This is a genomic window from Vibrio sp. 10N.247.311.51, assembly GCF_041467855.1.
In the GTDB taxonomy this organism is placed as follows: Bacteria; Pseudomonadota; Gammaproteobacteria; order Enterobacterales; family Vibrionaceae; genus Vibrio; species Vibrio coralliirubri.
The window spans coordinates 1-57,671 of the sequence record NZ_JBFSVK010000008.1; the positions used below are offsets into that span (position 1 = coordinate 1).

The 57,671-nt window shown below is 44.3% G+C and carries 46 protein-coding genes (1 of these 46 running past the window's edge); 29 read left to right on the forward strand and 17 right to left on the reverse strand.

The genetic code is table 11. From position 1 onward, the window contains the following. Positions 1-137: 137 nt before the first annotated feature. Entirely contained in the window at positions 138-350 is a 213-nt protein-coding gene (locus tag AB6E85_RS09265; protein ID WP_012604684.1) for a VF530 family DNA-binding protein, read from the reverse strand. Positions 351-395: 45 nt separating this feature from the next. Then, positions 396-1,346 carry a LysR substrate-binding domain-containing protein gene (locus tag AB6E85_RS09270; protein WP_372142388.1) on the reverse strand — a complete coding sequence of 317 codons (951 nt, stop codon included), beginning with the start codon at positions 1,344-1,346 and terminating at the stop codon, positions 396-398. A 103-nt stretch (positions 1,347-1,449) separates the two neighbouring features. Between AB6E85_RS09270 and AB6E85_RS09275 the strand changes: the two genes are divergently transcribed. After that, positions 1,450-1,656, forward strand: a complete 207-nt coding sequence (locus AB6E85_RS09275; protein WP_372142389.1) for a DUF1127 domain-containing protein — start codon at positions 1,450-1,452, stop codon at positions 1,654-1,656. 130 nt (positions 1,657-1,786) lie between these two features. Here the strand turns inward: AB6E85_RS09275 and AB6E85_RS09280 are convergent, their stop codons facing one another. The 3 genes from AB6E85_RS09280 to AB6E85_RS09290 form a co-directional block, all read right to left on the reverse strand. Then, a complete protein-coding gene (locus AB6E85_RS09280; RefSeq protein ID WP_372142391.1) occupies positions 1,787-2,692 on the reverse strand; it encodes a LysR substrate-binding domain-containing protein in 906 nt (301 codons plus the stop codon). A 338-nt stretch (positions 2,693-3,030) separates the two neighbouring features. Continuing rightward, a complete protein-coding gene (locus AB6E85_RS09285; protein ID WP_059020099.1) occupies positions 3,031-4,719 on the reverse strand; it encodes an AMP-binding protein in 1,689 nt (562 codons plus the stop codon). 83 nt (positions 4,720-4,802) lie between these two features. Further along, positions 4,803-5,546, reverse strand: coding sequence for a helix-turn-helix domain-containing protein (locus tag AB6E85_RS09290; protein WP_372142392.1), 744 nt, complete (start codon positions 5,544-5,546; stop codon positions 4,803-4,805). Between the two features lie 194 nt (positions 5,547-5,740). Here AB6E85_RS09290 and AB6E85_RS09295 point away from each other — a divergent pair, with 194 nt between their 5' ends. The 17 genes from AB6E85_RS09295 (at position 5,741) to AB6E85_RS09375 (ending at position 21,851) form a co-directional block, all read left to right on the forward strand. Beyond that, positions 5,741-5,923 (forward strand): Flp family type IVb pilin, encoded by a 183-nt coding sequence (locus AB6E85_RS09295; protein ID WP_248639267.1) that lies wholly within the window; start codon positions 5,741-5,743, stop codon positions 5,921-5,923. 195 nt (positions 5,924-6,118) lie between these two features. Beyond that, complete coding sequence (locus tag AB6E85_RS09300) at positions 6,119-6,649, forward strand: prepilin peptidase (protein WP_372142394.1); 531 nt, start codon at positions 6,119-6,121, stop codon at positions 6,647-6,649. 37 nt (positions 6,650-6,686) lie between these two features. Then, positions 6,687-8,036 (forward strand): AAA family ATPase, encoded by a 1,350-nt coding sequence (locus AB6E85_RS09305; protein ID WP_372142396.1) that lies wholly within the window; start codon positions 6,687-6,689, stop codon positions 8,034-8,036. Further along, positions 8,029-8,778, forward strand: a complete 750-nt coding sequence (cpaB, locus tag AB6E85_RS09310; protein ID WP_048605624.1) for a Flp pilus assembly protein CpaB — start codon at positions 8,029-8,031, stop codon at positions 8,776-8,778. Before AB6E85_RS09305 ends, cpaB begins: the two co-directional genes overlap by 8 nt. 8 nt (positions 8,779-8,786) lie before the next feature. Beyond that, positions 8,787-10,241, forward strand: a complete 1,455-nt coding sequence (locus AB6E85_RS09315; RefSeq protein WP_048605622.1) for a type II and III secretion system protein family protein — start codon at positions 8,787-8,789, stop codon at positions 10,239-10,241. Beyond that, on the forward strand, positions 10,204-10,500 hold the full coding sequence (locus AB6E85_RS09320; protein ID WP_170930205.1) for a hypothetical protein: 297 nt from the start codon (positions 10,204-10,206) through the stop codon (positions 10,498-10,500). Before AB6E85_RS09315 ends, AB6E85_RS09320 begins: the two co-directional genes overlap by 38 nt. Positions 10,501-10,516: 16 nt before the next feature. Then, positions 10,517-11,785, forward strand: a complete 1,269-nt coding sequence (locus AB6E85_RS09325) for a TadE/TadG family type IV pilus assembly protein (protein WP_248639274.1) — start codon at positions 10,517-10,519, stop codon at positions 11,783-11,785. A 2-nt stretch (positions 11,786-11,787) separates the two neighbouring features. Next, a complete protein-coding gene (locus AB6E85_RS09330) occupies positions 11,788-12,216 on the forward strand; it encodes a TadE/TadG family type IV pilus assembly protein (RefSeq protein ID WP_248639276.1) in 429 nt (142 codons plus the stop codon). Next, positions 12,216-12,713, forward strand: a complete 498-nt coding sequence (locus AB6E85_RS09335; RefSeq protein WP_372142399.1) for a TadE/TadG family type IV pilus assembly protein — start codon at positions 12,216-12,218, stop codon at positions 12,711-12,713. Before AB6E85_RS09330 ends, AB6E85_RS09335 begins: the two co-directional genes overlap by 1 nt. A gap of 24 nt (positions 12,714-12,737) precedes the next feature. After that, the gene (locus tag AB6E85_RS09340; protein WP_248639280.1) at positions 12,738-13,958 is read left to right on the forward strand and encodes an AAA family ATPase; all 1,221 of its coding nucleotides are present in this window, start codon (positions 12,738-12,740) and stop codon (positions 13,956-13,958) included. Positions 13,959-13,991: 33 nt separating this feature from the next. After that, positions 13,992-15,440 (forward strand): CpaF family protein, encoded by a 1,449-nt coding sequence (locus AB6E85_RS09345; protein ID WP_248639282.1) that lies wholly within the window; start codon positions 13,992-13,994, stop codon positions 15,438-15,440. A 9-nt stretch (positions 15,441-15,449) separates the two neighbouring features. After that, positions 15,450-16,415: a type II secretion system F family protein gene (locus tag AB6E85_RS09350; RefSeq protein ID WP_017066694.1), complete on the forward strand. Its 966-nt coding sequence runs from the start codon at positions 15,450-15,452 to the stop codon at positions 16,413-16,415. A gap of 3 nt (positions 16,416-16,418) precedes the next feature. Then, positions 16,419-17,390, forward strand: coding sequence for a type II secretion system F family protein (locus tag AB6E85_RS09355; RefSeq protein ID WP_372142401.1), 972 nt, complete (start codon positions 16,419-16,421; stop codon positions 17,388-17,390). Further along, complete coding sequence (locus tag AB6E85_RS09360) at positions 17,387-18,388, forward strand: tetratricopeptide repeat protein (RefSeq protein WP_372142402.1); 1,002 nt, start codon at positions 17,387-17,389, stop codon at positions 18,386-18,388. The genes AB6E85_RS09355 and AB6E85_RS09360 overlap by 4 nt, the downstream gene beginning before the upstream one ends. Positions 18,389-18,409: 21 nt before the next feature. Further along, the gene (locus AB6E85_RS09365) at positions 18,410-20,191 is read left to right on the forward strand and encodes a hypothetical protein (protein ID WP_372142403.1); all 1,782 of its coding nucleotides are present in this window, start codon (positions 18,410-18,412) and stop codon (positions 20,189-20,191) included. After that, the gene (locus AB6E85_RS09370; protein WP_372142404.1) at positions 20,184-21,113 is read left to right on the forward strand and encodes a glycosyltransferase family 2 protein; all 930 of its coding nucleotides are present in this window, start codon (positions 20,184-20,186) and stop codon (positions 21,111-21,113) included. Before AB6E85_RS09365 ends, AB6E85_RS09370 begins: the two co-directional genes overlap by 8 nt. Before the next feature lie 9 nt (positions 21,114-21,122). Beyond that, positions 21,123-21,851: a class I SAM-dependent methyltransferase gene (locus AB6E85_RS09375; protein ID WP_048612274.1), complete on the forward strand. Its 729-nt coding sequence runs from the start codon at positions 21,123-21,125 to the stop codon at positions 21,849-21,851. A 37-nt stretch (positions 21,852-21,888) separates the two neighbouring features. Here the strand turns inward: AB6E85_RS09375 and chrA are convergent, their stop codons facing one another. Beyond that, on the reverse strand, positions 21,889-23,037 hold the full coding sequence (gene chrA, locus AB6E85_RS09380) for a chromate efflux transporter (RefSeq protein ID WP_050649673.1): 1,149 nt from the start codon (positions 23,035-23,037) through the stop codon (positions 21,889-21,891). Between the two features lie 101 nt (positions 23,038-23,138). Between chrA and AB6E85_RS09385 the strand changes: the two genes are divergently transcribed. After that, positions 23,139-24,065: a LysR family transcriptional regulator gene (locus AB6E85_RS09385; RefSeq protein ID WP_333009549.1), complete on the forward strand. Its 927-nt coding sequence runs from the start codon at positions 23,139-23,141 to the stop codon at positions 24,063-24,065. A gap of 235 nt (positions 24,066-24,300) precedes the next feature. Here AB6E85_RS09385 and AB6E85_RS09390 read toward each other — a convergent pair whose 3' ends face one another. After that, positions 24,301-25,374, reverse strand: a complete 1,074-nt coding sequence (locus AB6E85_RS09390; protein ID WP_372142406.1) for a LacI family DNA-binding transcriptional regulator — start codon at positions 25,372-25,374, stop codon at positions 24,301-24,303. A 250-nt stretch (positions 25,375-25,624) separates the two neighbouring features. On the opposite strand from AB6E85_RS09390, the gene AB6E85_RS09395 reads away from it, so the two are divergent. Continuing rightward, entirely contained in the window at positions 25,625-27,727 is a 2,103-nt protein-coding gene (locus tag AB6E85_RS09395; RefSeq protein WP_372142408.1) for an alpha-galactosidase, read from the forward strand. 102 nt (positions 27,728-27,829) lie between these two features. After that, entirely contained in the window at positions 27,830-29,524 is a 1,695-nt protein-coding gene (locus tag AB6E85_RS09400; protein WP_372142409.1) for a solute:sodium symporter family transporter, read from the forward strand. 93 nt (positions 29,525-29,617) lie between these two features. Here the strand turns inward: AB6E85_RS09400 and AB6E85_RS09405 are convergent, their stop codons facing one another. Further along, a complete protein-coding gene (locus AB6E85_RS09405; protein WP_248366611.1) occupies positions 29,618-30,958 on the reverse strand; it encodes an MATE family efflux transporter in 1,341 nt (446 codons plus the stop codon). 278 nt (positions 30,959-31,236) lie between these two features. Then, positions 31,237-32,319 (reverse strand): ABC transporter ATP-binding protein, encoded by a 1,083-nt coding sequence (locus AB6E85_RS09410; protein ID WP_193841559.1) that lies wholly within the window; start codon positions 32,317-32,319, stop codon positions 31,237-31,239. 296 nt (positions 32,320-32,615) lie between these two features. Here AB6E85_RS09410 and AB6E85_RS09415 point away from each other — a divergent pair, with 296 nt between their 5' ends. The 4 genes from AB6E85_RS09415 to AB6E85_RS09430 all read left to right on the forward strand — a co-directional run bounded on the left by AB6E85_RS09415 (position 32,616) and on the right by AB6E85_RS09430 (position 39,070). After that, positions 32,616-33,536 carry a carbohydrate ABC transporter permease gene (locus AB6E85_RS09415; RefSeq protein ID WP_050619981.1) on the forward strand — a complete coding sequence of 307 codons (921 nt, stop codon included), beginning with the start codon at positions 32,616-32,618 and terminating at the stop codon, positions 33,534-33,536. Further along, complete coding sequence (locus AB6E85_RS09420; protein ID WP_050644910.1) at positions 33,536-34,387, forward strand: carbohydrate ABC transporter permease; 852 nt, start codon at positions 33,536-33,538, stop codon at positions 34,385-34,387. The genes AB6E85_RS09415 and AB6E85_RS09420 overlap by 1 nt, the downstream gene beginning before the upstream one ends. Before the next feature lie 177 nt (positions 34,388-34,564). Beyond that, positions 34,565-35,791 (forward strand): ABC transporter substrate-binding protein, encoded by a 1,227-nt coding sequence (locus tag AB6E85_RS09425; RefSeq protein ID WP_050649667.1) that lies wholly within the window; start codon positions 34,565-34,567, stop codon positions 35,789-35,791. A 162-nt stretch (positions 35,792-35,953) separates the two neighbouring features. Beyond that, a complete protein-coding gene (locus AB6E85_RS09430; protein ID WP_372142412.1) occupies positions 35,954-39,070 on the forward strand; it encodes a beta-galactosidase in 3,117 nt (1,038 codons plus the stop codon). 173 nt (positions 39,071-39,243) lie between these two features. Here the strand turns inward: AB6E85_RS09430 and ygjK are convergent, their stop codons facing one another. The 7 genes from ygjK to ebgR all read right to left on the reverse strand — a co-directional run bounded on the left by ygjK (position 39,244) and on the right by ebgR (position 51,581). Then, the gene (ygjK, locus tag AB6E85_RS09435; protein ID WP_372142414.1) at positions 39,244-41,637 is read right to left on the reverse strand and encodes an alpha-glucosidase; all 2,394 of its coding nucleotides are present in this window, start codon (positions 41,635-41,637) and stop codon (positions 39,244-39,246) included. Positions 41,638-41,652: 15 nt separating this feature from the next. Further along, a complete protein-coding gene (gene ygjJ / locus AB6E85_RS09440) occupies positions 41,653-42,717 on the reverse strand; it encodes a protein YgjJ (RefSeq protein ID WP_372142415.1) in 1,065 nt (354 codons plus the stop codon). Positions 42,718-43,123: 406 nt separating this feature from the next. Next, positions 43,124-44,557: an amino acid permease gene (locus AB6E85_RS09445; protein ID WP_050633944.1), complete on the reverse strand. Its 1,434-nt coding sequence runs from the start codon at positions 44,555-44,557 to the stop codon at positions 43,124-43,126. A gap of 571 nt (positions 44,558-45,128) precedes the next feature. Then, on the reverse strand, positions 45,129-46,553 hold the full coding sequence (locus AB6E85_RS09450) for an amino acid permease (RefSeq protein ID WP_050649662.1): 1,425 nt from the start codon (positions 46,551-46,553) through the stop codon (positions 45,129-45,131). Positions 46,554-46,694: 141 nt separating this feature from the next. Further along, positions 46,695-47,147, reverse strand: coding sequence for a beta-galactosidase subunit beta (locus AB6E85_RS09455; protein ID WP_108019888.1), 453 nt, complete (start codon positions 47,145-47,147; stop codon positions 46,695-46,697). A 3-nt stretch (positions 47,148-47,150) separates the two neighbouring features. Beyond that, positions 47,151-50,273, reverse strand: a complete 3,123-nt coding sequence (gene ebgA / locus AB6E85_RS09460) for a beta-galactosidase subunit alpha (protein ID WP_372142416.1) — start codon at positions 50,271-50,273, stop codon at positions 47,151-47,153. Between the two features lie 324 nt (positions 50,274-50,597). Then, on the reverse strand, positions 50,598-51,581 hold the full coding sequence (gene ebgR, locus AB6E85_RS09465) for a transcriptional regulator EbgR (RefSeq protein WP_017069515.1): 984 nt from the start codon (positions 51,579-51,581) through the stop codon (positions 50,598-50,600). A 393-nt stretch (positions 51,582-51,974) separates the two neighbouring features. Between ebgR and galE the strand changes: the two genes are divergently transcribed. From galE to galM, 4 genes are all read left to right on the forward strand, one after another. After that, a complete protein-coding gene (gene galE, locus AB6E85_RS09470) occupies positions 51,975-52,985 on the forward strand; it encodes a UDP-glucose 4-epimerase GalE (protein WP_372142418.1) in 1,011 nt (336 codons plus the stop codon). Between the two features lie 248 nt (positions 52,986-53,233). Beyond that, complete coding sequence (locus AB6E85_RS09475) at positions 53,234-54,289, forward strand: UDP-glucose--hexose-1-phosphate uridylyltransferase (RefSeq protein ID WP_050649659.1); 1,056 nt, start codon at positions 53,234-53,236, stop codon at positions 54,287-54,289. Positions 54,290-54,480: 191 nt separating this feature from the next. Further along, positions 54,481-55,641, forward strand: a complete 1,161-nt coding sequence (gene galK, locus AB6E85_RS09480; RefSeq protein WP_372142420.1) for a galactokinase — start codon at positions 54,481-54,483, stop codon at positions 55,639-55,641. 111 nt (positions 55,642-55,752) lie between these two features. After that, positions 55,753-56,832 (forward strand): galactose-1-epimerase, encoded by a 1,080-nt coding sequence (gene galM, locus AB6E85_RS09485; protein ID WP_372142421.1) that lies wholly within the window; start codon positions 55,753-55,755, stop codon positions 56,830-56,832. A 219-nt stretch (positions 56,833-57,051) separates the two neighbouring features. Here the strand turns inward: galM and AB6E85_RS09490 are convergent, their stop codons facing one another. Continuing rightward, positions 57,052-57,671, reverse strand: the 3' portion of a protein-coding gene (locus tag AB6E85_RS09490) for a substrate-binding domain-containing protein (RefSeq protein ID WP_372142422.1). 379 nt of this gene lie beyond the right edge of the window; the window shows 620 of its 999 coding nt (coding positions 380-999); its start codon lies off the right edge, out of view; its stop codon occupies positions 57,052-57,054.

The window sequence follows — 57,671 nt, forward strand, 5'->3', positions numbered from 1 at the left end:
GAGATGCGAGATGCGAGATGCGAGATGCGAGATGCGAGATGCGAGATGCGAGATGTGATATTGATATGGCCCCTAAAAAGTAGACACAGGGGTTGTCCCGTATTTAATCAACACGGGACTGATAAAACAGGGAGAGACTAACGCTTTAAGTCGATGTAAATCTGCTCTACCTTGGTACGAGCCCAATCCGTTTTACGCAAAAACTTTAAGCTCGATTTAATGCTCGGGTCTTTTTTAAAGCAGTTGATGTTCACCATGTAACTCAATTCTTCCCAACCGTAATGTTCAACCAATTCAGTCAGTAGCTTCTGTAGAGTGATACCGTGAAGTGGATTATTGTCTTGTGTCATGAGATGTTCTCGCCATTTATTTGAGTTAAGTATACCAGTTTCGCTTTATGAATTATCCGACCATTTGAGTTCGTAATCGGTGTGGATAATCGAAAGCTCTTCTCTACCTGTATCACCAAACAATTTAACCTGAGCCTGCATCCATTCTTCGAAACGTTTTATCTTTTCTCGATGAAAGTAACCTGGAGGCGCACACAAAAAGTAATTGTATTTAGGCTTTAGCGCGATGTTTCCGATTCGCACCAATTTCTTTTCTTGTAAATAGCGGTATACCAAGCTGTGCTTAACAAGCGCGACACCTTGAACGGATAGTGCACCTTCTAACACAAAATGAGAGCCATCAAATTGCAATGATGTGCGGCCAGCTTTTACTCCTGCGACTTGTAACCAGAGATTCCAATCCATATCAGGCCAACGGTCTTCAATCAGTTCCGCTTTATGCAGATCGTCGATGTCATATATACCGTGTTTCTCCTGATAGATAGGGTGACAAACCGGGTAAATGACCTCGTCCATCAACCAGCGTGATTCGATGTTAGGGTAATTTCCATGACCATATCGAACACAGATATCGACATTAGAATCTTCAAATGTGACTAGCTTATTGGTCGGCTCAATTAACATAGATAGATCAGGGTGGCGATCGCGAAAGTCGCCAATTCTCGGTACAAGCCAATGCTGAGCAAAGGAAGGCACGGTAGAGATCGACAGCTGAGTCGGGTTAGGGTCTTGGTTGATGCGCCTCACCCCATCTTGAATATGGGCAAAGCCTTTCTTCGCTTGCAGGTAAAGTACTTCGCCTTCATGGGTTAATACTATTTTTCGGTGCTGGCGAATAAACAGATCTGCGCCTAACCACTCTTCAAGTTGGCGAATTTGCTGGCTGACTGCTGCAGCCGTAACAAATAGCTTTTGTGCGGCGAGTTTAAAACTGCCTGTTTCTGCCGCCGTGTAAAAGTAATAGATCCCTTGGAATGGTGGAGTTCGTTCTCTCACATTAGTTTTCCTTAACTGAATGCCAGTATCTATCGTTTGTCGATGTTGCTCTATTGGTCGATTATTGACCATAACAAAGCAAAAGATCAACAGGAGAAAGGCTATGAATACGATCACAGCAACAGCAAATACCAACCATTCATTTTTGTCATCATTATCAATTAAGAAATTCTATTCTAAATTAGGCCTGTACTTTCAAAATCGTAGAACCAGAAAGCAGCTGTCTGAGCTACCCGATTATTTACTGAGAGATGTCGGGATTACGTCGGAACAAGTCGAGAAAGAACTGAAGAAGTCATTTTGGGAGTGATTCGAGGCAACGTAGCTTTTAACTCGACGTTGCTTTAACTCAACATAGTTTTGTCGGTGTCGGGAGGTTTACGTTACCGTTCTATGTTGAGTTAGGTTTATGGTTTATATAAAGAAGTGGGAGATGAGATCTAATTCTCCAATAGCTCGTTTACTTCTTCATGCAACCAATTGGTGAACGCAGTAATACGCCCTTCTCTCGGGGAGTTAGGATCAAAGCATAGGTTGACTTGAACCCCAGGTGTCATGCCTATATCAAAGGGCTTCACTAGCAAGCCGCGTTCAATGAAGTCACCAGCTAAGCTGTCTGTTGCCAAGCAAACCCCATGTCCCGCCATGACCGTGGTTAACCCCATATCAAAGGTGCCTACTTCCATCCACTGAATAGTGCTGCTTTGAGTCGATATGTTTGCTTGCCTAAACCATTCCTCCCACGGGAAACAACCGCTATCAAACTGAATCAGCCAACATTTGAGGAGTTGTTCGGGTGATGTGAAGTTCAAAGAGTTTGCGAGTTCAGGGGAACAAAAAGGGTAAACCGGTTCGTTGATTAGCATCTCAAGAGTCAAGCCTTCTTCAACGCATAGATCTTCGCCCTGCAGAATAGCCACATCAATCTCACCATGTTTTAAATTTGGGGTATCAGACCCTGTGAGCACCTTAATTGGGATTTCTGGGTGCTTTACCGAGAACTTCCATAGCCTAGGTAGTAACCAACGAGAAGCAAAAGAAGGGGGACTTCTAACAACAAGCAGCCCTTGAATAGGTTCTGATTGGATCTTGTTTAACCCCAGCAGAACCTCTTGAAACCCATCAGAGACATGTCTAAAAAGTGTGTCCCCTTCATGCGTCAAAGTCATTGCACGCCCCTTACGAATAAAGAGCTTACATCCAACCTGTTCTTCTAACTGTCGAATCTTCTGGCTGACGGCTGCTTGAGTGACGAACAGCTCTTCAGCCGCTTTGCTGTAATTGCTCAAGCGAGCCGCAACTTCAAAGTAACGGAGACCTGAAAGGTGACGCAGTATATTGTCCATAATCTCAGCTTATAGTTATTGTTAATAATGGTTGTTCGATTATCGAACAGGTTGTTTTCATAATAGCGATAAATAAACAGGGAATACAAGAGAGAGAACATGAAAGCAATAACCTGTTGGGTCGGTATATTTGTTACTCAGGTACTTAAAATCAATGATAATACTAAGGTGAGGAAGGCGACTAAATCTAGACAATTTGTTTGCTTGGAATCGTTAAGTCATCGAATGAGAAAGGATGTTGGCTTAGATTACGAGAGTAGTGATGCTGCGGATTATACTAAGTACTTATAATCAGAGCTTACAAAAAAGGAGCCATAATGGCTCCCTCTCGATTTTGATTATTCTTCCCAAACCACCAATTTATCTTTCGGCCAGTTATGACCAACTTCATGGTATTTCTGCTCAAGGATATGTCGCTTGATTTTGAGAGTCGGGGTTAACACGCCATTCTCAATGCTCCATGGCTCCTTAATCATCAATACACCTTTGATTTTCTCATGTGAACCGAGCTGCTCGTTCATTTTCTCGATAACGCGCTTTGTCGTTTTCTCATAGCGAGCTCTATCGAAATTAGGGAAGTCATGCGGTACCACAAGTAGGATTGGACCTGGTAGGCCAAGCCCTATCAAACACATCATTTCTACGCGGCTGTACTCAAACAGTTTGTTTTCGATTGGTACAGGGGCAACAAACTTACCTTTAGCGGTTTTAAAGGTATCTTTCTTACGTCCACGAATCGTTAGGTAACCTTCACTATCGATATCACCGATATCACCGGTATGAAGCCAACCATCCGAGTTAAAAGACTCTTGGGTTGCAATATCATTCTTGTAGTAACCAGAGAATAAGCCTTTGCCTCGAACTAGAATCTCTTCATCTTCAGCTATTTTGAGTTCGATCCCCGGACCTGCATTACCTACCGTACCAATTTTATCGGCTCTGAATGGGTAGTTGAGCGTGCTGTAGGCGAAAGACTCTGTCATGCCCCATGCCTCGGTAATGTGCAGGCCAACACTCTCATACCATGCGAGTAGAGCGGGTGATACGGGTGCAGAACCACAGCCGAGAACACGAGCTTGGTCTAACCCTAAACCATCAGCTAGCTTTTTCTTAATGATGTTGTTGATAAACGGAATCTTAAGTAAGAAGTTCAGTTTCTTCTGTGGCAACTTGTCTTGGATTCGCTGCTGGAACAGAGTCCATAAGCGAGGAACTGAAATAAACAGTGTAGGGCGATGCATTTTCACATCATCAATAAAGGTGTCTAAAGATTCAGGGAAAGCCGTAACCACGCCCCCCATCACTGAAGAACCAAAGATGTAAACGCGTTCTGTAATATGAGCTAGTGGTAGGTAAGAAAACAGGCGATCGCCAGGTTGGATCCCAATATGGTCAATCAATCTTTGAACAGACCAAGTAAACGCGCCGTAGGTGAGCATTGCGCCTTTTGGTAACCCTGATGTACCCGATGTATAAACAAGTGACATCAGCTTATCGTCGTGATGCTGAGGGCGTTTGGTTGATGGTTCATGTGTCTCAATGAGCTGCTCGAAAGTGTGTTGGCACTTCGCTGCGCTGTCGTATGGCAGAGAAATACTCACTAAGCTCGGATTGTCATCAAGTACTTTTTGAGTGGCTTTAGGATCGTCAAGCTTACCCGCAATCACAATTTTACTTTCACTGTGTTCAATACAGTACTGAATGGTATCTGCACCTGCTGTTGGAAAGATTGGGACGCTGACAAAATCTCCTAACATCATCGCAAGATCGCAGATGAACCATTCTGCACAGTTTTTCGATACGAGAGCGACTCGATCGCCAGGTTGGGCTCCGAGTCCTTCTAGTGCTGACGCCAGTTTCAGTGCTTTATCGGCTACTTCTTTATAAGTAAATTCGACAAATTGGCGGTTAATAATCTGTTTCAAATAGACTTCATTTGGGCGTTCTTCTGCCCATTTTAAAATCATGTCATTGGGTGTAGGGAGAGCTGTTGCTTGTTCTTGGCTAAACTCGTTAGGCTGAATCATTGTCTAACTCCATGTTTTTCGCTAAGTTATTTTTGTTAAAATCATGTTAAATGTACCATGATTTTTTCTTTTAGGGAGTAAAATTAGCGTTTTCTGTTATCTGTGCAGGCACGCCTGTAACTTGCTGGGGTTACACCTGTCCTTTTCTTAAAAATTCTCGAAAAATACGACACATCCTTGTATCCACATTGATAGGCAATTACAGCAATTTTTGACTCGGTATCCGCCTCAATCAATTTTTTAGCTAGTAGAACTCTTTTATCACAAACAAAGTCTCTAAAGCTTACCCCAAAGTGTAGATGAAACTTTTTCGAAAAGTAGGTTGTTGAACAATGGCACTTCTCGGCGATCTCCGTTTCTCTGATTTCTTTGTTTATGTTATCCATAACATAGTTAACAACCTCAGAAGTAAACAATTTGGTAGGCAGTTGATTGTTGTTATTTATGTCTCTGTCGAAATCGAAGTGAGGTTCGAAGATATGCTGTGTTTTACGCTTAAGTTCTTCGAATGTACTGGTCAGATGATTACTATTTGTTTCGATAATGAAAAATATATTCTTATGATTTCGAACGATATTAGGTAACTGGTCCGAGCAAATAATGACTATTCGCTTGTTCAAGTTTTCACAAATAGATAATGCCATTGTAAGTAGTTGAAGTTTATCCGGTCTATTCAAGATAAAAAATACCAGTCTGACATCTAAGTTACTGATTATAGATATATCTTGCTTATAATTTTCAATGGGGAAGTAGTGGTTTATTTTATTGATAATAACAGCATTAAATTCACTGTCTTTATCTGATAATAAAGGTGTTACTACTTTCATATAAATACCAACTCTATTTCATATTCAACTTCGAGTTTAAAAATAGATAAATTAAGATGCATAATAATTAGATTAGAAGTACCACAAAAAAGTGCAAGTAAATGGCAAGAAAATCCTAACCTAATATATCTCTCACCTCTAGATTTAGTTTACAGGTAAACAAAGCCTGATACGTAAATCAAGGAGAGGTTCTCATGGATAAGTTTTTGAATAATTGTAAAGAATTCATGAAAGATGAAGAAGGGTTGACTGTTGTCGAATATGTAATCGGTGCAGCATTGTTGGTTCTCGCGATAACAACCGTATTTACAGGTTTAGGCACACAACTTTCAACCAAACTGAATACTATTATTGGAAATATTGGTGATGGTACCTAGTGGCTTCGCGTAACTGTGAAGGATGGCTTCGCTATGAATAGTACAAGCATGACACGGCAAGCAGGGTTGACAACGATTGAGTATGTGATAGGTGCAGCCTCGCTTGTTCTTTTCATTGTATTAGTGTTTTCTGGGATGGGAACAGCTTTAATCAGTAAACTCCAGAACGTTACATCTAGTATATGAGTTGAATATATGATTAATGAGCCTTCAGCTTTTTGGGCATTACTAATTACAGTTTCGGTATGCGATGTTGAGAAACATCGCATACCAAATAAAATATTGATTCTGTTTTTGTTTGTGTATTTTTTATCGATGTTTAACCGTAATTATACCTTTGACTTTTTCTTAATGTCCTTCGTTGGATTCGTGGCGTTTTTTTGTTTTGGATTACTCTTATATTTTTTAAGAGCTATGTCTGCAGGAGATGTGAAGCTATTAGGTATTGTAGGGATGTATCTCGGGTGGGGACAATTACTTGATGCGTCGTACTTTATCTTACTTTCTTCTGGAGTGATCGGGACTTTCTACCTGCTATATAATTTTTCCAACTCGAACAGTCTGAGTATCAAAGGCTATTTTGAAAATAAGCTGATCGTGCTTGGTGGGGTGGTACCAGTATTAGATGAAAGTGCGAGTTTGCACGCTAGGTATTCAAATAAAGTGACGATGCCTTTTGCACCCTCTGTTGTAATGGGATTAGCGATGTATAGCTACTTTACTTAAACCTGTTGTTGGTTAGCTTTGTGGAGAGGAATAATATATGGATATTATAGGGCGTACTGCTCCAACAACTTTGAAGCCTCAAATTTCAGCCCCTACCGTTCCGACATCTCTTGATATGTTGGGTGTTCCTGAAGTCGTTATTGAAAACCTCGTACTCAAGCATTTGTCTGCTTACCCTAAATCGGATGTGTTAGAACTCTCTAATTATATGTGTGTTGTTACCCATATTGTGGAAAGTGCTCTGGCCGTTTTAAGGAAAAAGTCGTTAATTGAGGTATTTCAACCTACTTCAGATCTTTCTCTCTCATCAGCGTCCCATAGCCATGTCCGTTACTCCCTTTCTGAGAAAGGACTGGAAGAAGCTGATCTTGCCTTTAGACGTGATGCTTATTTAGGTCCCGCACCAGTTTCACTTACCCAATACAGTGATGTGGTCAAACAGCAAGACCTGAGAGTAGAGCTAGTCACTAGACCACATGTCGAAGCTGCTCTGGATGATGTATATGGTGTCGACAAAATGATTTCAGTGCTAGGGCCTGCAATCAATTCTGGACGTGCTTTGTTGTTATATGGGCACGCTGGTACTGGTAAAACCTTTGTCGCGAGCCGTATTGTGAATGCTTTGCACACCTCTGTATTTATTCCTTATGCAGTCTATGCATTAGGTAACATTATCAAGGTGTTCTCGGCGCAACATCATAAACCGTTGGATAGTAACGGCAGCGATCAAAGCATTTCCCTCAAAGATCAGTACGACAAGCGTTGGCTTAATTGTGAAAGGCCTAATATTCAGGTTGGGGGAGAGCTCACTATGGATATGCTTGAAGTGAATCATTCAGAGAATAGTCGAGTCTGGTTAGCCCCAGTTCAAATGATGGCAAATAATGGGATCTTTATCATTGATGACCTTGGTCGTCAGCCCATGCCAGTGGATGCGCTTCTTAATCGTTGGATTGTACCGATGGAGTATTCCTTCGACTATTTGTCGTTGCCTAATGGTCAGCAGATAACGATGCCATTTGTATTAACTCTTGCCTTTTCTACCAATCTAAACCCCAAGAAAATAAGCGATCCTGCCTTTTTACGTCGTTTAGGTTACAAGATTGAATTCAAGCCACTTAATCAGCGAGATTATGAAGCTTTATGGATGAGCGTCGTTGCTGATAAAGAGGTAGAGCTTCAAGACGGGTTTTTTGAGCGTTTGTCTCAAATGCACACGCTTCTAAAAGTGCCACTTTTCCCATGTTTACCGAAAGATCTCGTTGGTATAAGCAAAGACATTCTTTCGTTTGAGCAACTCCCACCTGTTATCACATTCGATATTCTTTCCATGGCATGGGAAGTTTATTTTACCTCTGATGGACACGAGGAAGAGAATAATGAATAAGAGTCAAGTTTTCCTACTGTTTTTACTGTCCGTAGTATTCGGCTTAGCGGCTGTATTTTTTGCTAAGCAGTGGATGGATGATCAAGTTCAGCCAACCGTTGAAGTTGAAACGGTCGAGCGTCACCCCGTTGTTGTCGCATCACAAGAAATTGAAGCCGGAACTATTATCGAGGATCAGTTTTTAACCACCAGATTGATGGAAGTTGATTGGATTAATGAAAATAACTATTCGGATAAAGCAGAGCTGATTGGCAAGGTTGTTGCGAATACTGTCTATGCGGGAGAGGTCCTTCACAAGCTACGATTTACTGTACCAGGAGAAGGGTCAACGCTTGCAGCTCTTATCCCTGAGAATAAACGTGCGGTAACGATACGTGTTGATGATGTTATTGGTGTGGCGGGTTTCTTATTACCGGGTAACAAGGTTGATATTCTTAATACGGTTTCTTACGGAAAAAATTCTGCAGCGACTCAAACAGTATTAAAAGACATTAAGGTTTTGGCTGTCGACCAAACGGCTAAAACGAAAGAAAACAGTCCGATTATTGTACGAGCGGTAACACTTGAGATGACGCCGAAAGAGGCAGAGAAACTTCTCACGGCTAAAAGCAAAGGCGATATTCAGCTGACTTTGAGAAACCCACATGAAGTTGAGAAAAAAGTGGTTCGTCGATATGTGCCTAGACCGAGTGTCACTATTATCAAAGGTACAGAAACATCTAATGTGCGCGTCAAGGATTGAGGTGAAATATGAGAATATTAATTGCGTGTGTTTTGAGCCTGATTTGTATTTCGACGGCCAGTGTAGCGGCGTTACAAACGGGAAAAACAGTCACGGTTCCACATCATAAATCTACGCATGTCGTGCTGTCGGGAAAAGCGGCGAAGGTTTCTCTTGGTGATCCTGAAGTTTTAGATATTGTAATTTTAAAATCAAATGAAGTGTTTTTAATTGGTAAAAAATTAGGTGCGACAAACCTAATGGCTTGGGACTCTCGAGGTCGGTTAATTGAGTCTATTAACATTGAGGTTACTCATGATCTTAATAGCCTTAAAGCTAAATTATATGAGTTCCTTCCTGATGAAACTATCGAAGTGCACAGTGCGCAAAACCGTCTATTATTGAGCGGTCAGGTCAGCAACCAACAACAAATGAATGTGGCGATGCGAATCGCAGAAACCTATTCGTCAGGGCAGGCTGCTGACGCATCAAAAGAAAGTGGAAGTGAACAAGCTGCAGCGACAGGTGTTATTAATTTGATGTCGATCGGAGGGGCTCAGCAGGTGATGTTAGAGGTGACGGTTGCTGAGGTTCAAAGAAGCTTGGTAAGAAAGTTTGATGCGAACTTCCATTTCTTCCAAACCAGTGGATCTGACTTCTCTTGGGGGGCGTCTTCAGTCCCTGCTGGTGTGTTAGGTGCGACCCCTATTTTCAATATTCCAACCTCTACTGATTACGGCATTTTAGGTTCTTTCATTGATAGTAATACATTGTTTACTTTCGCACTGGACGTAGCGAAACAAAACGGGGTTGCTAAGGTGTTGGCTGAACCGAACTTAACCGCATTAAGTGGTTCTAAGGCTGAGTTTTTAGCGGGGGGGGAGTTTCCCATTCCGGTGCCTGATGAAGATGGTATTACCATTGAATATAAAGAATATGGTGTAGGTTTAAAGTTCATCCCCACGGTACTCAGTGACAAAAAAATCAACCTAAACTTAGCGGTTGATGTGAGTGAGATTGCCAATAGTAGCTCGTTAACGATTGATCCTGGTACCACCAATGCGACTTATTTTATCCCTCCAATTACCCGAAGAAGTGCATCGTCGACGCTTGAGTTAGCCGACGGTCAAACCATCGGTATTGCGGGGTTGTTGAGTGAGAATGTTAGGGACATCAGTAACAAGATGCCAGGTTTTGGCGATGTGCCGATTTTAGGTCAGCTTTTCAATAGCCAAGAGTACGTATCTGGTGAAACAGAGCTCGTTATTCTTGTTACTCCTCGACTCGCTAAACCTATTGACCGAACGAAAGTGACGTTACCAACTGATGCCTTTGTTGATCCTAATGATTTGGAATATTACTTGTTAGGCCGAAGCGCTTACATCGCTGAACCGTCTGAATCTGATTCAGAACAATCTCAAGCTTCACAGGATATATCACCGACCGATGGTGGTAGCGAAGGCTCATTTGGGCATGATTTATAAGGGGATAGATATGACTAAAATAATGATGATCTTTCTCACAATGTTATTGGTTGGCTGTGCGAACGATGCTCGTTTAGGGCACTCAGTCGCACTAGTGAAAACAGAGCAAACGTATAACCCTAATGCGACCCAAGAGAATTTACTCGAAGTACCTGATGGTACAGGGGAGCGGATGCAGACTGGTTACGACAGATATGTGGGCAGAGGTGAAAATGATCTGTCCGGAAGTAGTAGCCAGATCTTAGAAGATTTTAACTAAATCTGGAGGTACTCATATGTTGTATCGAGTATCACAAAGCCCTAAAAAACAACAAGGCTTAGTTGCGGTGATGATTACTGCTGCCTTGCTGGTTTTTCTTGCTGTCTCAGCGCTAGCTGTAGACATAAACCATATGGTTGTAAATAAAACGCGCTTACAAAATGCAGTCGATTCTGCAGCATTGGCTGCCGCAACCATATTAGACAATAGTAAAGATAAAGACGCGGTAGACGCAGAAGTTGGTACGGCGCTCAATGCCATGGCGGCTTCAACTGGGAATCAAGAAATTGATTTCTCTACTGCTTCTATAAACATTGATTATTCCAATGATCCACAAGACTTTACGGGCACTGCGACGTTCGGTGCAAGTGACGATGTTTATGTGCGAGTTCGCGTGGATGCACTAGAGATGGATGAATTCTTTATTCAACTGTTTGGTCTTGAAAAAGTGGTATCGGCAAGTGCTGTTGCTGGGCCAAGCTCTGGGCAAGAAGTAGTTAATAACGTTGTGCCCATTGGCGTATGTATTGGTGATGGCACTTCGGATAACGATATTGATCCAGAAGATGGCTATCACGATGTGACAGGTGAAGAGATAGTTAATGTATTTGGATATGAAGTCGGAACGGTCCACGCATTGAAGGTGGGTGACAGTAGCTTGTCAGAAATGGGCAACGGTAATTATCACCTATTGGATTTCGGCTCTGGTGGTAAAACAATTAAAGAAGGTTTAGGCGGTAGTTATGACCAGCCAGTCAAAATTGGTGAAGATATCACAACCAAACCTGGTGGTACGGTTGGCCCCACAGGCGATGGTTTGAATACTCGTTTTGGAGATTATGGCGGTGGCTTATCGGCATCCGATTACCCTTCAGATTATGTAACCACAGAACCGACCAATGAAATCACGATTGATGCCGGTACAGGAGATATCGATTCTGACGGAAGTTATACCTATGCTCAATATGAGTCAGATACCAACGCCTGTATAGCAAGTGGCGGTTCTGGGTGTGCATCTAATGGTGTTGCTTGGAGAAGAATTTTGCCCATTCCTATGGTTGATTGCTCAGGTAAAAGTGGCGGTGCAACCGACTTTACCGTACACAAAATAGGCTGTTTTTTCTTGTTGCAAAAAGCACCAACTAACAACTCAGGTACACCAGCCGTTTTTGGTGAGTTTATCCACTCTTGCAGTGTTACTGGTGGTTCTGGTAGTACAACGTCGACAACGGAAGGGACTTATAAGATTGTTCTGTATAAGGACCCCGATAGTGGGGAGTCTTGATCATGACGCAATCTAATCAATTTCAAAAGGGCTTGGCTGCTGTAGAGGTGGTCATCGCGACTCCCATCTTACTGTTTTTTCTGGTCTTAGTTCTGGAGCTTGGCAATATTCTTATTCACTACAATGTTATCTCTAAATCTGTGCAAAATGGCGCTCGTTATGCGGTTAGTGAAGTGTATGGAACCATTGGTGGAACCATCGCACCGACGTCTGAAATTCAGAATGTCGTGGTCTATGGTCAGAACAGCGTAGGAACAGCTGTATTATCTTCACTGACGACATCGGATGTGACTGTAACCCCTCCTTCAGGAGACAGTTATGTACGAGTCAGTGTGACGTATGATTATGTTCCACTCTTCTTGTCTATTCCTTTTTCGAACGAGAGTTTTGCTGTTCCATTAAGTGTGACTTCCGTGATGAGGGTGCTGTGATGATAAGACTTAAAAGACGAACCAAAGGGCTTGCCATTATTGAGTTCACTTTGGTCTCATCATTAATTTTTCTGCTGCTCTTCCTCATTTTAGCGTTAGGTGCCTATATATTTTCGCTGCAAATGGTCAGTGAAGCAACTAGGAAGGCTGCTAGGTTAGCGACGGTCTGTTACGTCTTAGATAGAGATAATATTGCCGGAATGGTGGTGGATGATATTCCTCTTGTTGGGTTTACTAATGCGAACTTAGAAGTGGCTTACTTAGACGCGAGCGGGGTAGAGGTTGCTTCTGATTTTGAAGCGAACTTTGGTGATATTAAATTTGTGCGTGCTAGGGCTACGGGTTATGGCATTCAGCTAATCAGTAACCTAAGCTTTCTAGGAAATAATGGATTTCTAGCCGCTCCTGCGTTTGAAACAATACTGCCAGCAGAAAGTTTGGGAGTGGTGAGGCCTGAAACTGATACTAGCACTAACATACGGAATCGGTGCCTATAAGGCACTTAATACAGGAGTTGATGTATGGGGGAAGCGATTAAAATAACGCCTAATGAAAGTGATAAGGGTATGCCGCGTTTAAAAACAAATCTAAAGGTTTGGTTAGTTTACAGTACTGACACCTTTCATTCGCATATGACCCAAGAGTTAAAAAAATGCCGAAATGTGCACTTGACGTCGTTTTCACTTGCGGCAATGAGTGAGGAATATTTAAAAAGTGCAGATGTTCCAGAGCTTATTTTCGTTGAAGCTCACGGGAATTGGGCGCAAAAAATGGTTGAGTTGCAAGGGTATGATTTGTCTCTAGAAGACAAGGACTTGTCTTTAGTTGTGCTTGGTGATGAAAGTGATAATGGGTCATTAAAAATTGCACTTCGCTTAGGGGCATCAGATTTTTTGTCTCACAATGTGACTCTATCGGACTTACTTCCACTATTGAAGAAAACCGCTTCCGAAAAGCTAGAGAACTCCAGTTACGGAGAGTTTATCTTGTTTTTGAATACCAAAGGAGGAATGGGAGCAACTACCTTGGCGTTAAATACTGCCATTGAGATGGCCACTCAACACCCCAACGAAGTTCTTTTACTCGATATCGACCTTCAATTTGGCGTGATTCCCGACTACTTGAACATAGCACCGACTTACAGTGTTTCTGATGCGATCAACAGTTCTAATGATTTGGATGAAATGTCCTTGGGATCGTTAGTAAATAAACACGAATCAGGTCTCCATGTTCTAAGCTTTAAACATGAAAATAACGCTGATGATTTCGAACAGGCTCAGAAAATTGGCAGATTACTTCCAATTCTGCGTCGTTTCTACCCTTATGTGATCATTGACCTGTCTAGAGGCTTAGACCACGTATTTGCATCAGCAATATCACCAGCGACTAAAGTACTTTTGGTTTTGCAACAGAGCTTAGTGTCAGTAAAAAACACAAGCCGACTAATTAAATCTCTGAAGTTTGAGTACGGCTTACAAAGTGACTCAATAGAGGTCATTCTCAACCGTTATGAAAAGCGACATTCAATTAAGTTGAAAGACATTGAACAAGCCGTGGGCAACCACGACATACACCTTATGCCAAATGATTTTAAAGTCGCGCTAGAGAGTGCCAACTTGGGGCAGCCGTTAGTTCAGTCGAGAAAAAAAAGCTCTATTACTCGCTCTATCATCGACTTATCTCATGTTCTTTCACCACCTGAACAAGAAGAGAAAGGGTGGCTGAAAAAGTTGTTTTCATAATGGGTTGATGAAAAGTAAACACGAGGGATTGTGATGTTCTTTAAACGAAAAAATGTAAATCCAGAGTTTGAAAAAAAAGTAGAACAGATTTCGCATGATTCAGAAGATGCCAATCCTGTTGAACGTTTATCAAGTGTTGAGATGTCCAGTCACTCTCGGACAGAGGCGAGCGTTGAAAAAGAGAAGGCGATTGACGAGGCTCGCAAAGTACTCGAGCAAGAATTATCAATCAAACACTTCTTTCACAAGCAGTTGCTTGAAACGTTAGACTTAGGGTTACTTTCTAGCTTGGAGAAAGAGCGCGCCAAGCTAGATTTGCATGAAGCTATCGTTCAGTTGATGGCTGATGATGGTAGTCATGCACTCAGCGCAGAAGGTCGTAAGCGGGTCATCAAACAGATAGAAGATGAAGTTTTTGGTCTGGGGCCGTTGGAGCCCTTATTAGCTGATCAAACTGTGTCGGATATATTGGTCAACGGCCCTAAAAGTGTTTACGTTGAGCGACGGGGTAAACTCGAAAAAACGCCCTATACTTTTCTTGATGATCGCCATTTAAGAAACATTATTGACCGTATCGTAAGTCAGGTTGGTCGTCGTATCGATGAAGCATCACCTATGGTAGATGCGCGCTTAGTTGATGGTTCCCGTGTTAATGCGATTATCCCGCCTCTCGCACTCGATGGCCCTTCCGTTTCGATCCGTCGCTTTGCTGTCGATCGACTGACGATGGATAACTTAATTGGTTACGACTCAGTCTCGCCTCAAATGGCTAAGTTTGTGGAGGCTGCTGTGAAAGGTGAGCTCAATATATTGATTTCAGGAGGGACGGGGTCAGGGAAAACAACCACACTGAATATCTTTTCTGGTTTCATTCCGCGAGACCAACGAATTATTACCATAGAAGACTCGGCCGAATTACAACTGCAACAACCACATGTTATTCGTCTCGAAACCCGCCCTGCTAACCTAGAAGGGAAGGGAGAAATCAGCCAGCGCGAATTGGTTAAAAATACCTTGCGTATGCGACCAGATCGAATCGTGGTTGGGGAGGTGCGTGGTAGCGAAGCCGTTGACATGCTAGCAGCGATGAATACCGGTCATGATGGTTCACTGGCTACCATTCACGCGAATACCCCCCGTGATGCCTTGAGTCGAGTCGAGAATATGTTCTCGATGGCAGGGTGGAACATATCCACCAAAAACTTACGAGCTCAAATTGCTTCGGCTATCCACCTTGTTGTTCAAATGGAACGCCAAGAAGATGGCAAGCGTCGTATGGTGAGTATCCAAGAGATCAACGGCATGGAAGGTGAGGTGATTACTATGTCGGAAATATTCCGTTTTCAGCGTAAAGGTATTGATGAAGACGGCAATATTATCGGTTATTTCACGGCAACGGGGGTTGTGCCTCAATACCATGACCAGTTAGTCAAACGTGGACTCGACCTGCCTTTCGAGCTCTTTAGTGAGACCAAAGGCTAAGGATATATTATGGACAATGTAAGCGTTTCATTAGGTCTATTGTTTATCGCAGTACTTTTTATTTCCCAAGCGTTGTTGTTACCTGCTGCAGGTAAGAAAGCGAAGCATAAAGAGCTGTCTCGTCGCTTGAAAGAGACGCAACGTAATATCGATGCAGAGAGTTTGTCATTACTAAAAGAACATTATAACAAAGATTTATCTCCAGTAGACCGCAAGTTAATCGTCATTCCATATTTTGCTGGCTTAAAGAAAATGTTGGAACTAGCCGGCTTTAAATTAGCATTGAGCCGCTTTTTACTCATAGTTTCTCTTTGTGGTGTGTCGCTTACATTGATAGCGATAATGACCAACCAAGTATGGTTCATTAGTGTCGCGGCATTCATTTTTGTTTGGGTTGTCGCCTATCTATTTGTGCAAAATCGAGTGACCTACAGAATGGCTCGATTTGAGGAACAGCTTCCCGAGGCTTTAGATGTTATCCGACGAGCATTGCAAGCCGGGCAACCGTTGGTTCAATCATTTAACGAGGTTGGCGAAGAGCTTCCTGATCCTATAGGTGCCGAGTTTAAGAACACTTATAACCTGCTCAACTATGGTTATGACTTACGTTTGGCAATTTTACAAATGGCAGAGCGAGTCCCAACCGTTTCAATGCTAGCTTTTTCTAGCGCCGTAATGTTGCAGAAAGAGACTGGGGGAAACTTATCCGAGAATTTGCAAAAGGTATCTGAAGTACTTAGAGCGCGTTTTAAACTGGAAAGGAAAGTCAAAACGCTCTCGGCTGAGAGTCGGTTGTCAGCATGGATCTTAACGTTATCACCCTTTGGTTTGTTTTTTGCTATGCGGGTAGCTGGTCCCGAATACATCGAGCCACTTTACACAGATCCACGCGGTCTCTCTATGGTGAGTGTCGGTATAGTTCTTTTGGCTATCGGAGCCTTGTGGATTAAAAAGATCATCAGCATAGAGATTTAACTTATGGAACTACTCAATATTGAAGTCTGGAAGCAGATGTTAGAAGAGTTTGGGATCAGCTCTCAAGTAGTTATTTATGCGATGATTTTGCTCACTACTGTCTTGTTAACATTGACTGTTGGGTTTCTGTTTTTAGGTGCTCGATCTCCTTTAGACAAGAAGCTAAGACAAATATCTGAAGAGGGAAGTGTCGGTGGCCGAAAACCCTATGATTTCTCAAATACGCTTGAATCATTAAGCCCTTTTTTAAGTAAAGGTAACAAAAAGGATAATGAAACTTACTCAGAAAAGCTGATGCATGCTGGGTTCCATGAGAAGAGTTCATTATCAGTTTTCTATGCGTTGAAGGTTTTATCTAGCTTAATAGGCATCGTCGCTGCTTTTATGGTCTATTACATATCGTTGGGCGGAGATTACAATAATTTGCTCATCATGACTTGTGTTTTTCTCGGAACATTCACACCAAATATTGTTCTGAACAAGTTTCAAAAAGAGCGTCAGAAAAAAATAAGAAACGGTGTCCCTGATGCGCTTGATCTTCTTGTTGTATGTACCGAGTCTGGACTTGGTTTTAATGCGGCTCTTGGTCGTGTTGCATCAGAGCTCTATGTCTCTCAGCCTGAACTCGCGGATGAACTAGAGACGGTATTTGCTAAAATTCAAGCGGGTGTCACCATGCCTGACGCACTTAGGCAGCTTATCGAACGAACCGGTTTAGTCGAATTGGAAGGTTTGGTTTCTTTGCTTTCTCATGCATCGAGAATGGGCGGAAGCTTAGCGCAAACGCTCCGTGACTATACTGAAGATTTTAGAGATAAGCGTCAGCAAGCCGCTGAAGAAATCGCGGCGAAAATACCGACTAAAATGTTATTCCCCATGTTGATATTTATTTGGCCTTGTTTTTTCATTGTCGCACTTGGCCCTGGAATCTTGATCGTAATGGACGCATTAACTGCGCCGGGAGCAAGTTTATGATTTTATACAATAAGTTTCTTCTTCTATTATTGCCAATTTTGCTACTTGGTTGTGCATCTTCTGATGAACCAACCAACCAATTTGATGCCGAATTGTATTCGGGTAAACCAATCGATAGTTTGACTAGTGATGATCCACCGCTAAATGAAAAAGAAGCAATTATGCGCGGTGACATTGCTCTGCGAGACAACAATATAGACTTGGCGTTGTATGAATACATACGCTCTTTGTCTTTCCCTGAAAAAGAGTTTCACGATAAAACTCTGTTCACTATTGGCCAAATACATTCGTCTCGCGGTAACTATGCGTTGGCCGAGAAAGCTTACCTTGCAGCGCTAGATTTTAACCCTGCGCACACTGAAGTGCTGGAACAGTTAGGCGTTCTATACACCAAACAACGTCGTACTGATGAAGGGCGGAGTTATTTCTTTAAAGCGATTAATTCAGACCAAGTTCGTTTAAAAAGCAGTGAAACTATCCAGAACTACCAAGCATTGAACCAAAGTGAAGTGGCCAGTTTGAAGGTCGATAGTATGTCTCCAGCGCTAGCTTATATGGGGATTGGCGTACTGGAAGATGTTGACGGAAAGCATCAGATCGCACAAGAGTACTTTAAAAAGTCACTGACGATAGATAAAAGTTCAGTCAAAGCTTTGCTGAATATGGGCTATTCTCACTATATGTACGGTAACTACAAGGAAGCCTATCAGTATACGCGTTCAGCTTTAGAATTGGATCCGAATAATGAAAAAGCTCAGAATAATCTGGCACTTATTTATTTAGCGTCTGGGGATATTAAAAAAGCAACCAACGTATTCATGAGGCATATGGAAGCGCCGGAGGCGTTAAATAATGTCGGCTACTTCTTGATATTACAAGGAAAGCCCGATCAGGCAGTTCCTTATTTACAACAAGCTATCAATAAAAAATCATCTTACTATAAAGTGGCTAATGAAAACTTAAACAGAGCACTAGCGGAAGTGAGAGAGATGGAGTAATACGGATTTGATTTTGGCTCAATGAAAAGGATATTCATATTGCCTAAAAGCGAAAGCTTTAATAAAGATATAATTGTAATTTCTGGTCTTTGGCTAGTTTGTGCCACAGTGATATTTATCTATAAGTGGGAAAGCGTTTCAATACTCAACTTGAATGACAATGACGACTATATGCGTTTTGTCCAGTTTCAAGAGTGGATGAAGAACGGCCATTGGTACCTAGAGCCGATGACCAACTTCAATGCCGATGATGGTATTATTATTCATTGGTCTCGATTTCCTGATCTAATGCTCTCTTTGATCGCTTTCCCATTGCTATTTATGGTTGGTGATAGTCTTGCTTATGCTATCTCGATTTCTATTGTCCCTTTGCTTTATTTATTGTTCTTCGCGTTATCGTGCTTTTATTTGTGTGAGCGTTTCTTAGGCGCTAAGTACCGCTTTATCAGCACTATGTTTGCTATTTTTTCTCCTGCAATAATACACTTCTTACCTGGTTCTATTGACCATCATAATATTCAACTTATTTTAGCAACGCTCTTCTTATCAGTAACACCGACTTCTATCGACAACCTAAGGCAATCATGGCGAGTGTATGCTCAGGCCGTTTTCCTACCTCTATCTCTATGGACTGGGATGGATAATATTTTGTTGTTTATGATTTCCTTAATTATTTATACAGTGTATTACTGCTTCATTCGTGACGAGTGGTTTAGTTATGTCTCTAAGTTATACGTAACTTGTTCGATTTTTGGAGCTTGTGCTGTTTTATTAAATAGGCCTTATGATGAGTTCTTTACTTTTAAATATGATGAAATCTCATTTATTATCATCATTCTTTTTTTTAGTGGTTGGGTGTTTGTCAATGCTTACAACCGATTGACTAATAATAGAAAAAACTTAACTCAAAGATTTTTATTGTTTGTTTTTCTTGGTTTGTTGTGTTTACTTCCGGTTGTTATTCTTTACCCCTCACTTACCAGTGCTTTGTTTATTTATTACCCACCGACACTAAAGCTGTATTGGCTTGATCAAGTTGCCGAAGCTAAATCTGTCGCAACATACATCGCAATGAATGGCTTTTTTTCAGTGGATAATTATGTGTTGCTATTAGTTCCCGCAATGTTGTATCCATTCTTTCGAAATAAAAACTCGCACTGTGCAATCTTGTATCTCATTTTTATGTTTAATTTAGCTCTTGCGATGTTTTGGCAGATTAGAGTTATGAGGTTGTGTTTTGTTTTAGCGGCACCTTTTCAAGCATATTTTGTAATTAAAGTGTCTGAATACGTTAGGTATTCACTACTGAAAGTGCTGATTATTTTCTCAGGTACTCCATTGGCGTTAGCGTTTGTCATTCTCGCTTTTTCTCCAGTAGAGGAAGTGACTACCAAACTTGATGAGACCGATAAGTTACCAGTCATCTTTAAGGTGCTAAAAGATAACGGTATCAATTCTCATACAATTCTTTCAGGAATAGAAACGGGTGCACCTGTATTGGCCAAAACGAACAACAGTATAATCGCCGCGCCTTATCATAGAAATATTGTGGGTAACCAATTTTTAATCGAAGTGATGTTAGAAGAGGACATGCTTCTAGCAAGAAACAAAATAGTCGATAAAAAGGTTGATTACATATTGATCGGTAATGACCCTCATTTAACTCTCCTAAAGGATTCTGGAAGCGAGGACTCTTTAGTTAGAAGGCTTCATGGGGATAATATTCCGGCTTGGTTAGACGTTATATATGATGGAATTGAGGATGGTTATCGAGTTTTTAAAGTAAGGAGTGAGCATGAATAAACAGAAAGTAGCAATATTACTCCCATGTTATAACGAAGCCGGAGCCATTGGTGAAACCGTGACGTCTTTTCAACAAGCCTTACCTGATGCATCCATTTATGTTTACGACAACAATTCAACCGATAACACGGTCAACGAGGCGTTACAAGCTGGGGCGATTGTGCGACATGAGCCGCGTCAAGGTAAAGGGGAGGTTGTGAGGCGGATGTTTTTTGATATCGACGCCGATATCTATGTGATGGCTGATGGTGATGACACCTATGACGCCTCAATATGCCCCGAGCTGATCGACCAACTAAATAATGAAAAGCTCGATATGATCATTGGCAGTCGCGAGCGAACTTCAATGGCTTATCCTAAAGGACATATCCTTGGGAACAAGATGTTTTCATCTCTGATTAACTTGGCATTCAATGCGCAATTGAATGATGTATTTTCTGGCTATCGAATTATGAGCCATAGGTTTGTTAAAACAGTTCCAATTTTTAGTGATGGCTTTCAAATTGAAACGGAATTAACCGTGCATGCATTGCACCATAATATGTCGATCAAAGAAGTACCCACTCATTATCACTCAAGGCCTGAAGGCACGGCGAGTAAGCTGAATACATTGAGTGATGGGATCAAAATCCTCAACTTTATTTTGTTCCTGCTACGAGACGTAAAGCCGATGTTTTTTTTCGGTGCTTTGTCGGTGTTGCTTTGCTTTATCTCATTGGGATTAGGGATTCCCGTTATTATCGATTTTATTGATACCGGGCTCGTTGAAAGAGTCCCAACAGCTATTCTGTCTAGTTCAATTGCACTTATCGCGGTGATGTCTTTCTTTTGCGGCTTGATACTCGACAACGTGTCGCGCGGCAGACGAGAGATGAGGATCCTCTCAATATTAAGAAGTCACGATCACAAGCTATCAAAATAGGGTTCAGGTATGAGAATAAGTAAGGACGAAGATAAAGAATGGCTCAACTATTTATCTCGATTCAGTGACGAATATGATGAGCGGGTTTACAGCGGAAATACAACGGGTTATGTGATGAGAGCTGGCCATGTAGCGTGCGAAAAGCCATTTGGTGAAAGTGAACACTTTTCGAGAGTGTTAGAAGTGGGATCCGGAACGGGTGAACACTTACTGCATGTTAATCACACTTTTGATGAATATATTGTAAGTGATGGTGATGCTGCGGCGCTTGAGTTGGCCCAAAAGCAGCTCAATCATATCAACTCTTACGATAAACTTACTTTCGATGTGACCAATGCTAGGCAATTAAACTTTGAAAATAATAGCTTTGATCGAGTGATTGCAACTCATATATTGGAACATTTGTATGAGCCCCATTTAGTTATCAAAGAGTGGTTAAGAGTGTTAAAGCCCGGAGGGACTCTTTCGATTCTGATTCCTACTGATCCTGGAATAGCATGGAAGATTGGTCGGTACTGTACGACGAGGAAGCAAGGTCTGGCAAAAGGTTGGAATTACGATTATATAATGGCAAGAGAGCATGTAAATCCATGTAATAATCTAATTGCGTTCTTAAGGTACTATCTTCCTGAACATCAAAAATCATTTTGGCCGATGAGTTTTGTGCCTCTTATTGACTGCAATTTATTCTTCAATTTTCACGGAATTAAGCCTGATTCTAGTTCTGAAAAGAAGTAAGAAGCAAGCGACTCGCTCACTTCTTACAATAAATCTTTTAGACTGCTAAACCTGTCATTGCGCCAAAGACCATGAATAATCCGACAAGCCCTACAATAGGTAACTTCACGGTTTTCAATAACCACACACCAACAATGATCAAAGCGAAGTCTAAACCACTACTCACTGCGCTTGTGAAAATCGGTTGATATAGCGCTGCCAGTAACAAACCTACAACCGCCGCATTCACACCTGTAAGTGCACCAGCCACTAAAGGTTTACTCGCGATTGCTTGCCAGTTTTTCAACACACCGAGTAGTAATAAGAAACCCGGTAAGAACACCGCAATCGTTGCGAGTAGTGCGCCTGTGATCGGTGCCGATGGCATCAATACATAACCTAAGTAAGTCGCAAGTGTAAACATAGGCCCTGGTACTGCCTGTGCTGCTGCATAACCTGTTAGGAAGGCATCTTGAGACAGTTGGTCACCAATACCATTTTGTAGCAACGGAAGTACCACGTGGCCGCCACCGAATACTAAGCTACCTGCTTGGTAGAACAGGCCAAACACTTCAATACCTTGAGAGTAAGCACTGAATAGAGGCAGGCCAACCAGCAAAGCAACAAAAATCACGAGAGGCGTTACCGATATCTTTTGTGTTGAAGGTGTCGTTTTTAGCTCTTGAGACGTCAAGAACTTACTGCCAACCATCGCTGCAAATAGAAGCACTAACACTTGAGGCCAGATGCCTGGAATCAGTAGCAGTACAATCGCGGTAATCACACATAAGGCGGTCGCTATCTTCGATTGGCAGAAGTTCTTGTACATACCAAAGGTAGCATCAGCCACAACCACTACCGCTAATAACTTAAGCCCGTGAATGATTGAATTGAAAAGTGGTGCTTCCAATAGCTGGTTGCTGACTAACGCCAATATCAGCATCAGAATCACAGATGGGGAAGTGAAGCCGACAAATGCAGCAATAGCACCTGTTAGTCCACCTTTCTTGTAGCCAACCGCAAAGCCAACCTGACTTGAGCCTGGGCCCGGTAGGAATTGACTAAGAGCGACAATCTGCCCGTACTCTTCGTCGGACAACCAATTCAGTTTCTCAACAAAGGTTTTACGGAAGTAGCCAATGTGTGCTGCTGGTCCACCAAAGCTAATCCAGCCAAGCCAGAAAAAGGTTTTAAAAATTGAAAGCATGATCGATTCCAGATAAATGTTTAGCGTAATTTAGGTGGAGTTGAACTATGATTCAAATTAATTGTTTTAATTATAACTATGAATGAAATGGGTTATTTGGTATGGCTGATTTTAATTGGAAAGGGATCGACCTTAACTTGTTGATTGCACTGCAAGCTTTGTATAAAACGAATAGCGTGAGTAAGGCTGCTGAGCGTTGTTATGTCAGCCAATCTGCGATGAGCCATAGCTTACAAAGGCTACGAAAGTTGTTTGATGACCCTTTGTTTGAGCGTGTAGGTAGCAAGATGGAGGCGACCGACCGAGCCATTGAACTATCAAGCACCGTGGACGCGCTACTGAATACCATCCAGTCTGAAGTTCTATTATCTAAACGTTTTGAGACCGAGAGTTTCAAAGGGAGCTGGAAAATAGGGCTGACGGATTACGCAGAGCAGATGTTTGGACCAATGATATTCGATTTGATCAAAGAAGCTTCACCAAACTCTCAAGTCGCATTTTTTAATGTTAATCGAAGCAACTATCAGCAAGTATTTGAAGAGGCAAAGCTGGATATCTCGATCGGTAGTTTTGGAGAGGTGCCTAAGCTGTTTGGTATTGAGCAACTCTACACCGAGCAGCATGTTTGCTTACTTGATAGCTCAGTGCTTGGTGTTGAACTACCGATGTCGCTAGAGACATTTGTGTCTGTCGAGCATGCATTAGTTTCCCCCAATGGTTCTCTAAAAACGGGCGTAGACATTAAATTAGCGGAACTCGGTTATACGAGAAAAGTGGCGATTGCATCGAGTAATTTTTTAACTGTTAAGCGGCTCATTCGTGGTAGAGAACTATTGTGTATTGTCCCCAAGCTAGTCGCGCGCAAGGATATAGATAGTGAAGAAACCTTACTCGCTGTGAAGCCACCAATTGATGTTCCAGATTTTGATATCCAGCTTGTTTATAGAAAGGCAAAGCATTTAGATGATAAAAATAAACTACTTAGAAAGCTGATTACTAATGCGATCTCATCTGTGATTTCCGAATAGTTTATTGTGTCGGTTAATCGTCAAATTCATATGAATTAATTTTAGAAAAATACGGTTTATTATAAGAACCCGACTATACTTAATTTACGACTCAAAGCAGTCGTAAAGAATAGGCTTTTTGATTTACCTAAGTAAAAAAATTGGTTATATCCTCATGATATAGCTTAAAAATCTACCAGGCTAAACGGACTTAGTTGGTCTTAAAAGCGCTAGCTCCCCCTAGCGCTTTTTTCTTTCAGTTGGATTCTGGTAATAGGCTCTGAATCCTCTTCAGCAGTTTTTCAATCTCTTGTTTTTCATAATTGGCAGTCACCTTAGATTGGCTACTTTCTCTCGCAAGCAGTGTGGTTTCGATATGGTGTTGTAACAAGGCATCTTGCGAGTTGGCGTTGAGCTTCTCTGCAAGTCTCACTGCTTGCTGGCCTATTTTTGTGAAATCTTGTTTGATGGTTGTAAGAGGCGGATTGAAGAATGCGCTGTCTTCAATGCCATCAAAGCCGACGACCGCAACCTTGTCAGGGACTGGTATCTGCAGTTCTTGCAGTGCGCGTAAAACCCCTAATGCCATTTGATCACTGGCGACCAACACAGCATCAAATTGGATTTGTTTCGCGACGGCGTCTCGAATGCCAAGGTAGCCACTTTCTGCTTGCCAGTTTCCTTGATGTTTAAACTGTACCTGACAGTTTGCATCTGATAACACACCCAACCAACTCTGAAGACGGATTTGTGAGGCACTGGACTCATTAGGCCCGCTGATCAACAAGTATTCACTGCGACCATTTTCAATAAGATGTTGAGCCGCCAGCTTTGCGCCCTCGGCATGATCGCCGCATATATAGTTAACTTGGCTGTTAGAAGGGACATCAATGAAGATGAGGTTTAAGTGTTGATATTGTTCTACCAGCAATTCGGCGTCTGCACTCTTTAAAGGCACATTGAGAATGATGCTGTCGACCTGTTGGGCGATCAGCTCACGAATGGCTTCGCGGGTGTTGGTGAGGTTCGGTTCTGATACCACAGAAAAAGCGGTGCCATACCCCATATCGTGAGCCTGCATTCGCACACCATTGGCGATCATTGCGGCGCCGTGTAAGGCCATATCGAGAGTCACTAATCCTATGCTGGTGGACTTGGAACGGCTGAGCATTTGGGCACCTTTATTGGGCACATATCCAAGCTTCTTTATCGCGGCATTTACTTTGTTTCGAGTGGATTCTGCGACATCTTGCGAGCCGTTCGTCACCCTTGATACTGTTTGAGTCGATACGCCAGCCAGCTTCGCCACATCTTTAAAAGTTACACTCATCACACCGTCCATCGAATATTCCCGTCGTTCGATGAGCTTATCCAATTTAGCGAAATGAAACTCTGCTCCCTTTCAAAAAAATGTCATTTGAAACATTAAATATGTTTCCGAAAACAGTCGATCTTGTGCAAATTTTAGCAACGAATAGGTGTTTTTGGATCACGTTATTTAGCCATTTTAGTACTAATTTCAGTCTTCAAGTTCACTATTAATCTTAGTTTATGTTTACGAAAACAATATGAGATTGGCTATGAGCGAATTTATTCATCTAACAAGTAAAAACCACAGTTTGATCATCAAATCGGGCCGTACTCCAGAGGTTCTTCACTGGGGCGCTAAGATCGCCAGTATTGATGAAGATCTTTTGTTATCAACCGAGAGACCGATCTCTCAAGCACGCCTTGATGTCGATGTGCCGCTTTCTCTTTGTCCTGAATTGGGTAGCGGTCATTTTAATGCGCCGGGAATAGAAGGGCATCGTGATGGTTTTGATTGGGCTCCCGTTTTTAACACCGTCCGCGCAGAAGCTCAGGATCAGCAAGTTACTTTTGTTCTAGAAGACACCGTGTCTAAGCTTGAATTGACGGTTGAAATTAAACTGGATTACGAATCTGATGTGGTTCAAAAGCGCGTCACAGTAACCAATAAAGGGGACAGTAAATACTATTTAAATAAGCTGTCATCAACGTTGCCGCTGCCAAACCACGCCAATGAATTGATGACGTTCCATGGTCGTTGGTGTCATGAGTTCCAAACGCAACGTCAGCGCTTTGAGCATGGTGGCTTCATGCAAGAGAACCGTCGCGGCCGTACTTCACATGAAAACTTCCCTGGCATGTTTGCAGGAACGCAAGGTTTCTCAGAGCAGAACGGTTTGGTGTGGGGCTTCCATTTAGGTTGGAGTGGCAACCACCAAATGCGTGCTGATGTCCGCAGTGATGGCCGCCGTTTTGTTCAGGCAGGAGAGCTATTGCTAGCGGGTGAATCGATTCTAGAACCAGAGGCAACTTACCAGACACCTTGGCTCTACGGCTGTTACAGCAATTCTGGTTTGAACGGTATTGCTCAACGTTTTCAGCAGTTTGTTCGTGACAACATTATTCAATTCCCTACCGATAAACCTCGTCCAGTGCACTTGAATACTTGGGAGGGGATCTACTTCGACCATAAACCGGAATACATCATGCAAATGGCAACCGAAGCCGGTGCGATGGGTGTTGAACGATTCATTATTGATGATGGTTGGTTTATTGGTCGTGATGGTGAACGAACGGCATTAGGCGATTGGTATCTTGATGAAGTGAAATACCCAAATGGCTTAGAACCTGTGATTGAACACGTTAACCAGCAGGGCATGGAGTTCGGGTTGTGGGTTGAACCTGAGATGGTCAGCCAAGACTCAAACCTATACCGTAACCACCCTGATTGGGTACTAGGTTTACAAGGTTATCATCAACCCTCTGGTCGTTGGCAGTATGTTTTAGACTTGCAGAATGAAGCGTGCTTTGACTACTTGTTCTCTCGCCTTGATGCGCTTCTGACTACGTACAATATCGGCTACTTAAAGTGGGATATGAACCGTGAATTAGTTCAGCCGGGCCACCAAGGTAAGGCGGCGGTGCATGGTCAAACTCAAGCCTTGTATCGTCTCGTTGATCAACTGAATCAAGCACACCCTAAGGTCGAGATTGAATCTTGCTCATCAGGCGGTGGTCGCATTGATTTTGAAATCCTAAAGAGAACACATCGATTCTGGGCATCCGATTGTAACGATGCATTGGAACGCCAAGCCATTCAAAAAGGCATGAGTTACTTCTTCCCTCCAGAAGTGATGGGTGCGCACATTGGCCCTGCTGAGTGTCACTCAACCAATCGTCGTCACAGTATCAATATGCGTGGTGTCACCGCTTTGATGGGACACATGGGCGTTGAGCTTGATCCGGTTAAAGAGTCGCAACAAGAGAAACAAGCTTTCTCTCACTACATCGCTCTACATAAACAGTTCCGCCATATTCTGCACTCAGGCCGCAGCTTCCGCATGGATCCTGCGGACAAAAACCAGAACATCTATGGGGTGCAAAATGATGATGAAATGCTGATCACCGTGTGTCAGTTGGCGATGCCTGAATATGCTCTGCCATCACCACTTCGTATTAGCTGCGTGGAAGACAGTGCGCTGTATCAAGTGAAGTTAGTGGAGATGCCACAAACCAGTTTCCAACTCATGAAGCAACGCCCTCAATGGTTAGATAAAACACTGACTTTAAGCGGCGATAACCTCAAAGAGATTGGATTGACCTTACCTATTCTCGACCCGGAGTCAGCCTTGATTGTACATCTAAAAAAGATGTGAATCTCTGACCCTGAGTACCCCTACAAATAAAAATCTAAATATAAAAATTATAATCGGCAGCGAGGTATTGCTGCCGCAATAACTCAACTTAAGGAAAACAAAATGTCTATTACAGTTCTGCTGTCATTTTTGTTATTTACTGGGTTTGTAGTCGCGTTTACCTACAACAAAGTGAAAAATGACAAAAACACCTCACAAGATGGTTTCTTTCTTGGCGGAAGAAGCTTAACCGGCGGCTTAATCGCCAGCTCACTTATCTTAACGAACTTGAGCGCAACCAGTTTCGTGGGCATGAGCGCACAATCTTATACCCACAACATGAGTGTTATGGGGTGGGAAGTGGCCTCTGGTGTCACCTTGGTGATCATCGCTTTGATGTTAGTACCTCGTTATTTGAAACAAGGCATCACCACCATTCCCGACTTCTTAGAGAGCCGCTACGACATGTCGGTGAAGAAGTTTGTGACGTTACTTTTCTTGTGCCAATACGTGATCAATATTTTGCCAACCACACTTTACGCGGGCGCCGTTGTTTTGGGTGAAATCTTCGATGTTCAGGCTCTGCTGAATATTTCAGAGTTTAGCTCAATCGCACTAATTTCGGCGACGATTGGTTTACTTGGCTTCTTTTATGCGATTTATGGTGGCCTAAAGGCGGTTGTGATTGCAGATACCATTAATGGCGTAGGCTTGATTGTCGGCGGCATGATGATCCCTGTGTTTGGTTTAATGGTGTTGGGCGAGGGGAGTTTCGGTGCTGGCTTAGATATTCTGCTTTATGCCGCGCCAGAGAAGCTTCAATCTGTGGGTACAGAAAGCGATCCACTGCCGTTCTCGACATTGTTCACAGGTCTACTATTGGTGAACTTGTATTACTGGGGTACTGACCAATCCATAATTCAACGCGCATTAGGTGCTAAGAACCTGAAAGAAGGTCAGAAAGGGGTCATCCTTGCTGGTGCGATTAAGGTTATCTCTCCACTGTTCTTGATCATTCCAGGCATCATCGCTTTCCATATGTTTGGTGCTGATGCCGGTAATCCAGACACCATGTACACCCGATTAGTTAATGAAGTTTTGCCTAAGCCGTTGGTGGGTTTTTTCGTTGCGGTGATGTTTGGTGCGATTTTGAGTACGTTTAATGGTGTGTTGAATAGCTCAACGACTCTGTTTGCATTGAACGTGTATAAGCCGCTATTCGGACAAGGTAAAACGGACGAAGAGCTAGTGGGTAAAGGGCGTATTTTTGGTGTCGTGATTGCGATTATCTCGGTATGTATCGCACCGTTCATCATGTATGCGCCAGAAGGTCTGTTCCAATATCTACAAATGGTGGCGGGGTTCTTCAGTGTGCCAATCTTCACTATCGTGTTTGTCGGCTATATCTCTAAACGTGTACCAGCTGTAGCAGCGAAAGTGGCGTTGGTGGTGTTTGTAAGTTCATACGCAGCAATGCAGCTAGTATTTAAAACACCGATTCACTTCCTACATCAATTGGCGATTCTGTTCGTGGTATGTACTGCGTTGATGTTCATCATTGGTTACTTTATGCCGCGTGAATCTGAGTACGTGATGCCAGTCAATGAGAATATTGATGTGACACCTTGGGCGTTCCGTTTCGAGGCTTCGGCTATCATTCTCTACATGGTATTAGGTGCTTACGTGATGTTCTCTGATGTGGGCTTTGTCTCTGATGATCCAACCATCATGCAGGTTTACGGTGTGTGTGGCATCGTGATGTTAGTCGGTATTTTTGGCCGATTAGCAAAGCGTAAGAAAGCACTTGCGATCGCGTAGATGAGTTCGGGCAATTAAAAACAAAAACGCCGTTCTTTGGAAATAGGAGCGGCGTTTTTCGATCTTGTGAAGATAAATGGAAGGCTAAAAAGTCTAAAACGAGAATCGAGTCCATTTCTTAGCTCGCCAGCGGTAGGCCATGATGATTCCGCGGAACCACTCGTCCATCGCGATTGCCATCCATGCACCCAATACGCCATAACCCCAGTGAACGCCAAGCAAATAGCTCATGGCAACCCCAATGCCCCACATGCTGAGAATACCCATTTTGATCGGGAATTTAATGTCGCCAGCGGCCTTTAGACAAGAGATAAAGATCAGGTTAAATACTCGGCCAGCTTCAAGAATGATGGAACCTGCAATCAGTGCAGCAGTTAGCGCAATGATCTCTGGATCTTGAGTGAACAGATCGAGAATTTCAAAACGGAACACATAAACCATGCAGGTAATCGCGGTTGAGGCGATAAAGCCAACCACAAAGTAGCGTTGCACGCGCTTGGTGATCTCGTCGATCCAACCCTTACCAATGTAATAGCCTGTTTGGATTTGGCTGCCTTGACCAATCGCCAGTGCAAACGCAAAAGAGAGGCGAGCGATGTTTTGTGCGTAAGTAAACGCAGCCAGTGAAGAGGTGCCCATCTGCACGACAAAGAAGGTAATGCTGATCTGAGCCATGTTATAAGATAGCACTTCTCCGGCGTTCATCGAGCCGATCTTCATGATTTTTTGATAGATGGCTTTCGGCACAGATTTAAACTGCTTCACTGGTAGATCAATACCTTTGCTTCTGACCACACCAATCAAGATCAACATCCCTATCACTTGGCTAATGACGGTCGCGGTCGCAACTCCTTGCACGCCGTATACAGGCAAACCAAAAGGTTGATATAAGGCACAGTAGTTACCGAATACGTTGATAACGCCTGCAATCATGTTGATCACCATCGGTGACTTTGAATAGCCATGACTGCGCAAAATAGTGGTGAGAACCACACCTATGGTTACATTGAAGGTGAGAGCACCACTGATGAACAGGTATTCTTGCGCATACTGTTCGACTTGAGGTTCGAGTTGATAAAGCGGGATAAAATATTCAGCAACAAGAACAGCAATCACACTCAGTAACACACCGGCAATAATGGCCAGAATGATACTTGCTACACCCACGTGAGCGCTCTCTTGAGTGCGAGAGGCACCATTGTATTGCGCGATTAAAATACCCGTACCACTGCTGACCATGGTCGAGACAATGATCAGGAAAAAGGATATCTGAGAAATAACACCAACGGCAGACACGGCTTTGTCCGAGTATCCCGATAACATGAATACATCACTGGTGTTGAGTGCGGTTCTTAAAAGAACTTCGATAAAAATTGGCCAGGTGAGCGCAACGATTCCCATACGTTTATTTAGGGTGGAATCAGCATTAGGCATTTAGGTTTTCTCAAAAAAGGGGTAGGCGACACTATAGTTTAGCGATTATTTAGTAAACGACTATCAAATTAATGTCCGGAAGGCTAATAAGGATAAATAAAATTCGAATAAGTCTTCAGAACCCAATATTTCAGTGAGAGTGATGAAATTTTTGAGTGGGATTTCATAAGCCATTAAGAGGAACAAAATGGGAGCAAGTGATTGCTTGAAACGAACGGAAAGTGAGTTTGAAAAGTGGCAAAGCTAGCGACATCGAGCTAGCTCTACCGTTTTAAAGTCTAGTTAATTCGTTGCCCTTGATCATCGAATAGGTGGCAATCTTTTGAGGAGAAATTCAGTTCAAGCGATTGGTATCGAGTCACCTCTTGGTCTCCTGGTAGGTGTACCTTAAAGCTATCCACGCCACAAGACTGGCCAAACATATAAGTGCTGTTCCCTAGTCGCTCGACCACCTCACTTTGAAATTCAATGGTGATATCGGAGCCACTGTTAATCTCTAAATGTTCAGGTCGAATGCCCAGCGTGATGCTTTGTCCCTCTTTTAATCCATCACTTGGTAAGGGGAGGGTAATTTGGCTGACACCGTTAACGGCGAGTTGGGCGTGTGTTTCTGAGGTGCTGTTAACAACACACGGTAAGAAATTCATTTTCGGTGAGCCAATAAAGCCAGCCACAAATTCATTTTGAGGAGAGTGGTATAGATCGAGTGGAGAGCCGACTTGTTCAACACGACCATCTCTTAATACCACGATCTTGTCTGCAAGCGTCATGGCTTCGACTTGATCGTGCGTAACATAAATCATGGTATTTTGCAGATCTTGGTGCAATTTGGCGATTTGTAAGCGCATATCGACGCGAAGTTCAGCATCGAGGTTCGAGAGCGGTTCATCGAATAAGAATACGCGAGGGTTGCGAACTATTGCTCGGCCGATCGCTACACGTTGACGCTGCCCACCTGACAGTTCTTTCGGTTTACGTTTCAATAAAGGTTCTAGTTGGAGCGTCTTTGCCGCACCGGTGACTTGCTTTTCAACGACTTCCTTCGCTACGCCATTCATTTTGAGGCCAAAGCCCATGTTTTCTTCCACGGTCATGTGTGGGTAGAGTGCGTAGGATTGAAATACCATTGCTACACCGCGCTCAGCAGGATCGACATCGTTAACAAGATCGTCTCCAATATGAATCTCGCCTTCAGTGATTTCTTCTAAGCCAGCAACTAAGCGTAAGAGGGTTGATTTTCCGCAACCTGATGGTCCAACGAATACGACGAATTCGCCATTATTTATTTCTAGATCAACACCATGGATGGTCTGTATATCACCATATCGTTTGATGACCTTTTTTAAGCTGATATCAGCCATGCTCTCTCCTTGCTTCGTTGGACTACATCTCTTTGCCTTTAAAACATACGCTTTCATCAGAAATTTGTTAGGTGCCTCGCATGATTTATTGATCATTGTCATATAAATCCTGCGATCTATACTGATTTTTGTGAAAACGTTTACATAAATAAAACATAACTGTGCGTAATGTTATCAATAAGCCTAATATTTGAACGTAATCATTATAAATGCTGAGCTACTGATTGGGATTTATAAATTCAGATGGAAGTTAACCAAGAAGTAAACCAAGCTTTTAATACAAGGAATTTTGGGAAATGGAGCAATCTGTGAAAACGATATACCCAGAAAATCGCACCCCATCAGCGAAGAAGAAAAGGCGCATCAGTTCCAAGGTCTCGCCTTGGCTGTTCTTGGCACCAGCCATCGCTATCTTCTCTCTCTATGTTATCTATCCCATCTTGGACAGTATTTGGCTGAGTTTTTTTGAGTGGGATGGATTAGGTGAAAAAGAGTGGGTGGGGCTTGAGAACTACCGTGAGCTTTTTGACTCAGATGCTTTTTATACTTCGTTAACGAATAACTTCCTTTGGTTGATCTTCTTTATGCTTGCGCCACCCTGTGGCTTGGCGATTGCCCTTTTCCTCAATCAACAAGTGAAAGGCATTCGTGTCGTAAAATCTCTGTTTTTCTTCCCGTTCGTTATTTCTCAAGTGGTGGTAGGCCTCGTATTTGCTTGGTTCTATGACCCCTCTTTTGGCCTTTTCAATATTGCACTTGGGTCGCTTGGCTTCGAGCCAATTTCGATACTTGCTGACGAAGACTATGTGACCTACGGAATCATCGCTGCTGGCTTATGGCCTCAGATCTCTTATTGCATGATCTTATATTTAACGGGGCTGAATAACCTCGACCCTGAACAATTAGAAGCAGCTCGACTTGATGGTGCAAAGAAGTGGCGCATGTTGTGGTATGTGGTGCTTCCACAGTTAAGACCCGCAACCTTTATCGCCGTGGTTGTCACCGTGATTGGTGCTCTGCGTTCATTTGATTTAGTGGCGACCATGACGGCAGGCGGCCCTTGGGGTAGCTCGACAGTACTTGCGTACCAGATGTATGAAGAGTCTATTTTTAACTATCGAATGGGTTATGGTGCAGCGGTTTCTGTGGTGCTATTTCTGATTATGGATATCTATATCGCTTACTTCTTGTGGCGCATGTTAAGGAGTGAAAAATAATGTTTCCGCAACCAATTCAAAAAGCCGGTCGCTTTACCAACATTAGCTACCGAGTTGCACTGCCTATTTCCATTGTGATGTGGTTATTACCACTTATCGCCGTAATGATGACCTCGATTCGTTCGATGGAAGACATCAACAAAGGTAACTACTGGGGCTGGCCAAGCGAGATTCAGTTCATTGAAAACTACACTCAAGTATTTACCTCAACGTCGATGGGGCAGTATCTCATCAATAGTTTAATCATCACATTGCCAGCGGTTGCTGGTGCCGTGGCGTTATCTACGCTGGCTGGTTATGCCTTGGCTAAATACAACTTCAAAGCCAATGTGTGGATTTTTGCGATGTTCATCGCGGGTAACTTTGTTCCCTTCCAAATTCTGATGATTCCAGTGCGAGATTTAACGATTGGACTCGGTTTATACGACACTCACTGGGCATTGATTTTTTTCCATATCGCTTTCCAAGCCGGTTTTTGTACCTTGTTCATGCGCAACTTTATTGTTGGGATCCCTGATGCCTTGATCGAAGCGGCGCGTGTTGAAGGGGTGAGTGAATGGAAAATATTCTGGCATGTCGTACTCCCTCTGGTTCGCCCTGCTTTAGCGGCGTTAGCCGTATTGGTGTTTACCTTTATTTGGAACGATTTCTTCTGGGCTCTAGTACTGGTTCAGAGTGATGACGTTCGCCCAGTAACTGCGGGTTTGAGCTCACTTCAAGGCCAATGGCTGGCGTCTTGGCAGTTTATGTCGGCGGGGGCCGTGGTCGCGGCTATCCCACCGGTAGTGCTGTTCTTTACCATGCAAAAGCACTTTATCGCAGGCCTAACATTAGGTGCGACCAAAGGGTAAATCACGAGATAAGAATCGATACACGAATCTAGCAAGAGCGACGGCTTTAAATCGTTATTGCTACCGACATCCCAAATGGATGAATCATTGAAGAGAAACTAAAACACGAACAACCCTACGAGATAAAACAATAGGAATTGGACTTAGAGAGCTTAGCTCCATAACAAGGACCTCAATATGAAATACGTGAAACATATCGCTGCCAGTGCAGTGCTCGCTGCCTCCATGTCTGCAACATCGTTTGCAGGGACACTCGTTATCAACTCAGATGCTTCTGATCCTGCGCCAAAAGAGGCGTGGGGTGAGATCATTAACCGCTTTGAAAAAGAAAACCCAGATATTACGGTGAAGTACAACTTATACGATCACGAGTCGTATAAAACAACGATTCGTAATTGGTTGGTCACTTCGCCGCCGGATGTGGTTTTTTGGTATGCGGGCAACCGAATGAAAGCCTTTGTTGACCGTGGCCTGTTTGAGGATGTCAGTGATATTTGGGCAGACAACAACATGAAGCAAGACTTTGCGGCTGCCGCGCCTGCGATGACAGTACAAGGTAAGCAGTTTGGTGTGCCGTACACGTATTATCAATGGGGTATCTACTACCGCAAAGACATCTTTGAGCAATATGGAATTGCGGAGCCGAAAACGTGGGATGACTTGAAATCTGCATCTGCAACACTTAAAGAAAATGGTGTAGCGCCGTTTGCGATTGGTACCAAGTATCTTTGGACCGCCGCTGGTTGGTTTGATTACATCAACATGCGTACTAACGGCTTGGATTTTCATATTCAGTTAATGGAAGGCAAGGTGCCTTACTCTGATGAGCGAGTGAAGAAAACCTTCGCTAATTGGGCAGAGTTAGTTGAACCTGGTTATTTCCTAGAAAACCACGCGTCTTATTCATGGCAAGAAGCTCAACCTTTCTTGTATAACGGTAAAGCGGCGATGTACCTAATGGGTAACTTCATCACGCCTAACTTCCCTGCTGAGTTAGATGGTAAGATGGATTTCTTCCAGTTCCCGGTGATCGACCCAAGTATTCCTATGTCTGAAGATGCACCAATGGATACGCTGCACATACCTTCAAAAGCGAAAAACAAAGAAGATGCTCGTAAGTTCCTAGAGTTTGTTGCTCGCGCTGAAAACCAGCAGCTGATCAATGAGATGCTGTTACAGATTCCAACCAACAACAAAGCTAAAGCGAAGTCTGACCCGTTCTTAGACAAAGGCGTCGCGATGTTGGCATCCAGTGATGGTACGGCTCAATTCTATGACCGAGACACCGACCCTGCGATGGCAAAAGAAGGCATGAAAGGCTTCCAAGAGTTTATGGTTCACCCTGAACGAATCGATAAAATCTTGAAAAAACTCGATAAAGTGAGCAAGCGTACCTTTAAGTAATATTTCAATAGCCGCAGGTGTTCTGGCTGCGGCTTTTCTTTCTTCTCTTAAGGGGTTATTGCAAGAGCTGCTTAGTTGGCGTTCGTAATGTTTGAACGCAATGAGGCGCCGAGCATCACTTGCAATGGTTCATGTTAAACGGCTTTTGGTAAGGAACACGTCATGAGAACTTTCTCTCAAATCATCTCAGCCCGTGAGTGGGAAAATCAACACATCACCCATCATAACGTTGTTGAGGCTCATGCCCCTTTAAATAGTTACACCTCGTTGGTTGAGGCTATGACGAAGAGCTCGTCGAGTGTTATGTCTCTCAATGGGACTTGGAAGTTTCAGCTGTTCGATTCACCAGAGTTGGTTTGCGAAGAGGTAGTATCGGAACATTTTGATGATTCTTCATGGAAGTCGATTTCAGTGCCAAGCAACTGGCAGATGCAAGGCTTTGATAAACCGATCTATACCAATGTGAAATATCCTTTCGCTGATAACCCTCCCTTCGTCCCTAGCGATAATCCAACAGGGCTCTACCGAACGCATTTTAACTGTACGGAACCGGAGCTATTAGATACCCATAGGCTGACCTTCGACGGCGTGAATTCTGCATTTCATTTGTGGTGCAACGGCAAGTGGGTTGGCTATTCGCAAGACAGTCGATTACCGGCTGAATTTGACGTGTCTGAATACTTGCAAGTGGGCGAGAACGTGCTGGTAGTGATGGTGCTGCGTTGGTCTGATGGTTCTTATCTCGAAGACCAAGACATGTGGTGGCTCAGCGGCATATTCCGTGATGTGACTTTATTGAGAAAGCCCAAGGTCGCAATCGAGGATGTTGGTATTGAGACTCAGCTAGATGCTTGCTATCGCGATGCGGTTTTAAATATTTCTACGCAAATAACCAAGCACAGCAATGATGTAGAAAGCTGCTTTAAGCTGAAAGCTGAACTTTATGATGCTCAAGGACAGTTGGTTTTCGAACCTCAAATCGTGGGTTTTGGTGAGCGTTATGTCGATGAAAAAGGGCCGTGGTCTGAAGTCGCAGAACACAGCATTTCAGTGATGAACCCGAACAAGTGGAGTGCCGAGTCACCCTATTTATATCGCTGTGTGGTGTCATTGCTCGATGAACATGATGAGCTAATCGATTGTGAGGCTTACGATGTCGGCTTTCGAAGTGTTGAAATTACCGATAGTTTGCTAAAAGTTAACGGAAAACCGTTGCTGATTCGTGGCGTCAATCGTCATGAACATCATCCTGAATTGGGTCACACCATGACTCGAGAGGGGATGATTCAAGACATCAAACTGCTCAAACAAAATAACTTCAATGCCGTTAGAACCGCTCATTATCCGAATCATCCATTGTGGTATGAACTATGTGATGAGTATGGTCTGTATCTGGTTGATGAAGCGAATGTGGAAACTCATGGTCAATTTCCGATGTGCCGTTTATCCGATGATGCGTCATGGTTGAATGCGTACATGAGACGAATGACAAGGCTGGTGGAGCGCGATAAAAACCACGTCAGCGTGATCATTTGGTCGCTGGGTAATGAATCGGGTATTGGTCGCAATCACCATGCGATGTATCAATGGGTGAAACAAACTGATCCAACACGTCCCGTTCAGTATGAAGGTGGCGGGGCAGATACAGCAGCGACCGATATTTTATGTCCTATGTATGCGCGGGTTGATTGGGATTTACCTGTGGTTGAGAGTCAACCACAGGTGACACCTCGCGTGGGCATTCGTAAAGCGATAGCTCTACCAAACGAGCAACGTCCTCTGATTCTCTGTGAGTACGCCCATGCAATGGGGAACAGTCTGGGTAGCTTTGATAAATACTGGCAGGCGTTTAGAGACAACCCAAGATTACAGGGCGGTTTTATCTGGGATTGGGTCGATCAAGGGATCACCAAAACCGATTCGAGCGGCAAACAGTTCTGGGGCTATGGTGGTGATTTCGGCGACGAGATTAATGATCGCCAGTTCTGCATTAATGGCTTGGTATTCCCAAACAGGACGGTGCATCCAACGCTACATGAAGTGAAAAAAGCACAGCAGTTTTATCAGTTTAGACTGGTTTCGACTTCGCCTCTGGTGATAGAGGTGCACAGCGAATACTTATTTGTGGCCAGCAGCATTGAAACGTTGAACTGGACGGTTACCCAGAATGGTGTGGTGACGAGCGATGGTTGTATCGAATTGATGGTTGGTGCGGGCGAGAGTGTTCAGATAGAGCTCAATGGTGTGACCATTCCTCATACGGCCAACGCGCTTAATTACCTTAATCTCGAAGTGGTATTAAACACCAATACTGCATGGGCGGATAAAGGCCATATGACGGCGATTGAACAGCTTAGCTTACCGACTCAACCGCAATTGATGTTGGATGCTAACCTCTCACAATACCCACCGAAAGTGACTGAAACCGACACGCTGCTGACGGTGATTGGTGATGCTTATCAAGTAGAGTTCGACAGATTGTCTGGGACATTAGAGAGCTGGAAAATTAAAGGGGTGGAACAACTTGCTAGTGGCCTTCGAGATAACTTTTATCGTGCACCATTAGACAACGATATCGGTGTCAGTGAAGCAAACCGTGTAGACCCCAATTCATGGATCGCACGCTGGCAGGCGATGAGGCTAGATAGGCTCACTCCAGAGTGCATCGAATTTTCATCCATCACTCAGAAAAATAGGGTGTCGGTGACTGCAAGAATTGCCCATACAGTGGAAGATCAAGTTCGTTTATTGTCGACGTGGCGGTATCAATTATTTGCCGATGGTGAGGTCAAATTAGATGTGGATGTGCAAGCGGCGAAAGGTTTGCCGTCTCTGCCTCGAGTCGGTTTTGAGTTTGCTTTGAAGCATGTGCCTGATGGGGTGGAATGGTTTGGTCGTGGGCCACACGAAAACTACCCAGATCGAAAGATGTCCGCACATATGGGGCTATATCAGCAACGTATTGAACAAATGCATACCCCTTATATTTTCCCATCTGATTGCGGCTTGCGTTGTGATGTTCGTGAGGCAAAAGTGGGCGCATTCGAATTGCAAGGAGACTTCCATTTCTCAGTCAGTCGTTTTGGGTTACAGCAGCTACAGAAGGCAAAACATACTTGTGACTTAACCGAACAGGAGCAGCTGTTTGTTTATGTCGATGGCTTCCATATGGGGGTTGGCGGTGATGACTCGTGGACGCCAAGTGTCCATGATGAATTCAAACTATTGAAAGAGCATTACCATTATCAGGTGCGCTTCCATTGTGGTGATATAGGCTAACGTGCAGCGAATTGAGTAAAAGGATCATGGTAGACCAAATGGTCTAAGTGCTTGTTGTTCGCTTATTTTGCTTCAGGTGCAAAAAAGGCACTCAGCGAGATACTGAGTGCCAAAGTCTGAAATTTATGAGGTTATCTTTTCATTGAATTCCAGAAGACAGGTATAGGTTCGATTTACTCTGCGTCAGTAAAGAAATCGTTGTAAAGCATGTACAGGTGAGCCGCACTCCAAGAGAAGTTTGGTGCGCCTTGTTGTTCACCGTTCAATGGGTTGTAGTTCTCACGGATAGGACCGTCTTGAACTAATCCATCGGCGTGCTCAAAGAACGCGCCTGCCATTTCAATTGCGTCATCACGGTAGCCGTAGCTGTCCATGCCTTTTAGGCCGAAGTAGAATTGGTCTACCCAAACGCGTCCACGCCAGTAAATGTCTGGGCCGAATGCTGGGCTAGAAAGCGCTGCTGTGCCTAGTGGAACGTAGGTGTTGAACTCTTCCGTATCTTTCATCACAGAGACAACCGCATCAGCGTGACCTTGCGTTGCTGCACCGTTGAACAGTGGTGACCAACCCTCAGGGCCTTTACCACGTTCAACAATCGGTTTGCCTGCACAGCCATTGGCTAGTGGTTTGTCTTCAATGCGAATGTCGTAGAAGAAGTTAGTGCCTTCGTCGAACATACAAGTGTTGATGTAGTTCGATAGGTGCTCTGCTTTTTCACGGAACTCTTTCGCTTCTGCGTCTTTACCTAGAATATCAGCCATTTCTGCTAGGTACTTGTTATCGCTGTACATGTAGCTTGCTTGGTCGACAGATTCTTGCAGCAGAGAGTAGCCGAGTAGTGTGCCGTCTTCAGCGCGGTTTTGAGCGAACTCAACATCCCAGTCGCTGCGCTTACCACCGTTTGCAACGTATGCGTCTAGCTGGTCTTTATCAATGAAGCCAAATGCGGCTGCATCGTCACGACCTGACTCCCAAGATGCGGCTGTTTGCGCTGGGCTTTCGATGTAATCGTAGTTACCTTCTGCAACCACTTTATCCAGTGCTGCTTGGCCTACGACTGTTTCGTGCTTATCGCCACGAACCACGGTGAAGTACATTTCGCCTTCAGGTGTGTTGTGTGCTTTGTCGCGTGCTGCGCCGTATTCAGGAACACCGTTGCCGTTGTTGTCGCGATTACGTAGCCACCAGTCGTGGTATGCCACTAGCTTTGGATACATCTCTTCTAGCCAAGCTTCATCGCTGGTGGTCTTGTAGACTTCCATTACTGCCCATGCTGCTAGGCTTGGTTTGGTATTACGTTCATTCCAGTTACCGCCGTCGCCGCCACGCTCTGGGCTTAGATTGTAAGCGAGTAAGTCTGGCACGTAGCCTTCATCCCAAGGGCGAACGGCATCGTCGGCTTGGATTTGGTAAGCGAACATCGCGCGGATGTTATCTTTCGCTACATCTGGGTTGAAGTGAGCCATCGCGTAGGCTTGTTTCCATGTGTCCCAAGGCCAAGTTTGGTTGCCCGAGAACCAACGCGCCGTCACTGATGGTGTTACAGAGTCAAACTCCATCGCACCTGCTGCGCCACGCCAGTTACCGTTTAGGGTTTCCATCGCTTTAACCGCAACACGCTCTTGTTCTGGTGTTGCGTTCGGGTTGGTTAAGCCCATCTCTAGGTAGTCTTCCCAACGTTCTGCTGATGCAACTAAGAAGTCGGTAGGGTTTGCCATGATCTTTTTGATTTCTGGCTGTTCAGCTTTCGCTTCTTCTGCCGTTAGAACATGCGAGTAAGTCGTGTAGATGGTGGTCGATGCTTCAATGTTTGCCGTTGAAGTAAACGCTAGGCCATCGACTGTGGTTTGTGTTGGAATCGACTTGTGAACTTGGTACTCAGACTCACCAGAAGTCAGTAGATCCCAAGTTGAACGCACCTTACCAAAGGTTACTTTTAGGCCATCGTCAGTTGCGACGATTTGACGGTCATACTCTGGGTACGTCTCGGCAATGGTTTTGTCGGTTTGCGAAACGCCTTCTTTGGCGTGGGTCTTTTCTAGTAGTTCACCATCCCACACTAATTCGACAGGGGAGTCAGTGGTGATTTTAGTTTCTAGTAGAGAGGTACGGTTTGAAGCAAAACGCATCGTCATTTCTACTGTCACATCGTCAGATTTTAGTGTCTGAACCAATGCGCCCGGTAGGCTGTAAGCTTCCATAGTGAAAGCCACTTTTTTGCCATCTTTGAACACGCTTAGGCGGTCGAAGTTATCAGCCATGAAGTTGATGTATTCTTCGGTAAGCAGTGCTGTACCTGGGAATCCGCCCATGCCTTCTGCACTGTCTGGCAATAGGTGACCGTGCCATGCGCCTAGGTCGAAGAATGGGTTAAAGCGTTGGTGGTCATCGAAGTCGTAATCTCGCATGTATTCTGGCGAGCCAGTACGGTCGATAACATTCTTAAATTGGTTGGCTTGCAGTTGTTCAGTGTCAGAACCTGAGCCAGAGATAGAATTTGATGCACAACCAGTAACGACAAGGGCTGCACCGATAGCGAGAGCTGCGAATGATTTATTCAGTTTCATGATCAATTCCTGTTATTACCAGTAGAAGTATTGCATTGCGAACACCTGAGCGTCGCCGATTTCAGTGTCGCTGCCTACGCCAAAGCGGCTATCGAAAGCAGTCGCAAATGTGCCGTTGCCGTATTCGTACCAAACGCCCGCGTTGATGTAAGAGGTGATTTCTTTGTCGCCGTTGTCACCATCAAAGTTTGCGTAGTTGTAGGCTGCTGAAAGGTAAACGCCCTGAGCCGCTTCGTACCAAGCACTGGTTTGAATACCGGATTCGCTGCCAAATGATTCTTGGTTGCCTTTATCTGTGTCGTGCCAAATACGAGTCGCAAAGTTTTTGTATTCAGCACCCAATAGCAATAGTTCACCGCCATCGTTGTTACGAACTTCACCACCACCCATTAGGGTTAAGTCGTCAGTCAGATCGTATTGGAGGTAACCGTTGACCATGGCGTTCTTATCTTTCCATTGGTCTGCAAAGTTGTCGTATTTACCGAAGTGAACCAGAGCATCGTCTTCAGAGAAGTCAGACTCTGGCGCGAAAGAAACGCTGTAGCGAAGCTTGCCTTCTAGGTTTTGAATCTTCACACCAAGGTGCACGTCTCGCGTGTTTGAGATCGCGTAACCGTATTCAACCGTAGGGTCACCCCACCATTGAACGTCATCTAATGAAGAGTCCATACGACCAATCATGAATTCTGTTTTATTGTCGGTGCGGTAGCCAGCGTAAAAGCGGTTAAAACCACCTTCGAAGCCGCCCCAGCCGTGGCCAGTTGCCCAAGCATTGCCTTCGTCATCGGCTTGTACTGTCCAGCCTTCCATGTAAGCAAGACCGAACCAATTACCGTGCTCGATAGCCAAGCCTGCTTCGATGTAAGTACCGTCTGCATAACGGCCTTTGTCATCACCTTCTAGTGCCACGTGACCACCAAGGCCAAGCTCACCATAAAAGTTAAATAGGGTTTCAGTTTCTGTTTTAGGAGGCTGAGTACCACTGTGGTTTGCTGCGGACTCTTCCGCGTGGGCAGTGGTACTTAGGGCAGCAAGAATACAGCTTGTAATAAGAGTGGTTTTAGTAAAACTACTTTTCATTTTAATCACTTCTGTGTCGGGTTATAAATGAAGATTCGTAAGCAGTTCTGACTTCTAATATGGGGTGCTCTTCAAGGCGTATTGGTCAGGTTACTTACGATCGCAAAACCGATATTAATGATAATTTTGATGTTTAAAATTAATTCAGTTTAAAAGTGTGATCTATTTTTAGTAAATGTTTACTTTGTTTTTATTTTGACTTTAAGTTGAATGTGTAGAGGCATGGCTAGGATGGTAGACATTCAGTTGGTGAATTGCTTTATAGACGGTTCGATTGTTGACTCGAATGTCTTGTTTCTTGAAGGCTTTGGTGAAATTTAGGTGTTGAGTGGGAATGTACCGACAAATAAAAAGGCACTCACCAAATGCGAGTGCCTTAAGTTTTCGATCAGAGCACAGGGTAAAACTAAGCGTTCGCCGGTTCAGGCTTTGCTTCTAGTTTTTTCTCTTCCGGAGATAAGCTTTTCTCGTATTGACCGTACTTCCACCATGCGTAGCCAAGGAAGATCACAATACCACCCACGTTGTAGAAGATGATGGTCATGATGTCTGCGCCTGTTGGGAAGGTAGAGGCGAAGAAGCCAACCGTAAAGATAGCGATAAGAATCGATACTGCAGTTATACCGACCGTACGAGAACCCATGCGGAAGTCACGAGGAAGGTGGTCCAGTTTCACGCGTAAGTGAAGGTAAGCAATCATGATGAACAGCGGCGGTAGCATAGAAGCTGCTGCAGTCATGTTGATGATGGTGCTCATCAAGTCTTGCACTGTGTCAGACGCCAACGTTGGGATGAACATCAGTGGAATTACGATGAAGAACTGAATCCATGCTGCACGCTCTGGAACGCCTTGTTTGTTAAGTGCGACGGTTTTCTCGCCGAAGATACCTTTAGGGATTTCAGAGAAGAAAATCTTAACGGGCGTCGCTGTCCACATCAGCAGAGAGCCCAGCATCGCCGTGAATGAAACCACACCAACGAAACGGTTCATCAAGATTTCAGACAGGCCAAAGTGTCTTGCTAGCCCTTCAAATACCTGAACTGAGCCGCCTGTGAATTTAAGTTCTTCACGCGAAACAAACACGTTCGCTAACACAGACCCTACCGAGTAAAGCGCGCCGATGAAGATACCCGCGATAATGATTACCTTAACGAAAGACTTGTGACCGCCTTTGATGTCGTTAACGTAAACCGCGACCGATTCTGCACCGCCTGCCGCCATGAAGATCCAAGTGATTACGCCAAGGAATGCCCAGTTGAAGCTTGGTGTCATGGCTTCAATGGTGATTGGGTCAGCAGGCTCGATACCGCCTACTAAAGCACCGCCAGATAACAAGATGTAAGACATCGTTAGCAGCAGCATCAGTGATGATGTTAGTGAGGTGATAGGGCCCAGTAACTTCGCACCGTTGTTAGAGATATGAGTCGCGACCGCAAACAAAATCGTACTCAGAATTGCGGTGGTCATTGGCGTGAATATGTACTCAAAGCCTAAGAACGCATACGACGCATAAGCGATGATTCTAGGCAGCAGAGAGGTAAAGAAGAACAGGTTAACAAACCAGTAGGTGTAAGCTGAAATAAACGCCCAGCGGCCGCCTAGAGAGCTTTTAACCCAAGAGTAAACACCCGCTTCAGAGTCTTTATTCAGTGATACAAACTCTGCAACGATCAAACAAAATGGCACAAAGTAAAAGATGGTTGCTAGAAAGAACATCGGAGCCGAGGAAAGACCGATCTCGATGTTGTTATTAATGATGTTATTGAAGCTGTATACCGCCGCGAAGGTCATAGACAGTAGGGCAAATTTGCCTATCGTACTGCGTTTATTTTCGGACATGATGTTCTCCGGTGAATCACGTTGATGATCGTTATAACTTGGTCCTAGAGAGGGAAGCTCTAGGCCGCACTTTTATTGTTATGTTGGTTTGGCAAGCACCCGCTTTGTTTTGTCAGGGTTGGCTCATTGTTGTTTTTATAGATTTACGATCGGACTTCTTTGGGCTTTTTCTCTCTGGTTTTTCAGTAAAGTTATTACCAAAACAAAGAGTTAAAGATTAAGAAGTTCATTGAAGAGATTGCTTGTTTCATGAGCGACGATTTATAAGGCTTGTAGGGGCTTTGTGTCGCTTTTTTATATGAATCAGTTTGTCTCTTCAGCAAGAAGATTAAAGATTAAGCGGCGGGAAGTTAATCGAAATTGATCAAATATGTGACCTTGAGTAAATAAATTTAGTTAATATTTTACCTTGGTTTTTATTCGAGTTTTATTACCTATTAATTGGTGTTTTTCGTGAACTGAAACCTTGACGGAACGTCGTTTTTATTTCTTGGTTTGTCATTTAATTGTCTGATTTAAAACAAAAAAAGCGCCTTGGTAGGCGCTTTTAAAGTTGGGGGGAATCAGAGAGCTACGATTGCTTAGCTGTTTCTAGCTTTGCGTCTTTACCTGCCTGCTTTTTTTCAAAGCGAGAGATCCACCACCATGCAATACCAGAGAATACCGCTGTCATGAAGACGTTGATGAAGAAGGCTTGAACAAGGTCAACACCTGTCGGGAATGCCGATGCTGTCATGCTCACAACGAAGATACCAATCAGTACCGAAACCACTGCCATACCTTGAACTCGAGTACCCATGCGGAAATCACGTGGTGTGTCGTCATGCTTCAAACGGAATACAAAGTACGCCACCATGATGAAGATAGGCGGAAGCATTGCGGTACCAGCGGTTAGGTTGATTGCTGTGTTCATCATGTCTTGTACTGATTCAGAGCCGAAGCCGTTCACCACAAGCATCACGAATACAAACGCGAACTGCCACCAAGCTGCACGTACTGGCACGCCGTGTTCGTTAAGCTCTGTTGTTTTCTCGCCGTAAACACCTTTAGGAATTTCAGAGAAGTGAATTTTTACTGGAGCTGCTGTCCACATCATCATCGAACCGAACATGGCAACGAATAGGATAATACCGACGAAGCGACCCGTTAGAGATTGTGAGATGTCGAAGTAGTTTGCCATACCTGTGAAGATTTCAACCATGCCGCCAGCGTAGGTAAGTTCATCACGAGCAACGAATACGTTTACTAGAAGAGAGCCAACTGCGTACATTGCGCCGATTGCGATACCTGCACCAATGATAACCTTGATGAAAGACTTGTGACCGCCCTTAACATCGTTTAGGTAAGCGGCTGCGGTTTCAGCACCACCGGCTGCTTGGAAGATCCAACACATGATACCTAGCGTTGCCCAGTTGATGGTCGGTGTCATTGCTTCAAGCGTGATTGGTTCTACTGGTTCATGGTTGCCGCCCAGTGCCATTAGTGCGCCGATAACGTAGATTGCAAACAGGGCGAATACGCCGTAGGCCACGATCTCGGCAATCTTACCTAGCCAGCTCGCGCCTTTGGTTGAGATGTGTGTCGCTGCTGCAAACAGAGCAATCGAGATAGCCGATGTGACGACTGGCGAGAAGGCGTATTCATAGCCCAACATCGCGTAAGACGCATAAGCGATTACGTTTGGTAGCAGAGATACAAACCAGAAAAGGTTTACGAACCAGTATAGGAACGAACCTAGGTAGGCTGCTTTTGAGCCTAGCGGTTTTTTAAGCCAGTCGTACATGCCTGACTCAGAATTTTTATTTGCAGATACGAATTCAGCAATGATGAACACGAATGGAATGAAGTAAATAAGGGTAGCGAGCAAAAAGATAGGGGCTGAACTCAATCCCAATTCGATGTTGTTGTTTACGATGTTGCGAACGTTAAATACCGCTGCAAATGTCATGGAGAGTAGGGCAAATTTGCCTAACTTACCGCGTACAGATTCAGACATAGTGTCCTCCAGGGAATCACATAATTATAGTCGTTATTTCCCTATGCTTCTTTGTAGGGAAGAAGCACAGAGGTTTTGTTCAGTCTATTTGAGCCTTGAACGGCAAGGCTCAAACGCGCTGTGAGTTAATAGGGTTATTGCTTACTTATTAAGGAAGTAACCGTCTTCAATGGTCACTTTCAGCACCACCTTGCGAACTCGGTTATCACCGTGGAAGCGGTAAGCTTTGCTGTTATCAAAGATCGCCACTTGGCCTTCAGATAACTCACGAGTTTCACCGTTACCCAGTAGGTGTTCACGGTCGGTTTCATCGCTGTAAGCTTGGGTCTGTTCAAGTTGAGACTTATCAGCAAACTCAACCGTTTCACGACCTTCCAAGTAGTAGTGCACATCAAAGTAACGACGGTTGCCGGTGAAGTTTTCTGTGTTACGAGCCACACCGTCTTCAATCATGTAAGCCAGTGAGTCACCAATCGAATACATCACGCTATCTTTAATGTTGCCGATGTTTTCAATCGCTTCTACACAGCGTTGCCATTTACGACCGTCGCGGTAAACGACTTTAAATTGCTCTAGGTTGTCTAAAACGATCATCGCTTATGCCTCGTTCTGTTGTGGTTGAGTTGTTGGCGTATTCGCCGTGAAGAACTCATCACCAAAGTTGTGATTGATTAGGTGTTGTGCGTCGCAATCGCCTGCTTGGAATGGAATCAGAGTTAAGCCGTAGCGGAACTCATCCATGTACACGCGGTAAGAATCCAATACTTCGCTGCCCCAAGAGTTTGAACCTAGGCCCATCACTTGGTGGTCTAGATTTAGGGTGATGTAACTGCTCTTCTCTAGTTCAATCGTATGCTGTGCTTGATGCAGGTTTTGGTTGGTGTAGAACCATGCGCTGAAGTTGATTTCTTGCTGTGGTTTCACCGCAATACCATTGCCAGCACGGCTTGAAAGCGCAGCCCAACGAACGTGTTGGCGGTTGCCGTTGTTTTGTGGGAACGGGTAGTTCTCGAACATGTCAGCCACGGTTGATTGGTAAACATCAATCATGTTGGCTTGCTTGCTGTCCTGGTAGTTCTCTTCAGGGCCGCGGCCGTAGTATTGAACTTGGTCGAAGTCGCCGTTGATACCCATATCGAAACCAATCACTGGAATCACGTGAGGGTAATCACCGTAACGCTCGCCACTTAGCTCAACGTTTAACTGACCTTCTGCACTGATCTGGTAGCGATATTCACAACGCATACCGAAATCAAATACTGGTGGAGCAATGATGCTGGTGGTCGTGATTTCAACCTTGCCGTTCACTTGCTCGACATTCACGAACTCAAGGTCAATGCTACGGAAGTGTTCCTGCATGATCTGTAGGTGTGCAGGTTCCCAGTAACCATCGTGCTCTTGCTTATGGTTATCGATCATTGGCTTGAAGAAGTTCAGCTTAGGCTCAGACTTAATCAGTTCTTCGCCATTCACTAACCATGACGTCAGTTTGCCGTTCACTTTCGAGAAGTTCAGAGCAAAGTTGTGACCTTTGATTAGGTAGGCTAAGCGAGACTCTTCAACATTCAGTGCTGTCGCATTGTTGTTGGTGAAGGCTTCAAGTTGTGCTGTGTTCTCTTTTACTTGGAACTGGTAAACCGCGATGTCGTGGTTCGCTTCGCTGTAAGGTGTGCGGGAATCTTTGCGAACCGTGAAGTTCACAAACACTTCACGCTCATCAAGCTCTGGCAAATTAAGTGTCAGTTCACGGCTAGAGTTTTCAGTCAGCTCTTCAACCTTGATGTGTTGCACGGCAATGGTTTCGCCCTCAGCGCGGATTTCCGCAGTGATGGTGTAGTCATCAATGTTTGAGAACCAAAGCTTGTTGTCTACCGTGAAGGTGCCGGTTTGTGCATCGAAATCGCGAAGCTTCACTGGGGCAATCACTTGCTTGTACTCTTTCAAGCCAGGGCCTGGCGTTTGGTCTGGGTAGATCAAGCCATCCATGCAGAAGTTGTAGTTGTTCGGATAGTCACCGTAGTCACCGCCGTATTTGTAGAATTCTGTGCCTGCTTCATCACGCGCTAGAATGCCGTGGTCACACCATTCCCAAACATAGTGACCTTGAATTGCGTCATGCTTGTAGAACACATTTTGGTATTCAGTTAAACCACCCGGGCCGTTACCCATTGCGTGTGCGTATTCGCAGATGATGCGTGGTTTTTCGTGTGGGAATTCACCGAAGGCATTCATCAGTTGAGCGCGTGAGTACATGGTTGAAATGATGTCGACCACTTCAGCATCGCGGTCTTCTTCATAGTGAACCAGACGCGTGTCATCAATCGCTTTTGCTGCATCGTACATAGAACGGATGTTGCAGCCGTAACCAGACTCGTTACCCAATGACCACATGATGATAGAAGGGTGGTTCTTTTGAGCGTGGATATGACGTTCGATACGTTCAACAAACACCGCTTCCCACGCAGCATCGTTAGTGATGCGGCTTAGGTCGCCAACGTTAGCAAAGCCGTGTGTTTCGACATCGGTTTCGCCCATCACGAACAGGCCGTAGATATCACACAGTTCGTAGAAGCGTGGGTCGTTCGGGTAGTGCGCAGTGCGTACTGAGTTGATGTTGTGTTGCTTCATCAACACTAAGTCTTTCTCTACGCGATCCATCCCAACAGCACGACCTTTCAGGTGGTCGTTGTCGTGACGGTTCACGCCGTGCAGCATCACGTATTTGTTGTTGATGTAGAACAGACCATCGCGAACTTTAATGTCACGGAAACCAACGCGCTGTGGAATCACTTCCAACACCTTGCCGTCAGCGTCTTTCAGCGTAAGCAGCAGTTGGTACAGGTAAGGGTTCTCAGCGTTCCATTGAACTGGGTTAACCACATCGATAGAGAATTGAGTACTCGTATTGCCGTCAGTTGGGACAGATAAGCTATCTACAGAGCCTTGCGAGATAACTTGGCTGCCATCAAGCAATGCGTACTCAAGGGTTGCGTTTGCCGCTGCTGCTAGGTTTTCTAGTTCCACTTTGCACGACAGGGTCGCGCTTTGGTAAGCGTCGTCGAAATCGGTGCGAACGGTAACGTCTTGAACGTGCAGTTGTTCTTTACCTACTAGGTAAACGTCACGGAAGATACCGCCAGTCCACCACATGTCTTGGTCTTCAATGTAGGTTGAGTCGGCCCACTGCATAACACGAATAGAAAGTAGGTTGTTGCCTGCTTTTACCTGGCTAGAGATATCGAACTCAGCGGTTAGGCGGCTGCCTTTGCTGAAGCCCACGTACTCGCCGTTTACGTAAACTTCGAAGTAAGTTTCAACGCCATCAAATTTGATGATGGTTTGTTTCTCTTCCCAGCTTTCGCCAAGGAAGAAAGAGCGTTGGTATGCGCCGGTTGGGTTGTCTGATGGTACGAAAGGCACATCAATTGGGAATGGGAAACCTTCATCTGTGTATTGAAGATCGCCGTGGCCTTCCATCTGCCACATGTTTGGAACCGTGATGTTGCCCCAGTCGCTCATTTCCTGAGAATAGAACTCTTCAGGAACCAATAGCGGATTGGTGAAATAGCTGAAATTCCATTGGCCACTCAATAGTTGGAAGTGGCTGCTCAGTTCACGCTGAAACGTTTTTGCATTTTTTTCTGATGCGTACGAGAAGAAGTATGCACGCGGTGCCATACGGTTCTCATGTAAGTTCAGGAAGTTTTCCCAGTTGTTCACGTTGCCTCTCTCTCGGCCTGAATGCAGTTTGCTGACCGACGTTCTTATGCGTAATTGGGTCGTAGTGAATACGAGTATTTTTGGACTGAGGTAATTATTAGTAAAAGTTTTACTAAATGAAATTAGTGAAAACGTTTTACTTTAACTTCATCACGTTTTTTATGGTCTTTTTACGGTGCTGTGTGATCCACTTAAAAGAATGCTATTGGCTGTTTTATGCAGCAGGTCAAGGAGGGGAATATGTGTCGATTGATGTATGTGATGGGCACAAAAAAGGCCACCTTCAACAAAGGCAGCCTATATTTATCTACTTGATATATTTAATTATTTTGTTGTATCGCGCAGCTTAAGTTTGCTTGGTACATAGACGCGCAATGGGATGGTTCGGCCGTCGCGTACTTTCTCAATCAGCAGGTTAACGCCTTGAATTCCCATCAGTTCAGAGTGAATACGAACAGTTGATAAAGATGGGAAGGTAAATTTAGCTGTTGGGATGTCGTTTACACTGATCAGCGCAATATCTTCAGGAATGTTTAATCCGTGCTCATGAACTGCTCGTAAAACGCCAATTGCGATGGAATCTGACGCAATAAACATGGCTTTAGGGTAGTCTCCCGTCGCGAGCATCTGTTTTGCAAGCTTGTAACCTGATGAGCTAGAGAAGTCACCACGGTAGATGTCTTGCTCACTGACAACATTTTTGAGGCCACCATATTCAGCAAAGGCCACTTCACGAATATCAGGGGTGTTGACGTCGTCTTGACCACCAATAAAGCCGATGCGCTCATAGCCTTGGTTGATAAAGAAGTTGGTGATCTCTTTGCTGATCAAAGCCAGGTCGATATCGACAGAGTCATAAGGTTCTGAGTGATCGGTAAAATCGACATAACAAATATTATCGCTCAGCTTTTTAGCTTGCTCGATAACCTCTGGTGTCATTCTTCCTACTAACAAAACACCTGTGATTGGCGCTGAATTGATCTGTATTTTACTTTCATAACAGTTGGTTAGCTTAACTTCCATCTTTTCACATTGGGTTTCAATCCCGTGGCGAATCGATAGGTAATAAGGGTCGTTAACCTCAGCTTCTTGCTTGTAGTTATACAGTGCTAGGAAGTGATGGTTTTGTTTTTTACTGCTAACGGTTTTTCGTGAGCTGCTGGTTTTGTATTCCAACTTCTCTGCAATTTCAAAGATACGCCTTTTGGTCTCTTCCTTGACGCTTAATGTTGGATCTTCATTGAGAACCCTTGAAACTGTAGCCAATGATACATTCGCTTCAGTCGCGATATCTTTTAACGTTGCCATACTCACTTCCTGTTATTGGAACATTGCGCTGCTTTGAAATTGGTATTTAGTAAAAAAGCAATGCACCTCTTTATTCTACAGACCTATTGTAATCAAACTGGACGTCATTGCATTAACTTTTAGTAAAATAAATGCTCAACTTATCTGTGATGTCTCAAATCTAACTATCTATAATTATCTTATTAAAATTCAATGAATTAGAGGTAAACAGCTATACATTTCCTCTATGTCATGAACAGTACCAATGATGAAAGTTAGTGTAAACGTTTACACTTCGTGGTTTTGATCACAGAATTATAGTCAAAATGGCTGCTACTATTTCTGACATACGGTGCTACTGAGCTGAATGTCAGTTCGAGTTAGCCCACGAATGACGACAAAGAGAGGTTGATTGTGAAAGTACTGGTTACGGGCGGCATGGGTTACATCGGAAGTCATACATGCATTCAAATGATACAGGCAGGTATGGAGCCGATCATTGTTGATAACCTTTGCAATAGCAAAGAGCTAGTGCTGGAACGAATCGAGTCGTTAACTGGCAAGCGACCAACGTTTTATCTTGGCGACATTCGTGACCAATCTTTTCTAGATAGCGTATTTTCAGAAAACGATATCCAAGCCGTGATTCACTTTGCTGGCCTGAAAGCGGTAGGGGAGTCGGTGGCTAAGCCTTTGGAGTACTACGATAACAACGTTAATGGTTCACTGGTGTTAGCTCGAAGCATGAAGAAAGCGGGCGTGAAAAGCATCGTATTTAGTTCTTCGGCTACCGTTTACGGCGACCCGGAAGTAGTGCCGATTACTGAAACTTCACCGATCGGCGCGACAACTAACCCTTATGGTCGCAGCAAATATATGGTGGAAGAGTGCTTGAGCGATCTGTTCAACGCGGAGAACGACTGGAGCGTGACTTTACTGCGTTACTTCAATCCAGTCGGCGCACATCCATCGGGCACTATGGGTGAAGACCCACAAGGTATCCCAAATAATTTAATGCCGTTTATTGCTCAAGTAGCCGTCGGTCGCCGTGAAAAACTGGATGTTTTTGGAAACGATTACCCAACAGTCGATGGCACAGGCGTTCGTGACTATATTCATGTAATGGATTTAGCGGACGGTCACGTCGCAGCACTAAAAGTGGTTGGTGAGAAAGCGGGCTTACACATTTACAACCTAGGTACGGGCAAGGGCTCAAGTGTACTCGAGATGGTTGAAGCCTTCGCACAAGCATCGGGCAAACCGGTTCCTTATGAACTTTGCCCACGCCGCGCTGGTGACATTGCCGAATGTTGGGCAAGCACTGAAAAAGCAGAGCGCGAGCTTGGCTGGAAGGCGACGCGTAGCGTGATGGAGATGACGGCGGATACGTGGAATTGGCAGTCGAATAACCCGAACGGCTACTAGCCAGTGTAATTGAAGCCACAGCGTTGTTGGCTGCATCTCTAATTTCTTTGGGAAAGCAGAGATAAGAGATGAGAAAAGCGAGATTCCAGATATCTCGTGCCTCGATTCTGGAATGACGAATTTAAAAACTACGATTTCTGAACGTCATTCCCTACAGCGAGGCACGAGCGTGATAGGGAATCTCCTTGTAGAAGAATTATTCATCTTGGTGAATTGACCAAGACACAAAATTTGAGAGCAATCTAAACATGTCAAAAGTTGAATTTAACCCAGTAGACCACCCGCATCGTCGTTATAACCCATTAACGGGTCAGTGGATCTTAGTATCACCGCACCGAGCAAAACGTCCTTGGAGTGGCCAAGATGAAAAGCCATCGACCGCGCAGCTTCCTGCGTATGAGAAAGAGTGTTTCTTGTGCCCGACCAATACGCGTATCTCGGGCGACGAAAACCCAGATTACGACGGCACTTATGTATTCAGTAATGATTTCGCAGCGTTGATGCCTGATTCTCCTGATGCTCCAGAGTCTGATAACCCTCTATTCAAGACTCAAGGTGTTCGCGGGTTGAGCCGTGTGATCTGTTTTTCTCCGGACCACAGCAAAACGCTGCCAGAGTTACCAGTAAACAAGATTCGCGGTGTTATCGACACATGGAATGAACAGATTGAAGAGCTAGGTAAAGACTACCTATGGGTTCAAGCGTTTGAAAACAAAGGCGAGACCATGGGCTGTTCTCAGCCACACCCACACGGTCAGATCTGGGCAAACAGCTTTTTGCCCAACGAGATTGAACGCAAAGAGAAACTGTTAAAAGAGTACTTCGAACAACAAGGTTCGAATCTTTTAGTGGATTACGTTGAAGCTGAAATGAAAGACGGCTCTCGTACTGTGGTTGAAACTGAACATTGGATTGCTGTGGTGCCTTACTGGGCAGCGTGGCCATTTGAAACCATGTTGCTACCAAAAACACACATTCGCCGTATGAGCGAACTGACTAATGAACAACGTGATGATCTAGCGCTTGCGATTAAGAAGCTGACCAGCCGTTACGACAACTTGTTCCAGTGTTCATTCCCTTACTCAATGGGTTGGCATTATGCGCCGTTCTTCGAAGAAGGCACCGACATCGATCACTGGCAACTGCATGCGTTGTTCTACCCGCCACTGTTACGCAGTGCTTCGGTTCGTAAGTTCATGGTCGGCTACGAAATGTTGGCTGAGTCTCAGCGTGATTTAACCGCAGAACAGGCAGCGCAACGTCTTCGTGATTTGAGTGATGTTCACTACAAAGAGCAGGAATAGCCTACTTCGTAGATAACGAGCGAGATTCCTGATATCTCGTCCCTCGATTCTGGAATGACGGCAGGTGAGAAGCTGATGTTGTCATTCCCTGCCGTGAGAGACGAACGAGATAGGGAATCTAAAAGAATTAAAGTGGTGCCGTGAAGGGGCCATAACCAATTGAACAAAGAGTTTAACCAGAGAGTTTACTTATGTCTGACCTAATCCAAAACGTGAAAGCATCTTTTGAGCAAGTCCTTGGTTACCAAGCGACTCATATTATCCAAGCACCAGGTCGTGTGAACCTGATCGGCGAGCACACTGACTACAACGATGGTTTTGTTCTACCGTGTGCCATTAACTACCAAACGGTAGTCGCAGCGGCTAAGCGTGACGACAACATTGTACGCGTAGTATCAGTGGACTACGGTAATGCAGTCGATGAGTTCGACCTAACTCAAGAGATCACCTTCCAGCAAGACAAGATGTGGGCTAACTACATTCGTGGTGTGGTGAAGTGCTTAAAAGGTCGCGGCTTTGAATTTACAGGTGCAGACATCTCTGTAACGGGCAACGTGCCTCAAGGTGCAGGTTTAAGTTCTTCTGCGGCACTGGAAGTGGTGATTGGTCAAACATTCAAGGTGCTTTATAACCTAGAGATCAGCCAAGCCGAAGTGGCGCTTAATGGTCAACAAGCTGAAAACGAATTCGTTGGCTGTAACTGCGGCATCATGGATCAAATGATCTCTGCGGAAGGTCGCGCAAACCACGCGATGCTTTTGGATTGTCGTAGCCTAGAAACTCAAGCGGTTTCAATGCCAGAAGATATGGCTGTGGTTATCATCAACTCAAACAAGAAACGCGGCTTGGTCGACAGCGAATACAACACGCGTCGTGAGCAGTGTGAAGAAGCGGCACGTATCTTTGGTGTTCCAGCACTTCGTGATGTGACCATTGAGCAGTTTAAAGCGAAAGAGTCTGAATTGGATGAAATGGTCGCGAAACGTGCTCGTCACGTGATTACTGAAAATGACCGTACCGTTGAAGCAGCTCAAGCTCTGCGCACTCATGATATGAAACGCATGGGTGAGTTGATGGCTGAATCGCATGCATCAATGCGTGATGATTTTGAAATCACGGTGAAAGAGATTGATACGCTGGTTGATATTGTCAAAGAAGTGATCGGCGAACAAGGTGGCGTGCGTATGACTGGCGGTGGTTTCGGTGGTTGTATTGTGGCATTGGTTCCACCTGCATTGGTTGATGAAATCAAAACAACCGTTGAACAGAAATATCAAGCGGCGACGGGTCTAAAAGAATCTATTTATGTGTGCCAAGCGAAAGACGGAGCAGGCTTAGTTGAAGTAATCTAACGGCTTCGAGACTTAATATAGAGCTTACCAAGTAAAAAGATCATGGTAGGCCAAATGCTAAAGCCTTTACTTCAGGTAGAGGCTTTTTACTGGCACTAGAAGGAATTTAGAATGACACAAGAGCAAAACCTGCATCAATCCATGACGCAGACTCCAGCCTATGATGGCCAACCCGCTCAGTTAGTGACGCTATCAAATACGCATGGCATGCAAGTGACATTCATGGATATTGGTGCAACATGGTTGAGCTGTATCCTGCCAGTAAAAGGAAACAAAAGAGAAGTTTTGTTGGGTGTTAACTCAATGGAGAACTTCGATAAACAAGCCAGCTATATGGGCACAACCGTTGGCCGTTATGCTAACCGTATTGCTAATGGTCGCTTCAAAATTGATGGTCATAATTACAAGCTGGAAACCAACCAAGCGGGCAATACCTTACATGGTGGCCCGAACGGATTTGATAAACGCCGTTGGAATATTGCCGAGCAAACCGAAACGTCAGTGGTGTTCACTCTTGAGTCTGCTGATGGCGACCAAGGATTCCCGGGGAATTTGAATGTGTCGGTGCGTTATGACATCACCGAAGATAATCGAGTTTCCATTAATTACTCTGCAACCACAGACAAGCCGACTGTGGTTAACCTAACGAATCATGCTTACTTCAATCTACTTGGCGCAGAAGCTGGACACGATTGTTTGTCACACATTGTCAGCATCAACGCCAATCAATTCTTGCCGACCAACTCGGTGGGAATTCCATTAGGTAACCTTAAATCGGTGAAATCGACCAGCTTCGATTTCAATCAGCCTATGATGATCTCAGAGCGTTTGTTGGGCGATGAACAGCAGAAAGCAGCAAAGGGTTACGACCACTCTTTCTTATTGGCTGATGGCTGCAAACGCACTCAATGTGCCGCGACCGTAACCTCACCAGATGCGCTCGTCACACTAAAAGTATTTTCAACCAAACCTGCAATGCAGCTATACACCGGAAACTGGCTTGGTGGCACACCAAACCGAAGTGGTGGCAGCTATGAAGACTACGCTGGTTTGGCGCTAGAAACCCAGTTCTTACCTGACTCTCCTAACCACCCAGAGTGGAAGCAGGACAGTTGTATTCTCAAGCCTGAACAAGAATATAACTACAGTACCTGTTACCAGTTTGAATTTTCGGGGGATTCTTCAAACTAGTACGCTCTAGCTCAAAGCGGTTACGCCAATATCTTTTGCTTGTGAATAGGACGATGTGAATTATCGCGTTGTTCTTGGGGGATGAGCAAAAGTGGCGCTCAACAAGAGTGCGGTTTATTAAGCGCGATTATTGAGTATCCGAGTAAGGTAGGAAAGCCCTAACAGAAGCGATTCTGTTAGGGCTTTTTTTTGTTTATTGCTTGGTGAGTAGACTAGAGCTCAGACTTTCTCTACCGAATTACGGCGTACCAAAGTCGGAGAGAACATCATTGGCTCAGTTGAGGTGTTTTCACCTTTGGCTAGGTGCAACGCGAGTCGTGTCGCTTTCTCTGCCATCATCTGAATCGGGTAGCGAATAGTGGTGAGCTTTGGATGAACATAGCGGGCAATCAAGCCATCATCGAAACCGATGATCGACATTTTGTCTGGCGCTTGAATACCGTTCTCATCAAGGACAGACAAAGCACCAGCTGCCATGTAATCGTTGTACGCCACAATGCCTGTGATTGGCAGTGACTTAGTCAAAAGATTAGTCATGGCGTATTCGCCACCGTCACTGGTGGGCGCTGAGTATTCAATATAGCTGTCAGAGAGCGCTATTTTGTAATCTGAGAGTGCTGCTAAGTATCCTTGGATACGCTCATCGGCATCTTCAATGCTATGCGATGAGGCGATACAGGCAATGTTCTTATGGCCATGACGGATCAGATATTCCGTCGCAAGATACGCGCCTTTCTTGTTGTCCAAGAAAATACAACGGTTGGCAATCTCAGCAATATAACGGTTGATCAGCACTAAGCCTTTGACTTCTTTTGCATAGGCAATCAGTTCTTCGTCGG

Excerpts from the sequence above, each read along its gene's own strand:
- AB6E85_RS09450 (WP_050649662.1), bottom strand. The coding sequence starts at position 46,553 with ATGTCTGAATCTGTACGCGGTAAGTTAGGCAAATTTGCCCTACTCTCC.
- AB6E85_RS09350 (WP_017066694.1), top strand. The coding sequence starts at position 15,450 with ATGGACAATGTAAGCGTTTCATTAGGTCTATTGTTTATCGCAGTACTT.
- AB6E85_RS09385 (WP_333009549.1), top strand. The coding sequence starts at position 23,139 with ATGGCTGATTTTAATTGGAAAGGGATCGACCTTAACTTGTTGATTGCA.
- AB6E85_RS09420 (WP_050644910.1), top strand. The coding sequence starts at position 33,536 with ATGTTTCCGCAACCAATTCAAAAAGCCGGTCGCTTTACCAACATTAGC.
- AB6E85_RS09280 (WP_372142391.1), bottom strand. The coding sequence starts at position 2,692 with ATGGACAATATACTGCGTCACCTTTCAGGTCTCCGTTACTTTGAAGTT.
- galK (WP_372142420.1), top strand. The coding sequence starts at position 54,481 with ATGTCTGACCTAATCCAAAACGTGAAAGCATCTTTTGAGCAAGTCCTT.
- AB6E85_RS09355 (WP_372142401.1), top strand. The coding sequence starts at position 16,419 with ATGGAACTACTCAATATTGAAGTCTGGAAGCAGATGTTAGAAGAGTTT.
- ygjJ (WP_372142415.1), bottom strand. The coding sequence starts at position 42,717 with ATGAAAAGTAGTTTTACTAAAACCACTCTTATTACAAGCTGTATTCTT.
- AB6E85_RS09320 (WP_170930205.1), top strand. The coding sequence starts at position 10,204 with ATGGTGGTAGCGAAGGCTCATTTGGGCATGATTTATAAGGGGATAGAT.
- AB6E85_RS09365 (WP_372142403.1), top strand. The coding sequence starts at position 18,410 with ATGAAAAGGATATTCATATTGCCTAAAAGCGAAAGCTTTAATAAAGAT.
- ebgR (WP_017069515.1), bottom strand. The coding sequence starts at position 51,581 with ATGGCAACGTTAAAAGATATCGCGACTGAAGCGAATGTATCATTGGCT.
- AB6E85_RS09315 (WP_048605622.1), top strand. The coding sequence starts at position 8,787 with ATGAGAATATTAATTGCGTGTGTTTTGAGCCTGATTTGTATTTCGACG.
- AB6E85_RS09335 (WP_372142399.1), top strand. The coding sequence starts at position 12,216 with ATGATAAGACTTAAAAGACGAACCAAAGGGCTTGCCATTATTGAGTTC.
- galM (WP_372142421.1), top strand. The coding sequence starts at position 55,753 with ATGACACAAGAGCAAAACCTGCATCAATCCATGACGCAGACTCCAGCC.
- AB6E85_RS09400 (WP_372142409.1), top strand. The coding sequence starts at position 27,830 with ATGTCTATTACAGTTCTGCTGTCATTTTTGTTATTTACTGGGTTTGTA.
- AB6E85_RS09425 (WP_050649667.1), top strand. The coding sequence starts at position 34,565 with ATGAAATACGTGAAACATATCGCTGCCAGTGCAGTGCTCGCTGCCTCC.
- AB6E85_RS09275 (WP_372142389.1), top strand. The coding sequence starts at position 1,450 with ATGAATACGATCACAGCAACAGCAAATACCAACCATTCATTTTTGTCA.
- AB6E85_RS09375 (WP_048612274.1), top strand. The coding sequence starts at position 21,123 with ATGAGAATAAGTAAGGACGAAGATAAAGAATGGCTCAACTATTTATCT.
- AB6E85_RS09295 (WP_248639267.1), top strand. The coding sequence starts at position 5,741 with ATGGATAAGTTTTTGAATAATTGTAAAGAATTCATGAAAGATGAAGAA.
- AB6E85_RS09395 (WP_372142408.1), top strand. The coding sequence starts at position 25,625 with ATGAGCGAATTTATTCATCTAACAAGTAAAAACCACAGTTTGATCATC.
- AB6E85_RS09300 (WP_372142394.1), top strand. The coding sequence starts at position 6,119 with ATGATTAATGAGCCTTCAGCTTTTTGGGCATTACTAATTACAGTTTCG.
- ygjK (WP_372142414.1), bottom strand. The coding sequence starts at position 41,637 with ATGAAACTGAATAAATCATTCGCAGCTCTCGCTATCGGTGCAGCCCTT.
- AB6E85_RS09290 (WP_372142392.1), bottom strand. The coding sequence starts at position 5,546 with ATGAAAGTAGTAACACCTTTATTATCAGATAAAGACAGTGAATTTAAT.
- AB6E85_RS09285 (WP_059020099.1), bottom strand. The coding sequence starts at position 4,719 with ATGATTCAGCCTAACGAGTTTAGCCAAGAACAAGCAACAGCTCTCCCT.
- AB6E85_RS09455 (WP_108019888.1), bottom strand. The coding sequence starts at position 47,147 with ATGATCGTTTTAGACAACCTAGAGCAATTTAAAGTCGTTTACCGCGAC.
- AB6E85_RS09410 (WP_193841559.1), bottom strand. The coding sequence starts at position 32,319 with ATGGCTGATATCAGCTTAAAAAAGGTCATCAAACGATATGGTGATATA.
- AB6E85_RS09340 (WP_248639280.1), top strand. The coding sequence starts at position 12,738 with ATGGGGGAAGCGATTAAAATAACGCCTAATGAAAGTGATAAGGGTATG.
- AB6E85_RS09445 (WP_050633944.1), bottom strand. The coding sequence starts at position 44,557 with ATGTCCGAAAATAAACGCAGTACGATAGGCAAATTTGCCCTACTGTCT.
- cpaB (WP_048605624.1), top strand. The coding sequence starts at position 8,029 with ATGAATAAGAGTCAAGTTTTCCTACTGTTTTTACTGTCCGTAGTATTC.
- AB6E85_RS09345 (WP_248639282.1), top strand. The coding sequence starts at position 13,992 with ATGTTCTTTAAACGAAAAAATGTAAATCCAGAGTTTGAAAAAAAAGTA.
- AB6E85_RS09325 (WP_248639274.1), top strand. The coding sequence starts at position 10,517 with ATGTTGTATCGAGTATCACAAAGCCCTAAAAAACAACAAGGCTTAGTT.
- AB6E85_RS09305 (WP_372142396.1), top strand. The coding sequence starts at position 6,687 with ATGGATATTATAGGGCGTACTGCTCCAACAACTTTGAAGCCTCAAATT.
- AB6E85_RS09390 (WP_372142406.1), bottom strand. The coding sequence starts at position 25,374 with ATGAGTGTAACTTTTAAAGATGTGGCGAAGCTGGCTGGCGTATCGACT.
- AB6E85_RS09475 (WP_050649659.1), top strand. The coding sequence starts at position 53,234 with ATGTCAAAAGTTGAATTTAACCCAGTAGACCACCCGCATCGTCGTTAT.
- AB6E85_RS09330 (WP_248639276.1), top strand. The coding sequence starts at position 11,788 with ATGACGCAATCTAATCAATTTCAAAAGGGCTTGGCTGCTGTAGAGGTG.
- AB6E85_RS09415 (WP_050619981.1), top strand. The coding sequence starts at position 32,616 with ATGGAGCAATCTGTGAAAACGATATACCCAGAAAATCGCACCCCATCA.
- AB6E85_RS09265 (WP_012604684.1), bottom strand. The coding sequence starts at position 350 with ATGACACAAGACAATAATCCACTTCACGGTATCACTCTACAGAAGCTA.
- AB6E85_RS09360 (WP_372142402.1), top strand. The coding sequence starts at position 17,387 with ATGATTTTATACAATAAGTTTCTTCTTCTATTATTGCCAATTTTGCTA.
- chrA (WP_050649673.1), bottom strand. The coding sequence starts at position 23,037 with ATGCTTTCAATTTTTAAAACCTTTTTCTGGCTTGGCTGGATTAGCTTT.
- AB6E85_RS09430 (WP_372142412.1), top strand. The coding sequence starts at position 35,954 with ATGAGAACTTTCTCTCAAATCATCTCAGCCCGTGAGTGGGAAAATCAA.
- AB6E85_RS09405 (WP_248366611.1), bottom strand. The coding sequence starts at position 30,958 with ATGCCTAATGCTGATTCCACCCTAAATAAACGTATGGGAATCGTTGCG.
- AB6E85_RS09370 (WP_372142404.1), top strand. The coding sequence starts at position 20,184 with ATGAATAAACAGAAAGTAGCAATATTACTCCCATGTTATAACGAAGCC.